The following is a 55914-nucleotide window of genomic DNA, read 5'->3' as shown; positions in this document are numbered from 1 at the left end:
TAGCGCTCCCGCCTCCATCACAACACCGGTCGGAGTCAGGTTCTCATCATCCCGATGGTTGGCCGTGGACGGAAGGGCTGACGGACATCTGTGTCGCGTCGCGTCCCAGTGTCGTGCGCCGGTCCGCCCCGGTCGGCAAAGAAGGGGTAAAGAACCTCCGGACCACCCGGCGGCGGCCTTCTCGGCCTTCGCCGCCTTGGCGGCGGCCTCGGCCTCCTGCTCGAACGCCCGCACCTTCGCCGGCGCCTCGGGCCGCACGCCGTACCGCTTGCCCGGCAGCGCCAGGAAGATCTGCGCCTTCCGCCTGCCGAAGCCGGGCAGCGCGTGCGTGCGCGACAGCTTGGATCTGACGGATCAGATCTGACGGAAGTCTTACCGGCGGGGTCTGGGCGTGGCGGGCGGGGGCCCGTGGTGTTGTGATGGGGGTGTGGACGAAGCTGGGCGGCCCGTCGGGCGGCGCGTGGTGCTGGGGATGCTCGGGCTCGGCGCGGTCGGGGTCGTGGTGGGCGCGTCGGTGCAGGACGGCGTGAACCGGGCGGTCGCGCCGGTCGCGCCGCTGGGCGACCTGCTGCCGGCGGCGGGCGGGTTCCGGTTCTACTCGGTGGTGCCGTCGGTGCGGCGGCGGTCGGCCGCCGAGCACCGGATCACGGTGGGCGGGCTGGTGGAGCGGCCGCGCGCGTTCGCGATGGCGGACCTGGCGCGGCTGCCGCAGACGCGGATCACGCGGGACTTCCAGTGCGTGACCGGGTGGCGGGTGCCGGACGTGGCGTGGTCGGGGGTGGCGCTGCCGGACCTGCTGGACGCGGTCGGGGCGTCGGCGCGGGCGCGGGCGGTGCTGTTCCGGTCGTTCGACGGGGTCTACACCGAGTCGCTGACGCTGGAGCAGGCGCGGCGGCGCGACGTGCTGGTGGCGACGGGGATGCGGGACGGGCCGGTCGGCCACGACCACGGCGGGCCGGTGCGGCTGCTGGTGGCGCCGATGTACGGCTACAAGTCGCTCAAGTGGCTGGGCGGGATCGAGGTCGTCGACCGCGTGGTGCCCGGGTACTGGGAGGAACGCGGATATGACGTCGACGCGTGGGTCGGGCGGTCCAACGGACGCGACGACCGGCCCACCTGAGCTGATCGAGCGGTTCACGCGGGCCGAACGGTGGGTCCACCACGCGCTGGCGCTGCTGATGCTCGGGTGCCTGGTGACGGCGGCGCTGCTGTACTTCCCGCCCCTGTCGGCTGCGGTGGGGCGGCGCGGCTTGGTCAAGACGGTGCACCTGTGGTGCGGGTTCGCGCTGCCGGCGCCGGTGCTGCTGGGGCTGGCGTCGCGGGCGTTCCGGGCGGACCTGCGGCGGCTGGACCGGTTCGCGCCGCACGACTGGGCGTGGCTGCGGCGGCGCGACCGGCGCGCGACGGTCGGCGGGCGGGGCGTGCTGCCGGTCGGCAAGTTCAACGCCGGGCAGAAGCTGAACGCGGCGTTCACCGCGGGCGCGGTGCTGGTGCTGCTGGGCACCGGGGCGATCATGGCGTTTCCGGGGCCGTTCCCCGACCGGTGGCGGACGGGCGCGACGTTCGTGCACGACTGGCTGTTCCTGGCCGTGCTGGTCGTGACCGCCGGGCACCTGTGGGAGGCGTCGCGGGACCGCGGGGCGCTGGCCGGCATGTGGTCCGGGAGGGTCGGCCGCGACTGGGCGGCACGCCACCACCGGGGGTGGCTGGAGGGACCACCGGGAGAGTGACCGGCGAACACTATGTGGAATCTTCTGGTCCCGACCTGGGGAGGTCTTGACTCTGCCGGGGAAAGGGTTGGAATGAGCACGAGGCGCGGACCCGGCGGCCTCCGATCGGGGTCGGCGCCTTGACCCGGCGGTCCATTCCGTCCGCCGGTCCCTGCGGCGCGGAGGTAGTGCGCTGATGCCTGCATTGGCCGACCACCGGAGCGAGACACGCCAGGTGCTCGCCCGGCGGCTGGCGGCCGAGTTCATGACCTTCACCGTGGACGCCGTCGAGCGATGCGTCGCCGACGTTCAGGCCGTCATGACCCATCTGGGCGTCAACCCCACCCCGGCACTGGTGGAGCGTATGGCGCGTGAGCACCTGATCGGCATGGTCAAGTCCGAGCCCCCGTCGGGGCGGGCGGCCGGGCCCTGGGGCGGTGCGCTGCCCGGGCACGTCCCGCACCGCGCGGACGGCGGCGCCGGCGGCACCGGGAAGGGCGGCGTCGACGGCTGACGACTGTCGCGATCCGTCCCAATTCGGCCGCACGGCGGCGTCCTGGGCAACGCCCGGCGACGGATCTGCGAAGCTATAGAGGTGAGTTCGCGCAGCCCCCGCCGTTCCTCCGGCGACCCCGCGCGGGATCGCCGCGAGCCCCCCGGCGAGGTCTCGGCGATCTTCGACGGGATGCTGCGGCACGCCCGCGAGCTGCTGGCCGTGCGCTCCCCGCTGGACGCCGAGCTGATCGTCAGCGAGATCCTCGGGTCGTGGTGGGGGCACCGGATGCCGGGCGGGGACGTCGAGGAGGTCATCGGCGAGGCGCTGATCGGGCACGCCGCGCGGGCCGGGACGCCCGCCGCCCTGGCGCTGCTCACCGGGATCGCCAACCTCGGCACCCGGCGGCAGGAGGTCCTCGCCGAGCAGGCCGCGCTGGAGCTGATGGAACGCGGCGTCGCCCGCCCCGGCTGGGCCGAGCACGTCGGCATGGTCACCCCCGAGCAGTGTTACGTCTCCCGCGACGTGTACGGCGACCAGGAGTCGGTCGTGTGCACGTTCACCTACGGCGGGGCCGACCGGCACGCGCTGGTGGTCCTGGTGGACCGCAACAAGGCCGAGCCGGTGCCGAACGCCCCGGCGCGTTCGGGCCGCCCGCCCGCGCCGGGGATGGTGCGCGACGCGTGGGTGTCGTCGCGGGTGGACAAGCTGCTGGAGCACTGCCGCCGGGAGAGCCGCGAGAACCCGCTGATGCGGTTCGAGGAGGTCGATCCGCGCGACACGCGGGCGCTGCTGCAACGGGCGCTGGAACGCACCGACGCCGTCGACGACCCGCCGGTCAACGAGAACTTCGGCTCCTACCACGCGTTCGTGCGGTCGCGGGTGCGGGCGCTGCCGCCCGGCGGCAGGGTCCCGGCGCCCGCCGTGCACGGCCACGACCGGCGCGCCACGCTCGCCGCGCGGTTCCTGGCGTCCGACGAGGCCGAGGAGCTGTCGGACCGGTCGGCGGCCAGCCGCTGCGTGGACCGGATCATCGACTACGGGTGCGCCCACGACTTCGGGCGGCCGCTGCGGGTGTCGCCGCTGAAGGCCGAGATGTTCCTGCTGGACTGGCTGCCGCGCAAGGTGCTGCTGTCCAGGGCCGAGCAGGAGGCCGTGCCGCACGTGCTGGCGGCGTGGGTGCGGTGGGCGGGCAAGCGCACCGGGCTGCCCGAGGAGGGCGTGCGCGCGACGCTCGACGCCGTCTGGGACGCCACCGCCAAGTTCGCCGAGTCCTACCGCGACCCGTCGGCGTTCGGGCTGGACCGGGAGATCGTGGACCGGCTGCTGCCGGACGGGGACCTGGAGGCGCTGCCCCGGCGGGCGTTCACGCTGCCGTTCCTGTCGGGGACGCACCGGCTGCCGGGACGGCACGGCAAGCACGGCAGGGTCGATCTGACCAAGCTCGACCCCGGCGACCCCGGCGACCGCCGCATCCTGCTGGAGTTCGAGCACCCCGGCGCCGACGAGGCCCACCTGGACGCCCACGAGCGGCTCGCCGGGCGGTTGTGGGACGGCGACCCGCCGCAGCTGTGGGAGACCGCCCAGGCGCTGCTGGACGTCGGCTACGAGCGCCACGAGATCCTCCACAGGCTGATCGACGTGCTGGAGCGGCACGGTCACGATCCGCAGGGGCTGCGCGACGCGCTACGTGTGCTGCGTCACGAACCGCCACCTGAGTGACGTCCGGTTTGCCAGAAAGCGTCCGGGGCGACAATCATCGGGATCTCTGGCATGGGGCGTACGGGGGACCGGGGGACGTCCCCGGGGCTGAGGGAGTGATCTTGTTGGAGTGGTCCGAGTTCGCCCGGCGGCTGGGACGTGAGCTGGCGGCGCTCGACACCGACACCATCCTCATCGTGCGCGAGCGCGAGGAGAGCCGGCACTACGTCCAGGCCATGCGCGAGCCGGACCGGCTGTACGCCGAGGCCGTCAGCAACAACTTCCTGGACGGGCCGCTGCTGCTCACCCTCGCCGACGAGGAGGTCATGAGCGACGCCGGGTGGCGCCCGCCCGGCGAACCCGCGCCGCGCAACTGGTGGACCGAGCTGCCCGCGTTCGCCGGCCCCGAGGACCACGGCCGCCTCGCCGACGTCATGGTCACCGCGCTGCGCGACGTGCAGGGCGTGCGGCGGCCCTCGGACCTGGTGTACGAGTCGTTCCACCGGCACGGCACCGGGCTGATCGAGCTGCCGGACTTCGGGATCGACGTCGCCGACCCCGGCCGGGTCGAGCACGTCCGGCCCGCGACCGGCGAGCTGCCGCCCCTGGTGGAGGCCCCGCCGCCGCCCGCCGGGACCGGCGCCGTCCCCCACGCGAACGGGGCGGTCCCGGCGTTCGGGGAGACGTTCACCGCGCCCGCGCCGGACCTGCCCGACGAGCTGGAGCCGCTGCTGGCCGACGCCAAGCAGCGCGCCGACCACGCCACCTACTTCGAGCTGCTGCTGACGGCCGCGCTGGTGATCCCCGCCCCGGCCGTGCCCGGCGCGGGCCTGCCGACCACCACGATCGGGTCGGGCGTCTACGTCACGGTGTTCACCTCGCCGCAGGCGCTGGCCGCCGCCCATCTGCTGCTGCCCGGAACGCCGCTGAGCTGGCAGAACACCTCGTTCGGGGCGCTGCTGGCGGTGTGGCCGGATCCGGCCTGGCAGCTGGCGGTCAACCCGGGCCTGCCCAGCGAGGTGCACCTGGACGTCGCCACGGTGACCCGCCTGGACAAGCAGCAGCGCACCGCCCCCACGCCGGAACCGCCCGCGACGCCTCCGGTGGCCCCGCCGACGGCGCAGGCGATGCCGCCTCAGGTGGAGCCTCCGACGGTACCGCCGGTGACGCCTTCGGTGGAGCCCCCTGTGGCGCCCCTCGCGGAGGCCCCGGTGGCGCCTCCCGTGGAGCCTCTGGTGGCGCCCCCCGTGGAGCCCCCGGTGCCGCTCCCCCTGGAGGCCCTCGCGGAGCCCCCGGTGGCCGAGGAGCCCGTTCCCGCGCTGCCCTACGGCGCGCCCACCGAGCCCGAGCCCGCCGCAGTACCCCCGGTGCCGCCCGTGCCGCCCGCGCCTCCGGGGCCGCCGGTCATCCGGCCGTCGCAGGGCACCCGGATGTGGCAGGCCACCGACGACGGCGAGCTGCTCGTCGCGGTCTACGACGCGATCGGCGGGGTCTGGACCCCGGTCCGCACCGACCTGGCCTCCACGCTCGGCACCGAATGAGCCGGGGCCGGGTCCCGCGGGCCCGGCCGGGCGGCTAACTTCTGGTACGTCAGGTCGAGCACGCGAGGGTTGGGACCCATTGGACTGGAACGACTTCGCCGAACGGCTGGCCGTCGAGCTGATGCGGCTCCCGGCCCGGTCGTTCCTGATCGTGCAGGGGCCCGGCGGCCTGCCCTACACGCAGGCGATGCGGGCGGACGACGTGCTGGACGCCGAGGCGGTCGGCAGCGCGTTCCTGCCCCGGCCGCTGTCGGGACGGCAGGAACGGCGGCTGGCCGGGCTGGGATGGCGACCGCCCGACGACGACGCGCGGCGCAACTGGTGGGACCGCGCCCCCGCCGACGACGCGTTCACCGAGGCGTGCGGGCGGCTGGCGGCGCGGATGGTGGCGGCGTTCCGCGACGTGTACGGGGTGCGCACGCCGCTGGAGCTGGTGTACCAGGCCGGCCGGACCGGGGGCGGGGCGCTGGCGCTGCCGGGCCTCGGCATCCCGGTGGCGATCCCCGAGGCGGAGCGGACGCCGGGCAGCGCCGCCGAGGCCGACCTGGAGGCGGCGCTGGCCGCCGCCCGCGAACGCGGTGACCAGCGGCGGTACCTGGAGCTCCTGGCGGGCGTCACGCTGTGCCTGCCCGCCCCGGGCGACCCGTCGGCGGCCGGGGACCGGTACGCGACGGCCCGGTTCGGCGACGGGACGTTCGTGCTGGCGTTCACCTCGCCGGAGGCGATGGACCGGTCGCTGCGCGGCCAGGCGGTCCACCACCGGCCCGCGACGCTGGAGCGGCTGGCCCGGGACTGGCCGCATCCGGACTGGCGGCTGGCGGTGAACCCGGGACTGCCGAGCGCGGCCTACCTGGACGCGTCCGCGCTGCTGCTCCTCCAGCCGGCGCCGCCCGCCGCCGAACCGCCGCTCCCCGAACCTCCGCCCGCCGAACCTCCGCCCGCCGAACCGCCGGTCGCCGCCGGGCCGTCGGCCGCCGAACGGCCGGTGGCCGGAAACGGTCACGTTCCGTCCGCGCGGCCGTCCGCTCCGCAGCCACCCCCCTCCCCCGCGGCGGAGCCGGAGGACACCGCGACCGTCGACGACGGCGGCGCGGTCGTCATGCAGAAGGTGATCCGGCCCGACCACGTGGCGCACTACCTGGACGGCGGCTACGACCGCGTCGCCGGGTACGTGCACCGGCTGGGCGACGTGCTGGAGCTGGACACCCCGGCCAAGCTCGTGCGCGGGCTGGGGCTGGTGTACGAGGGGACGCCGTTCTCGTCCGCCGACGAGGCGGTCCACGTGATCCGGTGGCCCGCGGCCAAGCCGGAGCTGTTCCGGACGCCGCTGGGCGGGATCGACGAGTGGAGCATGGGGATCATCCCGGGCGGGTGGGTCATCGAGAAGGCCCCGTTCCCGGGGTCGGGATACGCGCCCGGCGACGGGTCCGCGATCCCCGAATTCAAGATCAACAGTCAGCGGCTGCCGCACGGCGCGCGGATGTACCGGATCCACGCGTCGGGACGGGTGACGCTGGTGGCGACGTTCGACGCCGACCTGCGGCAGTGGCGGATCCGGCTGCCCCAGGCCCCGGCCGGCGCGCCGCCCGCGGGCCCGGCGGCGGGCGCCGGGGAGGGACGATGAGCATCCGGCACGGGTTCTACGCGCGGTGGAACGGCGCCGAGTACGAGGCCAGCCCGGACGGCGCGCGGGTGCGGCTGTACCGGTCCGGGCCCGCCGAGGGGTTCGCCGAGGTGGGGCCGGAGCGGCACGTGCGGGTCGTCCCGGCGGCCGAGGTGGAGCGCCTGTCGTACGTGAGCACCTACTGCCGGTGGCGCGACGAGCCGTTCGTGGTGCTGGGCGAGCACGACGGGTGGCTGCGCGTGGAGTACACCGGCGGGAGGTTCCCCGTCGCCGAGCGGATGGGGCTGGAGCCGTTCGACCGGGGCGTGTACCAGGCGTGGGCTCCGGCGGACGAGGTCGAGGACCTGCACGAGGAGGCCGTCTAAGACCTCGTTTCGAGGGCATAACGGGCGGCATGTCACAGCCGTCCGTCCTCACCCCCACCCAGGCCCGCGCGCTGTTCCGGACCGGCGCGCAGGCCGCGACGACCAGCGGATGGTGCCGGGGCTACGCGCAGGCGAACCTGCTCGCCGTGCCGCGGGACCTGGCGTTCGACACGCTGCTGTTCGTCCAGCGCAACCCCGACGCGTGCCCGCTGCTGGAGGTCACCGACCCCGGCGACCCGCACCCGCGCGAGGTCGCGGCCTCCGCCGACCTGCGCACCGACCTGCCCGCCTACCGCGTGTACGAGAACGGCGCGCCGGTCGCCGAGGTCGCCGACGCGACGGGGTACTGGCGCGACGACCTGGTGGCGTTCCTCATCGGATGCAGCTTCGGGTTCGAGGCGGCGCTGTCGGCGGCGGGCGTCCCGGTGCGGCACATCGGCCAGGACCGGAACGTGGCGATGTACGTGACGGACCGGCCGTGCGTCCCGGCGGGGCGGCTGTCGGGCCCGCTGGTGGTGTCGATGCGGCCGGTCCCGCCCGCGATGGTGGACGCCGCCGTCGAGGTCAGCGCGCGGCGTCTGGGGACGCACGGGCCGCCGGTGCACGTGGGCGACCCGGCGGCGCTCGGCATCGCCGACCTGGCGCGGCCCGACTTCGGGGACCCGGTGGAGTTCGCGCCCGGCGACGTGCCGGTGTTCTGGGCGTGCGGGGTGACGGCGCAGGCGGTGGTGCTGGCGGCGAAGCCGGAGTTCGCCATCACGCACTCGCCGGGGCGGATGTTCGTCACCGACGTGTCCGACGCCCCGCCCGTGCCCGACGCGCCGCTGTGAGCGGGTGGTAGACCTGTCCCATGGCGGTCATCGACATCAACGCCGACCTCGGCGAGGGGTTCGGCATCTGGCGGCTGGGCGACGACGAGGCGTTGCTGGAGGTGGTGACCAGCGCGAACGTCGCGTGCGGTTTCCACGCCGGGGACCCCCTGACGATGCGGCGGGTGTGCGCGGACGCCGTCGCGCGCGGCGTGACGATCGGCGCGCAGGTGTCCTACCGGGACCTGGCCGGTTTCGGTCGCCGCGCGATGGACGTCGCGCCCGCCGAGCTGACCGCCGAGGTGCTGTACCAGATCGCCGCGCTGGACGGCATCGCGCGGACCGAGGGCGGCCGGGTCGCCTACGTCAAGCCGCACGGCGCGCTCTACAACCGGGTCGTCGGCGACGCCGGGCAGGCGCGGGCGGTGGCCGACGCGGTGCGCGCCTACGACCCGGCGCTGCCGCTGCTGACGCTGCCGGGCTCGGCGGTGTACGAGGCGGCCGAGGACCTGACGGTGGTGGCCGAGTGCTTCGCCGACCGCGCCTACACCCCCGAGGGGCGGCTGGTGTCGCGGCGCGAGCCGGGCGCGGTGGTCCACGACACCGACGCGGTCGTGGAGCGCGCGGTGCGGATGGCGACGGACGGGACGGTGGTCGCCGTCGACGGCTCGGTGGTGAGGCTCGACGCCCGGTCGGTCTGCGTGCACGGCGACACCCCCGGCGCGGTGGAACTGGCCCGCGCAGTCCGCTCCGCCCTGGAGGCGGCGGGGGTGACCCCGCGGCCGTTCGCCTGAGGACATGCCGCAACGGGCCGGGCCGCCGCGCCGGGGGCCGGGACGGTGGAGCGTCGCCTGGTCCGGTCGGCCGCCCGGCGGTGCCCGCCGAGGCGCTGGAGATGCCGCGCCGGAAGTCGCCGCGCACGGCCGTTCCGCCTCGGGCACGGACGTTCCGCCTCAGGTGAGGGCGCCGTCCCCGGGGCCGTCCAGGTGGGCGGTGTCGTTGAAGCGGCGCACGGACCAGCGTTCGCCGATCACGACCAGTTCCGAGATCGAGCAGTTGTCGGTCCCGAGGAACGCCAGCGGGCGCGCCCCGGCGGCCAGCGACAGCGCCTGGGCGATCACGCCGCCGTGGGTGAAGACCGCGACGCGTCCGCCCGGATGCGCGGCGGCGATCCGGTCGATCCCGCGCCGCACCCGCGCGGCCAGCGCCTCGTTCGACTCCGCGCCCGGGATGACGTCCCAGCGTTCCTCGGCCCACAGCCGCCGCGCCTCGGGGGCGTCCTCGGCGACCATCCTCCGGAACAGGCCGCCCTCCCAGGCCCCGAGGTGCACCTCGCGCAGGTCGGCCTCCACGCGCGGCTCGATCCCGAGCCGCCGGACCAGCGGCGCGGCGGTCTGCGCGGTGCGCCGCAGCGTGGTCACGTAGACGGCGTCGAGGCGTTCCCCGGCGAGCCGGGCGCAGACGCGCTCGGCCTGCCGGTGCCCCTCCGCCGCCAGCTCGGGGTCGGCGTGCCCGCCGACCAGCGGGAACGGCGCGTCGGCCCGCGCCGCCCGCGACGCCCCGTGCCGCACCAGCAGCACCGTCACCGCGCCCGCGGGAGGCCGGTAGCGCTCCTGCCGGTACTCGATCACCTCGTCCCGCCCGCCCACACCCGCACCCTACGGTGGTCTACGCCGGACAAGGGAAATTGGTCCTGTCAATGTGGCGCGAACGGGCGCATCCTCTGGTCATGGGCACGTTGGTAGTGCTGGCGTTGGTCGTCGTTCTGGCGGTGTGCGGGCTCACCGGGCTGTGGGTGGCCGACTCGCGGGACGGCCGGGACTGGCGGGCGGGAGACTGGCCCTCGCGGAGGGGCTGAGGGTCACAGCAGCGGGCGTATCCGCTCCGCCTCGGCGGCCAGGGCGTCCGGGGGGACGTCCGTGAAGAGGGTGATCTTCGGTTCGCCGCCGACGGGCTCCCAGACCCCGGCGACCCTGCCCCCGTGCAGGACGACCGGGGAGATCCAGCCCGCGGTGCGGCTGACCTCCTTGCGGCGGTCGGGGGGCACCACGTTCGGGTCGCCCGTGCCCGCGCCCAGGATGTAGTGGTCGAACGGGCCCAGCAGGCGGACCGAGGACGTCGGTTCGGTGTGGAGGAGCTCGTCCAGGTGCTCGGTCAGGACCCGCATCGGGACGCCCTCGACGTCGAGGGTGGTCAACTCGTCGGCGAGGGCCTCGAACCACCCCCGCACGTCCTTCTTGCGGTTCATCTTCCGCATGAGCCAGTTGTCGAACGTGTCGGGGGTCGCGGGGCCGTGCGCGCCGAGGAACGCGCGCAGCACCGTCCGGGCGGCGTCCTCCACGTCCGGCAGCGTGTAGGGCGGGGCGGTGAACGTCACCCGCGTGCCCTGCGACGGCCCGTGGCACAGCACGCCCCACCACGCCAGCGGCTTGAGCAGCGTCCCCCAGCCCGAGCCCAGCGCCTCGGCCAGGTGCGCCGAGCCGGTCTCCTCGATGATGGCGGCGGCCAGCTCCTCGCGGGTGAGCGCGGCGCCGCCGGAGAGGGCGGCGGTCGCGGCGGCGGCGATGGCCTCCAGGTCGGCCGGGGTCGCGTTGGCCAGCTTCTGCCAGCTGGGCTTCTCCCAGTGGCGGACCACGCTCGACAGCCGCAGGTACGCGCCCGCCTCGTCGGCGGGGAGCAGGTGGAGGGTGCCGCGCATCGCCCACGTCCGGACCAGCGTCCGGTCGCGCCAGAGCGCGCGGGGGACCTCGTCCGGGTCGGGGGCGGACCGGCGTATCGCGATCGACAGCTCGGCGGCCGAGGCGACCTGCGCCTGGACGCCCGCCAGGCGGCGGGTGATGGCGAGCGCGGAGGCGTCGGCGGGTCGTTCGAGGTACTGCCGCCGCGAGCGCCACGCGAGCACCTGGGGCCAGGTCACCGAGTCCATGGCGGCATTCAACCGCAGGGGTCCGACAGTTCGGGAGGGCTCAGCCGAGGCGATGAGCCATGCCCCGCACCGCCTCGCGTACGTCCCGCACCGTCAGCGTCGTCAGGTCCTCGGCCGTCGCCGCCGGGCCCAGGGCGGCGGCGCGCAGGGCCCGGCAGGCGCACGCCTTCTCGTAGAGGGAGCGCGCGAACCGGCCGTTGCCGAGCTCGTCGACGCGGCCCTGGCCGACGACGTGCTGGAAGACCAGGGCGAGGTCGTCCAGCGCGCGTTCCTCCCAGCGGTCGCCGCTCTCCTCGGCGATGAGCTGGGCGATCTGGAGGAGCTCGTCGGGGCCGTAGGACGGGAAGTCCACGCGGACGTCGAACCGGGACGCCAGGCCGGGGTTGCTCGACAGGAAGCGGTCCATGTCGCCGGGGTAGCCCGCCAGCACCACCACCAGGCGGTCGCGGTCGTCCTCGGCGCGTTTCAGCAGCGTCTGCACCGCCTCCATGCCGAACGCGTCGCCGCCGCCGTAACCGGGATTGTCGAGCGCGTACGCCTCGTCCACGAACAGCACCCCGCCGAGCGCCGAGTCGACCAGCCGGTTCGTCTTGAGGGCGGTGGAGCCGAGGTGCTCGCCCACCAGGTCGGCGCGCTGGGCCTCCACGACCGAGGGCCGCGCCAGCAGGCCCAGCGCGGCGAACACGCTGCCCAGCACGCGCGCCACGGTCGTCTTGCCGGTGCCGGGCGGCCCGGCGAACACGAAGTGGCGGGTCGGCGGGCGGGTCACCAGGCCCTGCTCCTGGCGCAGCCGGGCGACCTGGAGCTGGGCGGCGATCTCGCGGACCTGGCGCTTCACCGGCGCCAGCCCGATCATCGCGTCGAGCGCGCCGAGCGCCTCGTCCAGCGTCGGGGTCTCGGCGTACCCCCGGTACCGCTCGGTGACCTCGGCGAACGCGGTGTCGACGTCCTCGGCCCGCAGCGTCACCAGGTCCTCGGCCGACGGCGTCCGCCCCGCCGCGCCCCCGACGACCCGGACGTCGCGGGCGCGGGCGGCGGCCTCGGTGAGCGAGCGCACGAACCGGCCGTTGCCCAGCTCGTCCACGACGCCCCGGCGGGTCACCTCGGCGAACCGGTCGGTCAGGCGGCGGCGCGCGTCCTCGTCGAGACGGTCCTCGCGCTGCGCGACGTGGTACTCGGCGATCCGGAGCAGCTCGTCGGGCCGGTAGGACGGGAAGTGCACGCGGGTGCCGAACCGCGAGGCCAGCCCCGGGTTGGAGTCCAGCAGCCCGGCCATCTGCGGCTCGTACCCGGCCAGGATGACCACCAGGTTGTCGCGGTCGTCCTCGGCGCGTTTCAGCAGCGTCTGCACCGCCTCGTCGCCGAACCGGTCCGGCTGCCCCTCGGCGGCGTTGACCAGCGCGTACGCCTCGTCCACGAACAGCACTCCGCCGAGCGCCGAGTCGATCAGCCGGTTCGTCTTGAGCGCGGTGGCGCCGAGGAACTCCCCGACCAGGTCCGCGCGGTGCGCCTCCACCACGTTCGGTGTCGGCAGCAGCCCGAACGCGTAGAAGATCTTCGCCAGCACGCGGGCCACGGTGGTCTTGCCGGTGCCCGGCGGCCCGACGAACACGAAGTGCCGCATCGGCTTCTCGGTCGGCACCCCGGCGGCGGCCCGCAGGTGCGCCGCCTCGATGGACGCCGCGATCGAGCGGACCTGCCGCTTGACCGGCTCCAGCCCGATCATCTCCTCCAGCTCGGCGAGCGCGTCGCTCACCGACGGGCGCGGCTCGGGCTCGGCGGTCGCGGGCTCGGGGACGGCGGGCGGGGCGGGCTGCGGCTCGGGGGCGTCGTCGGACGCGCGCCGGCCCCGTTCGGCCGGGGGTCTGCCGGGCACCGCCATGCCGTTCCCTCCGGGGTTCGCCTGCTCCTGCACCCAGCCGGTCTCGTACGCCTCGGCGGGCACCGTGTCGCGCGCCCGCGCCCAGCGGTAGGCCAGCACCGCCGCCGCGGCCAGCCAGGCGGGCGCGACGTGCGGGTCCGGCCAGGCCGGCGCGGTCGCCGCGGCCGCCGCCCCGGCCGCCAGCAACGCCAGCAGCACCGTCCGCCACGGCGCGTATCCGCGCATCCGCAGCGCCAGGAACGCCACCGGGAACACCAGCACCGCCAGCCATGCCGACTCGTCGCCGTAGAACGCGCCGCCGGACGGATACAGCCGCCCCAGCAGGACCGACGCCGCCAGCCACACCGGCACCATCGCCACGACCGCCATCCCCGCCGGGGACCGCAGCGTCAGGTGCGCCACCACCAGCAGGACCAGCGTGACCGCCGCGACCGCCGGGACGGGCCCGCCCAGCGCGACCGTCACCGCCAGCACGGCCGCGGCCAGCACGACCCCGCCCAGGAACCGCAGTCCCGGCGGGATCTGGAAGTACCGGCAGCGCAGGCGCTCGAACAGATCCCGCGCCGCGGTCGTCACGGCCGGGCGAGAGGGGGAGCCGCCGAACTCAGCCATCAAGCCGAGTAAATCGCAGGACCCGCCGGAACGGCACTCCCCGGTCCCGGTTCGTCGGCGGCGTCGCGCTCCCCGCCCCCTCCTCGCGTCCAAAAACCCCTAATCGGTCATGCTGGAAAGGTGGACACCACCGACGCGCTCACCGAACGGCGCATGTTCCGGCTGCTGTGGCTGGCGGTCGCGGCCGCCGTCGCGACGATCGCGCTGAAGACCGTCGCCTGGCTGCTGACCGGCTCGGTCGGCCTGCTGTCGGACGCCGCCGAGTCGGTGGTGAACCTGGTCGCGGCCGTGATCGCGCTGGGGGCGCTGCGCTGGGCGACCAAGCCCGCCGACGAGGAGCACTCGTTCGGGCACACCAAGGCCGAGTACTTCTCGGCGGGCGCCGAGGGCATGATGATCTTCGTGGCGGCGGCGGTGATCGGCTACAGCGCCGTCGAGCGCCTGCTGAACCCCCAGCCGCTGGAACGCGTCGACGTCGGCGTCGCGGTCTCGATCGTCGCCTCGCTGATCAACCTGGCGGTCGGGTGGCTGCTGCTGCGCGGCGGCCGCCGGTACCGGTCGATCACCCTGGAGGCCGACGGCAGGCACCTGATCACCGACGTGTGGACGTCGGCCGGGGTGGTCGTCGGCGTGGCCGCGGTCGCGCTGACCGGCTGGAGCGTCCTCGACCCGATCATCGCGCTGGTGGTGGCCGCCAACATCCTGTGGACCGGCGCGGGCCTGGTCCGCCGCTCCGGCGCGGGCCTGATGGACCGGGCGCTGGAGGAGGACGAACAGAAGATCATCAACGACGTGCTGGCGGGCTTCGCGGGCGACCGGATCGCCTTCCACGCGGTCCGCACCCGCCGGTCGGGGCGGCTGGCGTTCGTGACCATGCACATCCTGGTCCCCGGCGACTGGACGGTGCGGCGCGGCCACGACCTGGCCGAGGAGGTGGAGACCGCCGTCCACGGCCGCCTTCCGCACGCGATCGTCCTCACCCACGTGGAGCCGATCGACGACCCGCGCTCCTACCAGGACACCGAGCTGGAGACGACCCACGTCCGCACCGACCCGGGGCCCGAAAGCGCTCACTGACATGATGGGCGGCATGCGGATCCTGCGTACGCCCGACGAGCGCTTCGCCGACCTGCCCGGCTTCCCCCACGCACCGCGCTACGCCGACGTTCCCGACCAGGAGGGCGGGACGCTGCGGATGGCCTACGTGGAGGCCGGGCCCCCGGACGGGCCCGTCGTGGTCTGCCTGCACGGCGAGCCGAGCTGGTCGTTCCTGTACCGGCGCGTCATCGGGGTCCTCGCGGACGCCGGGCTGCGGGTCGTCGCGCCGGACCTGGTGGGGTTCGGGCGGTCGGACAAGCCCGCCGCGATCGGGGACCACAGCTACGCGCGGCACATCGAGTGGACGCGGGCGCTGCTGTTCGACGCGCTGGACCTGCGCGGGGTCACGTTCGTCGGGCAGGACTGGGGCGGGCTGATCGGGCTGCGGCTCGCGGTCGCCCACCCCGAACGGTTCGCGCGGTTCGTCGCCGCCAACACCGGGCTGCCGACCGGAGACTTCCCCATGCCCGAGACGTGGCTGAGGTTCCGGGAGGCGGTGCGGACCTCGCCCGTGTTCGACGTCGCGCGCGGCGTCCAGTCGGGGTGCCGCACGACACTGGACGCGGCGGTGCGGGCCGCCTACGACGCGCCGTTCCCCGACGAGTCGTTCAAGGCCGGGCCGCGCGCCATGCCGGGACTGGTGCCCGCCGACCCCGACGACCCGCAGGCCCAGCCCAACCGCGACGCCTGGGACCTGCTGCGGGCCTGGGACAGGCCGTTCCTGGTGGCGTTCGGTGACTCCGACCCGATCACGGGACCGATGGCGCCGCTGTTCCGGGACCTGGTTCCGGGTGCGGCGGGCGTGCGGCACCCTACGATCGAGGGGGCCGGGCACTTCCTCCAGGAGGACGACGGGGAGCGGCTCGGCCGCGAGATCGCCCGCTTCGTCCAGGAGACCCCTTGACCGACGCCCTGCCCGGACTGACCGCCGCGTCCCGTCCCGCCGAGCCCGACGCCGACCCGCGCGCGGCGGGATACGCCATCGAGGAGGAGCTGCGCGCCGCGCTGCCCACGCCGGACGGCCGCCCGCCGCGCATCGCCGGGCTCGACGAGGTGGGGCGCGGCGCGTGGGCCGGGCCGGTCGTGGTGGGCGCGGCCGTCACCGACCTCAGCGCGCCGCCCGGGCTGCCGGGACGCGGCGGCCGGACGGTCGCGCTGACCGACTCCAAGCTGCTCACGCGGCGGCACCGGGAGGCGTTCGCCGAGATCCTGCCCGGCTGGCTGACCGGGTACGCCCTCGGGTCCGCCTCCCCCGAGGAGATCGACGAGCTGGGCATGACCGAGGCGCTGCGGCGCGCGGCGGTCCGCGCGCTGGAGGCGCTGCCCGAGCCGCCCGACGTGGTGATCCTCGACGGCGACCGCGACTTCCTGCGGCACCCGTGGCGGGTCCGCTGCGAGGTCAGGGCCGACCAGCGCTCGGTGAGCGTGGCGGCGGCGTCGGTGCTGGCCAAGGTGCACCGCGACCGGCTGATGGCCGACCTCGACGCGGAGTTCCCCGGCTACGGGTTCGCCGACAGCGCCGGGTACCCGTCGCCCGCCCACCAGAAGGCGCTGGCGGAGAACGGCCCCACGCCGCACCACCGCCTGTCGTGGTCGTACCTGGACGACCTGCCCCGGTGGCGGCACCTTCGGCGTCACCGGGATCCGTTGGCCGGGGAAGGCCAGCTGAGTCTCCTCTGACGACGCCTCCGTCGCCCGTGCGCGAGAGTCGATTACACCCACGCGGGTAAATCGCGGCTAACGGGAGGTAAGTGGCATGGGCTCTGTCGTCAAAAGGCTGCTGCGCGAGGCGGGTCAGACCTTCGCCGAGGAGGCGGGGATCCCGCTGAAGGACCAGCCCGGCGCGGTGTTCAAACTGCTGGTGCTGGCCAACCTGCTGAGCACCCGTATCTCCTCGGAGATCGCGATGGAGGCGGCCCGCCAGCTGTTCGAGGCGGGCGGCGGCACCGCGCGGGGTCTGGCCAGGCTCACCTGGCAGCAACGGGTGGACGCGCTCGGCCGCGCCCACTACGTCCGCTACGACGAGAGCACCGCGTCCCGCCTCGGCGACATGGCCGAGCTCGTGCAGGAGCACTACGCGGGCGACCTGCGCCGCCTGCCCATCAAGGCCGAGCGCGACCGCGACCGCGCCGCCGAGCTGCTGCGGGAGTTCCCCGGCATCGGGCCGACGGGGGTGGACATCTTCTGCCGGGAGGCGCAGGCGATGTGGCCGTGGCTGCGCCCCTACTTCGACGCGCAGACGCTCCGGGGCGCCGAACGGCTCGGCCTGCCCGCCGACCCCAAGAAGCTGGCGGACGAGGTCGCCGAGAAGGACCTCGCCCGCTTCGCCGCCGCGCTGGTCCGCGTCGCCCGCGACAAGAGACTCGCCGAGACCGTGCTGAAGGGCTGACCGGGCCGGCCGTCGGGGAGGTCGTCGTCACAGGTGGACGACGACCTCCCCGATCGGTTTGCGGGTGATGTCGGGGACCGTCGCGTCCTCGGCCGGGTAGCCGACGGGGATGACGACGTAGGCGCGTTCCTCCTGCGGCCGGTCGCACACCTCGTTGAGGAAACGCATCGGGCTGGGCGTGTGCGTGAGCGTCGCCAGGCCCGCCTGGTGCAGCGCCGCCAGCAGGAACCCGACCGCGATCCCCACCGACTCCTTCACGTAGTACGGGCGGGGCGTGTGCGGGCCCTTGTGCACCTCGAACACGACGATGACGGCGGGCGCGTCCTCCAGGAACGGCTTGCGCCAGTCGGTGCCCAGCGGCGCGAGCGCCTCCAGCCACTCCGGCGAGGCCCGGCGCTGGTAGAACTCGCGTTCCTCGGCCTCGGCGGCCTCCCGCAGCCGCCGTTTGCGCTCCGGGTCGGTGATGACCACGAACCGCCAGGGTTGCAGGTTCGCGCCGGACGGCGCGGTCGCGGCGGCGCGGATCGCCTCCTCGACGATCTCCAGGGGGACGGGGGTGCGGGCGAAGTCCCGGACGGTGCGGCGCAGCGCCATGGTGTCGGCGAACGCGCGCGCCCGTTCCACGGCCTGCCGCGAGGGGACGTGGAAGCGCGGCGCGGGGACGGCCGGATAGGGGTGAGGGGTGCTCATGGCCCCGTCCTATCCCGCCGCCCCCGCGCCGATCAAGAGCCGATCAGGAGCGGCTCAGTCCTTGCCCCGGGAGGCCACCCACTCCAGGTTCCAGCCGTAGGTCTGGTCGACCGACAGCTTGCCCCAGCGGGGGCGGCCCGGCGGCGGCAGGACGAAGCGTCCCTCGCGGCGGACGACCAGCTCGCCGTTGACGTTCTCGATCAGCGCCAGGACCGCGTCGCGGGAGGCGTCGGCGCAGTCGTCCATCCGCATCTCGATCGGCGGGGAGCCGATCGGGTAGAGGGTGGCGATCGCGTCCAGGCCGCGGAAGTCCTCGGCCCCGTCGTAGATCTCGGCGAACACCAGGATCCGCCGGAAGTCGCGGGTGTGGTCCAGGTTGATCGTCATGTTCTCGCCGGACTCGGTGCCGCCGGTGCGGTCGTCCTTGTCCAGCTTGATGAACGGCGGCCGGTTCAGGTCGCCCATGTCGCCGAGCGCGTGGATGATGCCCTTGCTGCCGTCCTGGAGCTCCCACAGGCAGCACAGGTCGAGGTCCAGGTCGATGCCGCGGCGGCGCTTGCCGAGGAAGCCCTTGGCCGCGCCGGGGCGGGCGCTCCAGTTGAGGTTGACCCGCATGTGGCCCGAGGTCGCGCCGTGCTTGGTCAGCGACACCGACGGGGCGTTCTTGGTCAGCGAGATCTTGCCGCCCTGCATCTGCGGCTCGGCCTGCTGCGGGGCGGGCGGCGGAGGCGGGGGCGCGTACTGCGGCTGCGGAGGCGGCGCGTACTGGGGCGGGGGCGGGGGCGGCGCGTACTGGTTCGGCGGCGGGGGCGGCGCGTACTGCGGCTGCTGCGGCGGAGGCGGCGGGGCGTACTGGGGCGGCGGGGGCGGCGTCGGCTGGGGAGGCGGGGGCGGGGCCTGCTGGGTCTGCCGCGGGGGCGGCGGGGCGTCGTCGACGGTGATGCCGAAGTCGGTGGCCAGTCCCGCCAGCCCCGAGTCGTAGCCCTGCCCGACCGCGCGGAACTTCCACTGCCCCTGCCGCCGGTACAGCTCGCCGAGCACGAACGCGGTCTCGGTCGTCGCGCCGGGGTTGTCGAAGCGGGCGAGCTCGGCGCCGTTCTGGGCGTCCAGCACCCGCACGTACAGGCCCTGGAAACGGCCGAACGTGCCGCTGTCGGAGGACGCCGCGACCACGATCTTCTCGATGTCGGGCTCGACCCGGCCGAGGTCCACGAAGAGGGTGTCGCGGACCGTCGGGCCCTGCTGCTTGCCCTCGTGCCGGACGGCCCCGCTGCGGTGGGCGGGCTGGTTGTAGAACACGAAGTCGTCGTCGGAGCGCACCCGGCCCGTTCCGGCCAGCAGCAGCGCGGAGGCGTCGGCGTCGGGCACACCGGGCCCGCTCTGCCAGCCCAGCTCGACGCGGACCGCGGCGGCCGACACCGGGGTGTTGGCGCCTTTCAGCATCGACATACCGTTCCCCTCATCGTCATCCGACCCCCACCAACCTACGGCCCGGGGGCCTTCGGAGGCGACCATCGGGGCCGCCCGGTCGCGGCGGATCTTGTTCCCCCAGCATGGCGGGGGCGGCGGGGCCGTGGGGACGCACGGCCGCGACCGGCCGTGATCAGGGGACCCGGGCGGTCCACTCCGGGGTGGTGAACTTGTCGACGGCCAGCTTGTCGGCGCGCCGCAGCTCCTCGGCGGTGAGGGCGTCGGGGGTGAGGCCGTGGCGGCCGCGGAAGTGCCCGACCATCCGCTGGATGATCTCCTCGCGCGGCAGGCCGGTCTGGCGGCGCAGCGGGTCCACCCGCTTGCGCGCGCTGGCGATGCCCTTGTCCGACAGCTTCTCCCGGCCGATCCGCAGCACCTGGAGCATCTTGTCGGCGTCGATGTCGTAGGACATGGTCACGTGGTGCAGCACGGCCCCGTTCGCCAGCCGCTTCTGCGCCGCGCCGCCGATCTTGCCCTGGTCGGAGGTGATGTCGTTGAGCGGCTGGTACCAGGCGCGGACGCCCAGCTCGGCGAGCGCGCCGAGCACCCAGTCGTCCAGGAACGCGTAGCTGTCGGCGAACGACATCCCGGCGACCAGCGACTCGGGCGCGTACAGCGAGTAGGTGATCGTGTTGCCGGGTTCGACGAACATCGCGCCGCCGCCGCTGATCCGGCGCACCACCTCGACGCCGAACCGCTCGGCGGCCTCGGCGTCGACCTCGTTGCGCAGCGACTGGAAGCTGCCGATGATCACCGAGGGGCCGCCCCACTCCCAGATCCGCAGGGTCGGCGGGCGGCGGCCCGCGCCGACCTCCTCGGCGAGCACCTGGTCGATCGCCATGTGCAGGGCGGGCGGCTGCGGCCCCTCGTGGACCAGCCGCCAGTCGTGGTCGCGCCAGTCGGAGGCGCGGGCCACGGCGCGCCGGACGGCGATCCCGACGGCCTCGGCGGTGATGCCGAGCATCACCGTGCCGGGCGGCAGGCCCGCCTGCACGCGGGCGGCGATGTCGCGGGCCTCCAGCCCGGCGGACAGCCCGTCCAGGGCCGCGTTGATCGATTCGAGGGCCTCGTCGGGTTCGAGGAAGAAGTCGCCGCTGATCCGGGGCCCGCGCAGCAGCCCGTCGACGACCTCGACGTCGGCGACCACGAGCTTGCCGCCGGGAACCTTGTACTCGCCATGCGTCACACCGTTCCCAACCGCGCGGGCGCCGGCGGGATTCCGTCCGGTCAGGGCGCCTTCGGCGGGGAGCCGGGCAGCGGCCCGGGGTCCGGGGCGCGCAGGCCGTCCAGGATGATCCGCAGGTTGCGCTCCCACTGGTCGGGCCCGGCGAACACGCCGAGGGTGTGGTCCCCGGTGGCGGCGCCGACCAGCAGGAACGCCACGTCGGTCCAGGAGACGTCGGCGCGCATCGCCCCGGCGTCCTGGGCGCGCTGGACCAGCAGGCGGACGCGGTCGCGCAGTTCGGCGCGGGAGTGGTCGAGCAGGCCGCCGACGGCCTCGTTGATGTCGCACAGCTCGTTGCGGAGCCGCAGGTAGGCCAGGGTGAAGTCGCGCAGGCCGGTCCAGGGGTCGGGGTCGGCCAGGCCCCGGTCGGCGCGGGCCAGGATCTCCCCGAGGATCTCCTCCATCACGGCCTGGAGGAGGCGTTCCAGGGTGCCGACGCGCCGGTAGAACGTGCCGACGCCGACGCCCGCGCGGCGGGCGATCTCGTGCGCGGTGACCTCGGCTCCGCGTTCGGCGGCGACCGCGCGGGCGGCGGCGACCAGGCGTTCGACGTTGCGGCGGGCGTCGGCGCGGGGGCGGCGGCCGGTGCCGTCGTCCAGCAGCCGGTCCACGGCGGGCACGGGGGCGGGGCTGGGCGTGGACATGCGGCCAGCCTAACAACAAGCGGACGGGGGCCGTCCAGATTAAGTGGACAGATCGCGTCCGCTTGTTCTAGGGTCCGGAAACGGACGGAACACGTCCGTTTATGTCCGAGCAGGAAGCAAGGAGTCCCGTCATGACCGTCTCCCCCGTCCGCGTGGGCATCATCGGCGCCAACGCCGACCCCGGCCGCGGCTGGGCGGCCGTCGCGCACGTCCCGGCCCTGGCGGCCGCCCCCGGCCTCGCCCTCACCGCCGTCGGCACGTCGCGGGAGGACAGCGCCCGCGAGGCGGCCCGGGCGTTCGGCGTGCCGCACGCGTTCGCCGACGCGGGCGCGCTGGCCGCGCACCCCGAGGTCGACCTGGTGACGGTGGCCGTGAAGGTGCCGCACCACGCCGAGCTGGTCCGGGCGGCGCTGAAGGCGGGCAAGCACGTGCTGTCGGAGTGGCCGCTGGCGCTCACCACCGAGGAGGCGCGGTCGCTCGCGGCGGAGGCGGAGGCGGCGGGCGTCCGGCACGCGATCGGCCTCCAGGCGCGGCACTCCCCCGGCGTGCGGTACGCCCGGGAGCTGGTCGCCGAGGGCCGCATCGGGCGCGTGCTGGCGGTGACGGCCTACTCCGCGCGGCCGCACGGCGCGGACGGCCGCTACCCCGCCGCGTCCGCCTACACCGCCGACAGCGCCAACGGGGCGGGCCTGCTGGAGGTCGCCGGGGGCCACGTCCTGGACGCCCTGCAGTTCGTCGCGGGGGACATCGCCGAGCTGTCGGCGCACCTGTCCCGCCAGGTCTCCCACTACACCGTCGCCGAGACGGGCGAGACGTTCGAGCGCACCGCCCCCGACCAGGTCCTCGTCCACGCGACGCTGGCGGGCGGCGCGGTCGCCTCGGTCCACCTGTCCGACCGCAAGGCCGCCAACCCCCGCACCCGGCTGGAGATCGCCGGGACCGACGGCGACCTGGTGCTCGTCACCGACCTCCCCGACCCGCGCGACGCCCAGCTCCAGATCGGCGCGGCCCGGGTGCTGGAGGCGCGCACGGGCGAGCGGGGCTGGCGGGAGCTGCCGGTCCCGGACCGGTTCCGGACGGTCCGGGGCGTCCCGGAGGCGACGGTCCGCAACGTGGCCGAGCAGTACGCCGCGCTGGCCGCCGACATCCGCACCGGCGGGGCCCCGGTCGCGGACTTCGGCCACGCGGTGCGCCTGCACGGCCTGCTCGACGCGGTCCGCCGCTCGGCGGAGACCGGGACCCGGCAGCGGCTCTAGCGCACCCGGCCGCGCGCCTTCAGCGGGACCTCGGGCAGGGCGGGCGCGGGGATCGGGTCGCCGTCGTAGCCGCGCACCTCGCCGAACCGGTCCCCCTCCATCCAGTCGGCGCGGGCCCGCCCGATCTCCTCGCCGGTGCGGCCGACGAAGTTCCACCACATGACGAGCTTCTCCTCGAACGGCTCGCCGCCCAGCAGCATCAGCCCGGCCTCGCCGTCGGCGCGCAGCGGCAGCTCGCGCCGCCCGCACCCGAGGTAGAGCATCGAGCCGGGCTCCAGCCGGACGCCGTCGACCTCCACGACCCCGGACATGGTGAGCACGGCGTACTCGAAGTCGGGCTCGACGGGGAGGCGCGCGGCCCCGTTCACCACGAGGTCGGCGCCGACGATGGGCGTGTAGGCGGTCCCGGGCGAGACCGCGCCGTCGACCTGCCCGAGGATGACCCTCGCGCTCACCCCGCCCCCGGTCACCACCGGAAGGTCGGGGTGGTGCTCGAACGCGGGGTCGGTGTGGCGGTGGGAGTCGGGCAGCGCCACCCACAGCTGCGCGCCGTGCAGGAGGGGCGCGTGCTCGCGCGGCGTCTGCTCGGCGTGCGCGATGGCCCGGCCCGACGTCATCAGCGCCAGCTCGCGCGGCCCGAACGTCAGCTCGCTGCCCAGGCTGTCGCGGTGGGTGATCTCCCCGGCGTGCAGCCAGCTCACGGTCTGCAATCCCATGTGGGGGTGCGGCGCGACCTGCATGCCGGGCTCGTCGGCGATGTCGTCGGGCCCGTAGTGGTCGACGAAGCACCAGGCGCCCACCATGCGCCGCCCGAGGCTGGGCAGCAGGCGGCGCACCACGGTGCTGCCGCCCAGGTTCGTCTCCCGCGCCTTCAGCAGCTCGCGCACCGGCGCGGCGGACACCTCGTCCCGCCCGCCGCACACGACCGGTCTGGGTCGCACGTCCAGGTTGCTCATCGGGTCCTCCCCCGGCGTCCGGTCCCGCGACCGCGACATCTAGTTGAAGATTAAATCACAGGGAGGCCGCCCCGTCATCCCGCCGGTCACCTCTCGCCCAGGGCGGTGACGAGCGCGGACAGCGCCGAGGCGAAGGCGTGCTCCGGCGGCGTCGCGTAGCCGATGACCAGACCGCCGGGGGAACGCTCCGGGACCTCGTAGTAGGAGGTCAGGCCGTCGACGTGGACGTCGCGGGACCGCAGGCGCGCGACCAGGGCGCGTTCGTCGGCGCCGGGCACGTGCAGGACGGCGTGCAGTCCCGCCGCGATGCCCGACAGGTGCGCCCCGGGGAGACGGCGGGCGACGGCCTCGCCCAGGCGGTCGCGGCGGCGCCGGTAGCGGGACCGGCAGCGCCGCAGGTGGCGGTCCAGCTCGCCGGAGCGGACCAGGTCGGCCAGGACGAGCTGGTCGAGGCTGTTGACGGGCGAGTCGTCCCAGGCGTTGGCCCGCCGCATCGCCGGGAGCAGCGCGGGCGGGACGGCGAGCCACGCCAGGCGCAGCCCGGGGGCGATGGTCTTGCTGGCCGTCCCGGCGTAGATCACCTGGTCGGGGGCCATGCCCTGGAGCGCGCCGACCGGCTGCCGGTCGTAGCGGAACTCCCCGTCGTAGTCGTCCTCCAGCACGAACGCCCCCGTCCGCCGCGCCCACGCCAGCAGCGCCGTGCGCCGGTCCGGGCTCAGCGTCCCGCCGAGCGGGTACTGGTGGGCGGGGGTGACCACGACGGCGTCCTGGTCGGTGAGGGCGTCGATGAGCAGGCCGCTGGCGTCGGTGGGCAGCCGCCCCGCCGCCAGGCCGAGGCGGGCGGCCAGCGCCGGATGGTCGGGCGAGCAGGGGTCCTCGAACGCGATCGACGCCGTCCCGAGCGCCTCGCACACGACCCGCAGCGCGTGGGTGTAGCCCGCGCAGACGACGATCTGCTCCGGTGTGGTGACCACGCCGCGGGCCCGGCCCAGGTACTCGGCCAGCGCCTCGCGGAGGTCGGCGACCCCGGCGAGGTCGGCGTAGCCGAACGCGCTGTTGGGCGCGGTCTGCAGGACGCGGCGGGTGGCGGCCAGCCACGCCCGGCGCGGGAACGTCGACAGGTCCGGCAGCCCCGGCCGCAGGTCGCTCCCCTCGACCGGCGGCAGCCAGGAGCGGGTGACGGGCATGGCCCTCGGGGGCGGGGCGGGCTGCGCGGCGACCCTGATCCCCGAACGCGGCGCCGAGGTCAGGTAGCCCTCGGCGACGAGCTGGTCCAGCGCCTGGGTGACGGTGCCGCGCGCCATGCCGAGGTCGTGGGCGAGCGTTCGCGAGGAGGGCAGCCTCGTCCCGGCGGCGAGCCGCCCGGACCGGACGGCGTCGCGCAGGGCGTTCTCCAGCCCGATCCGCAGCCCCCGGCTCCGGTCGAGCCGCAGATGGAGGTCGAGCCCCCAACTGGACCAGTCATCCGCCATGGATCTGGACCATACATGTGAGCCAGATCCTTCGTAGCGTTGCGGGCATGAGACATCTGGCCGCCGCCTTCGGGCAGACGACGGAACTGATGGGACCGGACGGTCAACCCGCCGCGACGAACGCGGGCTCGCACCGCACGGGGAAGTTCACGGAGTTCGCGATGAAGCACAGTCCGTGGGCGCGTTCGTGGAGGGCGCGGGCGCGTTCCTCCTCCGCGGGGTCGGCCAGCGCGGCCTCGGGCCGCAGCACCACCTCGGTGAAGTGCCCGCCGCCGTCGGAGGTCTCGGCCATGGTGCCGACCGGCCGGTCCGCGTAACCGGTCACCACGATCCCCTCCCCCGCGCACAGGTGCAGGAACCACAGCATGTGGCACTGCGCCAGCGACGCGACGAGCAGCTCCTCGGGATTCCACCGGGCGGGATCGCCGCGGAACGCCGGATCCGACGACCCGGCCAGTACCGGCTTGCCGTCCGCGGAGACGTCATGTGAACGCTCGAAGTCCCGGTGGCCGCTGGTGCCGGTGCCGTTGTTCCCGGTCCAGGTCACGGTGACTTCGTAGCGGTGCGTCTTCGCCATGGAAGTCCTTTCCGTGGGGTCTCCCCACTATCTCCCGGGGCGGCATCCGCGGCCGGGCTCAGCGCGACGAGATGTACAGCGCCTCGCCGACCTTGCGGTAGCCGACCCGGACGTAGACGCGGGCCGCGCCGTCGTCGGCGGGCGTGAGGAACGACGTCGCGATCCCCACGTCACCGCCCGCGCGGGTCAGCAGCGCCGTGATCGCGCCCGCGATGCCGCGCCGCCGGTGCGAGGGCAGCACGCCGATGGAGGCGACCTCCGCGACGCCCCGGTGCGGGCGCTCGTTCTGCCCGGCCCCGACCACGGCCCCGGTCGCGGTGTCCACGGCCACCGCGACCAGGCCGCCGCCCTCGACGATCCGCCGCAGCCGCGCGACGTCGTGCTCGGTGGTCCCGGGCGAGCCGAACGCCGCGTCCATCACCCGCGCGGCTCCCCACAGGTCGTCGCCGGCGTCGACCAGGGAGACCCGGACGGAGGGGTCCGCCGGAGCGTCCACCACGCCACCGGGCGAGCAGACCAGCAGCGGGAAGCGGCCCTCGGGCGTGAAGCCCGCCGACAGCAGCGCGTCCTCGACCTTCGGCGCGGCCCGGGGGAGGTACTCCAGCCGGGGCGTCCGCTCGCGCTCCCGGAACGCCGCGACCAGCGCCTCCACCTCCCCGGCCGTGGGAGCGGCGCCGTCGTCGGGGATCGCGTAGTTGAAGAACCGCTCGTCGGAATGGTCGTCGAACCGGAGCGTGAACGGGCCGACGCGCGGAGCGTCCGGACCGGCGTTGGCACGCAGGAAGGCGTGCACCTCGGCAGCGAACAAGGAACCCCTCTCGAAGACGACCCCGGGCACCCTACGGACCGCCCCGCCCGCCGACAACCGAATTGACGGTCGGGCGGGGCCGCCGGAACCGGCTCATCCCCGGACGGCCGCCTCCCGTCCGTAGCGCTCGCGGAAGACGTTGCGCTCCAGCGCCCGCCGCCCGGGGTGCCGCCGTTCCTCCGCCGGATAGCCGACCGACAGCAGCAGGGCGACGGCCAGGTCGTCCCGCCCGTCGATCCCGATCACCTTCTTCACCCGCTCCTCGTCCCAGCCGTTCATCGGGCACGTCGCCAGCCCCAGTTCGGTGGCGGCCAGCATGACGAACGAGGCCGCGATCACGGCGTCCTTGACCGCGTACTCCCGCAGCAGCCCGCGCCGTTCCAGGTCCTCCTGGAACGCCCGCGACGCCTCGGCGAACGCGGCCGCGAACTCCTCGCTCCACGCCCCGTTCCGGCGGGCGAGCGCGTGGACGTCCCCCTGGTCCTCGCGCCAGGACCGCGGCTCGGCCACGAAGACCAGCACGACCGGCGCCTCCTGCGGCTGGGGCTGCCCGCCGGTGGCCCACGTCAGCCCCCGGCGCCCCTCCTCCCCGGACACCGCGACGACGGACCGGTCCTGGAGGTTCCAGCTCGTGGGGGCCTCCGCCGCGAGTTCGAGGAGGGTGTCGAGAACGGCCGGCGGGACGGGGTCGGCACGGTAGTGACGGACGCTGCGGCGGACGCGGATCGCCTCCGCGACGGACATGCTCTGGATGCTCATGCACCCACTATCGGAGAGTCACTCTCCATTGGGAAGTGGGCACAAATTAGTGCGTTACTCTCCCTTCATGACGACCGTGGAATCCTCAGGCCTGCCCGCCGACGTCTACTCCGCCAAGTGCCCGACGCGTCAGGTCCTCGACCACATCTCCGGCAAGTGGACGATCCTGGTCGTGGACTCCCTGCTGGAGGGCACCATGCGGTACACCGACCTCAGCCGCCGCATCGAGGGCGTCTCGCAGAAGATGCTCACCCAGACGCTGCGCGCCCTGGAGGCCGACGGGTTCGTCACCCGCACCGTGCACCCCACGATCCCGCCCCGCGTCGAGTACGCGCTGACCGACCTGGGCCGTGGCCTCGCCGAACCGATCACCGCGCTGCGCCGCTGGACCGAGACCCACATCAACGAGATAGAACGCGCCCGCGCCCGGTTCGCGGAGGCACGGAACCCCCCGCCACCCAGCCGCGCCTGAGCCGTGTTCCAAAGCCCCGGCCCACGGCACTCGCCTGTTCACCGGGCGCGGGAGGGGCCGGCTCCCTCGGTCGGACGCCCTGAAGGATGGCGGACGGCTCGCAGTACGACGGCCAGCAGCGTCAGGCCCGTCGTGATGCCCAGGGTGTGTTCGGCGACCGCGACCCACGGGTGCTCGGCGGTGGTGAAACCTCCCGGTCGCAGGATCACCATCGGCAGTTTCCAGGCGCTCCACGCGAACAGCGAGCCCGACGCCACGAAGGCCGTCGCCACCGGGATCCACCGGGGCGCCCGGGACGCGCGGGCCAGCGTCGCGATGCTCCCGGCTCCCAGCAGCGCCCACAGGCCCGAGTTGGCGATCAGCAGCCGCCCGTCGACGTCCAGGTCGCGGACGAGGCCGAGGGTGCCGCCCGCCGCCCGGTGGCACCAGAGCGCCCCCAGCGCGACCGCGCCGGACACCGCCGCCGTCGCGGGCGGCACGGGGAGACGAAGGTCCCCCACCCGCCCCCGGAACGCCCGCGGCCATCGTTCCCGCAGGTAGATCGGCAGGGCCACGGCCAGCCCCAGGCCCATCCCGGCGAAGCCGACGGTGAGCGGGAGCGCCTCCCACGACGGCGTCGCGCCGGTCTCCCCGTCCCCGCCGCCCAGGACGCCCCGGACCGCCATGAGCGGGATCATCGGCACCAGCAGCCCCGCCCCCGTCCAGGCGACGAAGACCACCGGAACGGCGGGCAGCCCGCTCCCCCAGGGCCGCGCCAACGCCAGCCCCAGCGCGACCCCGGCCGCCGCCATCGCCACGGTGACGGCGTTCAGCAGCACCCAGCCGGTGCCGCCGAAACCGTCCGGGCGTTCCCCGAGCAGGCCCGCGACGACCCAGACGACCTTCACCGCCAGATAGGTCCCCATGCTGGACGCCGCCGCGTACCCCGCCCACCTGCGCGCCGCGTTCCAGCACGGCCCCACCGCCGTTCCCTGTGCGTTCACACCGACGGAGCCTCGCGGAACCGGCGAACGCCCGGACCACCCGCCGGAGGGATCCCGCTCCCCCGCGCGGGGGAAAGGCCAGGGGCCCGGTACCGGACGAGCGTCCGGTACCGGGCCCCTGGTCGGGCGAGGCGGGCCGACCGAGGTCAGCTGCAGCCGCTGGTGGAGCCGCAGCCCTCGCAGACGTAGCAGCTGCCCGCGGGGCGCATCTTCGTGCCGCAGGTCAGGCACAGCGGGGCGTCCGCGGTGCGGCCCTGGCGGGACTCGATGACCTCCATCGAGGAGTGGGCCTCGACGGCCGGGGCCGGGGCGGCGGCGGGCCGGGCCGGCTGCTCGATCTCGGCCGACTGGGCCAGGGTCTCGCGGACCTCCTCGGCCTCGTGCAGGCTCGCCGGGTCCTCGCCGTTGGCCTGCATCGCGCGCTCCTCGGCGGTGAAGATGCCGAGGCCCGCGCGGGTCTCGTAGGGCAGGTGGTCGAGCGCCAGACGGCGGAAGATGTAGTCCATCACCGACGTCGCCATGCGGATGTCCGGGTCGTCGGTCATGCCCGCCGGCTCGAACCGCATGTTGGTGAACTTCTCCACCCAGGTCTCCAGCGGCACGCCGTACTGGAGGCTGATGGAGATCGCCATGGAGAACGCGTCCATGACGCCCGCCAGGGTCGAGCCCTGCTTGCCCAGCTTGAGGAAGACCTCGCCGAGGCCGTCGTCGGGGTAGGACGAGGCGGTCATGTAGCCCTCGGCGCCCGCGACGGAGAAGCGGGTGACGGTGGCCGGGCGCTGCTTGGGCAGGCGCTTGCGGACCGGGCGGGCGGGCTCGGCCACCGCGACGGCCGCGGGCTCGACGGCCGTGGCCTCGGCCGCGGTGTCGGCCTTGGCGTCGGACCGCTTGGAGGCCGACAGCGGCTGGCCGACCTTGCAGTTGTCGCGGTAGATCGCCAGGGCCTTCAGGCCGAGCTTCCAGCCCTCGTAGTACACCTTCTCGATGTCCTCGACGGTGGCCTGCTCGGGCATGTTGACGGTCTTGGAGATCGCGCCGGACAGGAACGGCTGCACCGCCGCCATCATCCGCACGTGGCCCATCGGGGAGATGGAGCGCTCGCCCATCGCGCAGTCGAACACCTCGTAGTGCTCGGGGCGCAGGCCCGGCGCGTCCACGACGTGGCCGTGCTCGGAGATGTACTCGACGATCGCCTCGATCTGCTCCTGCTGGTAGCCGAGGTTCTTCAGGGCCCGCGGGACGGTGTGGTTGACGATCTGCATGGAGCCGCCGCCGACCAGCTTCTTGAACTTCACCAGCGCGAGGTCGGGCTCGATGCCGGTGGTGTCGCAGTCCATCATCAGGCCGATGGTGCCGGTCGGGGCCAGCAGCGACGCCTGGGCGTTGCGGTAGCCGTGCTTCTCGCCGGTCTTCAGGCACTCCTGCCACTGCCGGGTGGCGGCGGCGTGGATGGACCTGTCCATCTCGTCGAGGGTGCGGACCTCGTCGTTGGCGGCGGCGTGCTTGCGCATGACGCGCTTGTGCGCCTCGGCGTTGCGGGCGTACCCGGCGTACGGTCCGACGACCCCGGCGAGCTCGGCGGAACGCCGGTAGGCGACGCCGGTCATCAGCGAGGTGATCGCGGCGGCGATGCTGCGGCCGCCCTCGGAGTCGTAGGCGTGGCCGGTCGCCATCAGCAGCGCGCCGAGGTTGGCGTAGCCGATGCCGAGCTGGCGGTAGTCGCGGGTGGTCTGGGCGATCTTCTCGGTCGGGAAGTCGGCGAAGGTGATGGAGATGTCCATCGCCGTGATGATCAGCTCGGTGAGGCTGACGAACCTCTCGACGTCGAAGGTGTCGTCCGGGCGCAGGAACTTCAGCAGGTTGATGCTGGCGAGGTTGCAGGAGGAGTTGTCCAGCGACATGTACTCCGAGCACGGGTTGGACGCGGTGATGCGGCCGGTCTCGGGGTTGGTGTGCCAGTCGTTGATGGTGTCGTCGTACTGGATGCCCGGGTCGGCGCACTCCCACGCCGCCTTGGCCATCAGCCGGAACAGCTCCTTGGCCTTGACGGTCTCGATGATCTCGCCGGTCAGGCGGGCGCGCAGGCCGAACTCGCCGTCGCCCTCCACCGCGCGCATGAACTCGTCGGAGACGCGGACGGAGTTGTTGGCGTTCTGGTACTGGACGCTGACGATGTCCCGGCCGCCCAGGTCCATGTCGAACCCGGCGTCGCGGAGGGCGCGGATCTTGTCCTCTTCGCGGGCCTTGGTCTCGATGAACTCGGCGATGTCGGGGTGGTCGACGTCGAGCACGACCATCTTGGCGGCCCGGCGGGTCGCGCCGCCCGACTTGATGGTGCCCGCGGAGGCGTCGGCGCCGCGCATGAACGACACCGGGCCGGAGGCGGTGCCGCCGGACGACAGCAGCTCCTTGGAGGAACGGATGCGCGACAGGTTCAGGCCGGCGCCGGAGCCGCCCTTGAAGATGACGCCCTCCTCCTTGTACCAGTCGAGGATCGACTCCATGGTGTCGTCCACCGACAGGATGAAGCAGGCCGACACCTGCTGCGGCGACTTCGTGCCGACGTTGAACCACACCGGCGAGTTGAAGCTGAACATCTGGTGCGCCAGCGCGTACGTCAGCTCGTGCTCGAAGACCTCGGCGTCGGCCTCGGAGGCGAAGTAGCCCTGCTCCACGCCGGTGGTGACGTACATCCGCACCACGCGGTCGATGAGCTGCTTGAGGCTCCACTCGCGCTGCGGGGTGCCCACGGCGCCGCGGAAGTACTTGGAGGTGACGATGTTGACGGCGTTGATCGACCAGAAGTCGGGGAACTCGACGCCGCGCTGCTCGAAGTTGACCGAGCCGTCGCGCCAGTTCGTCATGACGACGTCCCGGCGCTCCCAGTTGATCTCGTCGTACGGGTGTACGCCGGGAGTGGTGAAGATGCGGCTGATCTTCAGCCCCTTGCGGCCCCCCTTGCCGCGTCGGGCCGAGCCGCTCACCGTCTCCGTCATGGCCTTTCCCCCTCCTTGGGGCCCTCCCGCCGGGCCCTGTCCAGGACAACTCCGCCCGCCGGCCGTCCCATCCCGGCCGGGGGCGCTTGACTTAGGTGCTGCTGCTGTCAATCCCTAACGGGATCCGGCGGGCTCCCCCGAGGAACCCCCCTGACGCAAAATCTCGATCTCCCGCGCGAAGTCGTCGAGCGACTCGAAGCCCCGGTACACCGAGGCGAATCGCAGGTAGGCGACCTCGTCGAGCTCACTGAGCGGTCCGAGGATGGCCAGGCCCACCTCGTGGGAGGGGATCTCGGCCGACCCGGACGCGCGCAGCGCCTCCTCGACCCGCTGGCCGAGCTTGGCGAGCGCGTCCTCGTCGACCGGGCGCCCCTGGCAGGCCCTGCGCACCCCGGCGATGATCTTTTCCCGGGAGAACGGCTCCGTAACGCCGCTGCGCTTGGCGACCATGAGGAGCACGTTCTCCTGCGTGGTGAACCGCTTGCCGCACTCCGGGCACGACCGGCGGCGCCGGATGGCGGCCCCGTCGTCGATGGAGCGGCTGTCGATCACCCTGCTGTCAGGGTTGCGGCAGAACGGGCAGTGCACGCGATCCAACCTTCCCTGACTCAACCGCGAGCCACACCGACGAATGAGCCCCACAAGCACAACCTGTGGAAAATCACATCGATGTGACTACTAGATGTTGTGGTCAACCGTAAGGCTCGACCGACGCCTGCGCAACCTGGAACGCGCGTCACACGCGTAGACCCTGGTCACATCGGACCTCCGGGTTTCCCGGCCGGGCGTGTCGCGTCCGCGCGGTCCCCGGCGGCGTCCGGAGCATGGCCCCGGACGTGTACCAACATGTGCCCGGACACGCGTCCGGGCACACGTCCGGGCGCGCTCAGCGCGCGGGCAGGCGCAGGCGCTGACCTGGCTGGACGATGGGGCCGGACAGACCGTTGGCGTCGATGATGCGCTGCACGGTGACCCGGGGGTCGGCGTCCCCGGACGTCCGCACGGCGATGCCCCAGAGGGTGTCCCCGGGCTCGACCACGACGTGCTCCACCCTATGCCCGCGCGACCCCGCGCCCGTCCCCGCCCCGGCGTCCTGACCATGCCTTTCCGGACCTCCGGAACCGGCCCGCGCCCACGGGCCCGCGGTGAGCCAGAGGAGCAGCAGCAGGAGCACCGCCGCGAAAGAGATCAACACCACCCGCCCCCGCCGGGTGAGCCGGACGCCGCCCCCCGCGCCGCTCACGCTCCGTGCGTGCCCGGCCGTCCCGGCATGCCCGCCGGGACGGCGTACCGGACGTCCACCGGAATGCCGCACCACGCGCCCGACGGCGGGACTCGCCGCCCGCCGGGGCCGCCCGCGGCCCGGTCCCGCCGCGCGCCCCGCCGGACGGCGGGAGTCGGGCCCGCGCTCCGGCCGGGCCTCACCGGGAACCTCCGGAGGGTTCTCGTGCGGGGTCCGGGTGGGACCGTGGGCGGCGCGGAGGGTCGCCCCACAGGCCACACCGCCGCGCACCCGGCCACCCCGCCGGGCGGGGCCGCCCCCGTGTCGCCGAGGTCGCGGATCCGGCATTTCACCCTCCTTGCGACGGGCTCGGAATCATTAGCGTTCGAATGAATTTTCGATCGAACACCTGTACGATGTTGTAGCGCGAGCGGAGCCAGATTTCCAGGACATTCTTCGAACAATTGTTTGATCATTGGCTTCGGCCGCGATACCGTGCCATGACAAGGAGTGACGAACCGAGGCGCCGGAGGCGACGATGAGCAAGGTCCGGGAACTGCCCGACGGGCCCATGGACGAGAGCGGTCTGACCCAGCGTCAGCGCATGGTCCTGGAGGTGATCCGCGATTCGGTGGCGCGCCGCGGTTACCCTCCGTCGATGCGCGAGATCGGCGAGGCGGTCGGTCTCACCAGCACCTCCAGCGTGTCGCACCAGCTTCGCGCGCTCCAGCGCAAGGGCTTCCTGCACCGCGACCCCAACCGCCCGCGCGCCGTCGAGATCCGCGTGCCCGGCGCCACGCCGGTGCGCCGCTCCGACGAGCCGTACGAGCCCGGCGCGGGCCAGGACTCCCCCGCCTCCGCCGCACCCGCCTACGTGCCGCTGGTCGGCCGGATCGCCGCCGGTGGCCCGATCCTGGCCGAGGAGGCCGTCGAGGACGTCTTCACGCTGCCCAAGCAGCTGGTCGGCGAGGGCACCCACTTCCTGCTGAAGGTCTCCGGCGACTCGATGATCGAGGCCGCCATCGCCGACGGCGACTGGGTCGTGGTGCGCCAGCAGCCGGTCGCCGAGCAGGGCGACATCGTCGCCGCCATGATCGACGGCGAGGCGACGGTGAAGACCCTCAAGCGCAAGGACGGTCACATCTGGCTGATGCCGGCGAACTCGGCCTACGAGCCGATCCCCGGCGACGACGCCTCCATCCTCGGCCGGGTCGTCGCCGTCCTGCGCAAGATGTGAGCCGCCGGGACCTCCGCGCCCGGTCCCACTCCTGAAGCGCCCGCGCCGCCGCGCCGCGTCCCCTCCGGGGCGCGGCGCGGCGGCGTTCGCGGGGTCAGCGCCGGGGCACGATGTTGACGATCTTGGGGGCGCGCACGATCACCTTGGCGACCTCCGCGCCGCCCAGCGCGTCCCGGACCTTGTCGGAGGCCAGCGCCAGCCGCTCCAGCTCGCCCGGGTCGATCGCCGGCGGCACCTCCAGCCGGTCGCGGACCTTGCCCGCCACCTGGACGACGCAGGTCACCGACTCCTCCACCAGCAGCGACGGGTCGGCCGCCGGCCAGCCCGCCCTGTTCACCGGAGCCTGGTGGCCCAGCAGCGCCCACGTCTCCTCGGCGGTGTAGGGGGCGAACAGCGACAGGACCACCGCCAGCGTCTCGGCGGCCTCGCGGACCGCCGGGTCGGCCGCGCCCGCCCCCGAGTCGATCACCCGGCGGGTCGCGGTGACCAGCTCCATCAGGCGCGCGATGGCGACGTTGAAGCGGTGCGCCTCGACCAGCGTGGTGACCTCGTCGACGGTGCGGTGGGTGACGCGGCGCAGCGCCGTGTCGCCGGCCGCGAAGTCCGCGCCGGGCTCGGACGCCACCTCCGCCGCGATGCGGTGCACGCGGCCCAGGAACTTGCCCATGCCCTGCGGGGACACGTCGGCCCAGTCGATGTCGTCCTCGGGCGGGCCGGAGAACAGCATCGCCAGCCGGACGACGTCCACGCCGAACTCGTCGATCTGCTCGCCCAGGTCGACCATGTTGCCCAGCGACTTGGACATCGCCTTGCCGTTCAGGATCACCTGGCCCTGGTTCAGCAGGCGCTTGAACGGCTCGGTGAAGTCCACCATGCCCATGTCGTACAGGACCTTGGTGAAGAACCGGCTGTACAGCAGGTGCAGGATGGCGTGCTCGACGCCGCCGGTGTACTGGTCGACCGGCATCCACCGGCGGACCTGCTCGACGTCGAACGGCCCGTTCTCGTAGTCCGGCGAGCAGTACCGGAAGTAGTACCAGGACGAGTCCACGAAGGTGTCCATGGTGTCGGAGTCGCGCCTGGCCGCGCCGCCGCACTTGGGGCACTCGACGTTGACCCACTCCTCGGCCGCCGCCAGCGGGGAGGTGCCCTTGGGGGCCAGGTCCGCGCCGCGCAGGTTGTCGGGCAGCCTCACCGGCAGCTGGTCGTCGGGGACGGGGACCTCGCCGCAGGCGTCGCAGTGGACGATCGGGATCGGGCAGCCCCAGAACCGCTGCCGGGACACCAGCCAGTCGCGCAGCCGGAAGTTCACCGCGGCCCGGCCGGTGCCGCGCTGCTCCAGGATCTCGGTGATCCGCCGGATGGCCTCGGCCTTGGGCAGCCCGTCGATCGGGCCGGAGTTGACGATGCGGCCGTCCCCGGCGGTGGCGACGCCGGTCTCGGCGGGGTCGCCCTCGCCGGTGTCGACCACGACGCGGACCGGCAGCCCGAACTTCAGGGCGAAGTCCAGGTCGCGCTGGTCGTGCGCCGGAACGGCCATGATCGCGCCGTGCCCGTACTCGGCCAGCACGTAGTCCGACGCCCACACCGGGATGCGCTCGCCGGTCACCGGGTTGATCGCGTGCCGGCCCAGGAACACGCCGGTCTTCTCGCGCTCGCTGGACAGCCGCTCGATCTCGCTCTCGCGCGACACCTCATCGCGGTAGGCCTCGAACGCGGCGCGCTGCTCGGGCGCGACGATCTCCTCGGCCAGCGGCGCGTCGGCGGCGACCACCATGAACGTCGCGCCGTACAGCGTGTCGGGCCGGGTGGTGTAGACGGTGACCGGCTCGTCCCGGCCCTCGATCACGAAGTTCACGTCCGCGCCGGTGGAGCGGCCGATCCAGTTGCGCTGCATCAGCAGCACGCGCTCGGGCCAGGCGCCCTCCAGCTGCTCCATGTCGTCCAGCAGCCGGTCGGCGTACTCGGTGATCCGGAAGTACCACTGGGTCAGCACGCGCTTCTCGACCAGCGTGCCGCAGCGCTCGCAGTGGCCGCCGACGACCTGCTCGTTGGCCAGCACGGTCTGGTCCTTGGGGCACCAGTTGACCTGGCCGCCCTTGCGGTAGGCCAGCCCGCGCTCGTAGAAGCGCAGGAACAGCCACTGCGTCCACTTGTAGTACTCGGGGTCGGAGGTGTGCAGCCGCCGCGACCAGTCGAACGAGGGGGCGTACCGCTGGAACGAGCCCGCCTGCGTGTCGATGTTGGCGTAGGTCCACTCGGCCGGGTGCGCGTCGCGCTTGATGGCGGCGTTCTCGGCGGGCAGGCCGAAGGAGTCCCAGCCGATCGGGTGCAGCACGTTGTGGCCGCGCTGGAACCAGTAGCGGGCGGTCACGTCGCCGATCGCGAACGCCTCGGCGTGCCCCATGTGCAGGTCGCCCGACGGGTAGGGGAACATGTCCAGCGCGTAGCGCCGCTCGCGCTCACCGTCGTTGTCGTCGGCGCGGAACGGGTCGAGCTCCGCCCAGCGGGCCTGCCACTTGTCCTGAACCGCCCGGGGGTCGTACTGCTCGTCGCTCACGGTCGCTACTCCGGTCCTTGTCTACGGGATTCGTCCGGCTGCTCGCCCAGGTCCACGCGGGTTTGCGCCTGCGGGCTCCTGACATGAGAAAACCCCTCGCACAGGAGGGGTTGCCGCGTCGACGCGGTGCGTCAACGCGGCTGGCTAAGGAGCAGCCTGGGTCGCATACCCCAAGACTATCGCAGCCGCAACGCCGGAAGCCTCCGCATTCCCGTCAGCCACCTTCGGCCATGGCCTCCCGCACCCTGGCGAGGCGCCGGTCGAGGTCCAGCCCGGCGTACCGCAGCACCAGCGGGTCCGGCCGGGCGGCGCGCAGCAGCCGCGCCAGGTCGTCGGCGCCGCGGCCGTCGACGCGTCCGGCCAGCTCGCCGGGTTCGGCGGGGCCGCCGCGCCGTTCGCCGCGGCCGATCACCCCGCCGTCGAACGGCAGGATCGCGCCGGGGGCCAGCGGCGTCCACGCGCCGTCGCCGTCGCGCGCCAGCGGCATCAGGTAGTCGTGGCCGACCTCGACGCGGGACGCGCCCGCGTGGGCGTAGGGGCGGCGGGAGACACCCAGCCGGGCATGTCCGCCTCGACGGCCGCGGGCAGCGCGGGCGCACCGGGACGGGTCCACAGGGTGCGGGCCACCCGCAGCCGCACGGCGCGGCCGAGGTAGCCCTCGCCGCGGGCGGTCTCCTCGGGGTCGGCGGGCAGGGCGCGCTCGGCCTCGGCGCGCACCGCGACCACGTGGTCGGCGTAGCCCACCCAGTCGCGGGCGGTGTCGGCGGGCAGCCGGTCGCTGGCCTGCCCGACCAGCAGGCCGTCGGCGGCCGGGCGGGCCCGCGCCGGGGACCGCTCGGAACCGGTCAGGACCAGGCCCGCCACGGCCGCCGCGATGACGGCGAGCGTGGCGAGCCCGGCCCGGACGGCCGTCCGCTCAGTAGTGAGCATCGATGGTCTTCCTGTTGTGGGCGCCGAGGCGGGTGGCGTTGAAGTCGATCGGGGTCTTCATGCAGCCCAGGCGCGAGTCGTCGTTCCTCTTGCGGGGCTTGGCCTCGTGGCCGTGGGTGAGGCCGACGGCGTGCCCGGTCTCGTGGCAGATCGCGGTGAGGAACGGGGTGTCGGTGTTGAACCGCACGTGGTACTGGTCGCACATGTAGGCCGACTTGGCGTCGTCGCACCAGGTCACGGCCATCGCGCCGCCGCCGACGCGGCCCTTCTGGTAGACGATGTCGGTCTCGTTGGAGCCGGTGTGGTTGGCCTTCCGCTCGTAGACGATCTTCAGGTCGGTGGGCTGGTACTCCCGGTTGAGGATCTCCCTGATCCGGCTCTTGCCGTTGCGGGAGATCGACCTCTCCATGAACACCGACACCGCGGAGTTGTCGGTCAGGCAGAAGGTGTTCTTGCCGCAGCGGGGCTGGTAGTTGCCGGTCGGGTAGAGGTTGTCGAAGCCGTCGGGCGGCGCGGCCGAGGCGGCCGGGGCGGAGACGAGGATCCCGCCGCCGGCCAGGGCGGCGGCGGCGAGGGCGCGCAGGGTCTTCATCGGGGCCTTTGCGCGGAGGGGTCGGGGCCGCCGATGATCTTCGAGGGGGGCGGTGAACGCCCCGTGAACGCCGCGCGGCCCGCCGGGAAGATCTCCCTGGCGGGCCGCGCGGCGCGGGCCGGGCTCAGAACCCGGTGGACTGGCGGGCCAGGGAGATCACGCCCCCGATCTGGATGCGGGTGAGGCCGAGGTCGGCGCCCACGGCGTGCAGGGTCTCCTCCTCCGAGACGCTCAGCGGGCCGTCGGTGAGGGCGATCTCGGCGGCGGCGCGCAGGATGTTCTCGCGCGCCTCGGGGGCCAGCGACCCGGAGTTGTGCGCCATCTCGGCGCGGACCTGGTCGAACGGGCGGCCCAGGTCGCCGTCCAGCACGTGCGGGCCGTAGCCGGCGTCGCCCGCCTGGCGGACGACGGCGACGGCGCGGTCGCGGGCGGCGGGGTGGGTGACGTCCCCGGCGCGCAGGGCCTGGGCGGCGGCCAGCCGCATGAGCAGGGCGGGAACGGCGGCCAGCTGCGCGGTGGTCGGGACCTCCAGGATGCCGACGTGCCAGCGTCCCTTGCAGGTGCCGCACTGCACGAACTCGTCGCCGGTCTTGTTCAGCGGGATGACCGGGATGAAGAACAGGGAGAAGAAGTTGCGCCCCTGACGGCGGCGGTACTCGCGGTCGCCGCCGCAGTTCGGGCAGTGGAAGACACCCTTGCCGAGGGTGAAGTACACGACCTGGAGGCCAAAGATGAGCAAGATGTCCCTCTCGTCGCTTCGGAACGGGCCATCGTAGCGAGAACGAGCGGCGCGGCCCGCCGGTTTCCGGGGGCGGTGGTTTTGGGCCTTGACGGCCGTGGCGGGATCGTCGAGTCTCCAAAAAAGACAGGAAGGTTTCCTATAAGAAAGGAGGCGTCCGCTCCCCGCATCCGGCTACGGACCTCGATCCCCGGTCTTCCCCCCGCACGACCCCCGCCAAGGAGGATCACGTATGCCCAGCAAACGCTCCCTCACCCTGGCGGCCGCGGCCGCCGTCACGCTCCCGCTGATCCCGGCGTCCCCGGCGTTCTCGCACGGCTACACCACCTCGCCGCCGAGCCGGTCCTCGCTGTGCGCGAGCGGCCGGGTGACCGGCTGCGGCCCCATCCAGTGGGAGCCGCAGAGCGTGGAGGGCCCCAAGGGCTTCCCGCAGGCCGGTCCCGCCGACGGAAGGATCTGCGCCGCCGGGGACTCCCGGTGGGCCCCGCTGGACGACCCGCGCGGCGGCGCCTGGCCCGCGACCTCGGTGCCCTCGGGCGGCTCGTTCACGTTCACCTGGCGGCTCACCGCCCCGCACGCGACCACCTCGTTCCGCTACTTCGTCACCCGCGACGGATGGAGCCCGTCCCAGCGGCTGACCAGGGCGGCACTGGAGTCGCAGCCGTTCCTGCGCCGCGACTACGGCGGCCAGCGGCCCCCGTCCACGGTGTCCCACCCCGGCACGCTGCCCGCCAAGCGCGGGCGCCACCTGATCCTGGCGGTCTGGGACATCGCCGACACCGCGAACGCCTTCTACTCCTGCGCCGACGTCAACTTCGGCTGACGTCCGGCCGCGCACGGCCCCGCCCGCGCCCGCCCCGACCGGCCCTGCACCGCTCCAAGTGGTGACTCATCGGTCACTTAACGAAGATCCGCACGTCAATGGGCCGTAGGGGATGGCGCGGGCGGAGCCTCATACTCCAGGATGGGGCCGACCAGAACTACACTCGTCGGTAATAACCGGCTGGTGACGAGCCCCGCGCGAGGAGTGCCATGCTGAACCTTTCCGTGCTGCTGGAGGATGCCGCCCGCGAGACCCCCGACCGCGACGCCGTGGTCTTCGGCGACATCCGGCTCTCCTACTCGTTCCTGGACCAGGTGGCCAACCAGGTGGCCAACCTGCTCCGCTCGCGCGGGATCCAGCCCGGTGACAAGGTCGCCATCTCCTCGCCGAACCTGCCCTACTTCCCGATGGTCTACTTCGGGGCGCTCAAGGCCGGGGCGGTCGTCGTGCCGCTGAACGTGCTCCTCAAGCCGCGCGAGATCGCCTACCACCTCGGCGACTCGGACGCCAAGGCGTTCTTCTGCTTCGAGGGCACCCCCGAACTGCCGCTCGGCGAGATGGGGCACGCCGGGTTCCAGCAGGTCGAGGGCTGTGAGCACTTCTTCCTGATGCCGGCCTCGCTGGCCACCACCGAGTCGCCGATCGAGGGCGCCGAGCTGTTCTGGGCGGCGCTGGGAGGCCAGCCGAGCACCTTCGAGTCGGTGCTCACCGAGCCGACCGACACCGCCGTCGTCCTCTACACCTCCGGCACCACCGGCCAGCCCAAGGGCGCCGAGCTCACGCACTTCAACCTGCTCAGCAACGTCATGGTGTCGGACACGCTGTTCGCCAAGACGCTGCACGACACGTTCCTGGTGACGCTGCCGCTGTTCCACATCTTCGGGCAGACCTGCGTGATGAACGTCGGCATGTACCGCCGCGCCACGCTGGTGATGCTGCCGCGGTTCGACGCCAAGCAGGCGATCGGGCTGATGGTCAAGGAGAAGGTGAACATGTTCGCCGGCGTGCCCACCATGTACTGGGGGCTGCTCACCGACGACACCTCCCCCGAGGACGTCGCGGCGATCCGCGAGAACATCAACGTCGCGGTCGCCGGCGGCGCGTCGCTGCCGATGGAGGTCCTCAAGGGGGTCAAGGAGAAGTTCGGCGTCGACGTGCTGGAGGGCTACGGCCTGTCGGAGACCTCGCCGGTCGCCTCGTTCAACCGCCCCGACCGCCCGACCAAGCCCGGCTCGATCGGCCTGCCGATCTGGGGCGTCGAGATGAAGCTCATCGACGAGGACTGGAAGGAGATCGAGGGCGAGGGCCCGGGCGAGATCGCCATCCGCGGCCACAACGTCATGAAGGGGTACTACAAGCGCCCCGAGGCGACCGCCGACGCGATCCGCGACGGCTGGTTCCGCACCGGTGACGTGGCCCGCCGCGACGAGGAGGGCTACTACTACATCATCGACCGCTCCAAGGACATGATCATCCGCGGCGGCTTCAACGTCTACCCGCGGGAGCTGGAGGAGGTCCTGATGACCCACCCGGACGTCTCGCTGGCGGCCGTGGTCGGCGTCCCGCACGAGACGCACGGCGAGGAGATCAAGGCGTACGTCATCCGCACTCCGGACGCCAAGGTCACCGAGGACGAGCTGGTCGAGTGGGGCAAGCAGCAGTTCGCCAACTACAAGTACCCGCGCATCGTGGAGTTCCGCGACGAGCTCCCGATGACCGCCACCGGCAAGATCCTCAAGCGCGAGCTGCGCTGACGCCGGCCCGCCCCCGGGGCCTCGGGCGACCGCCCGGGGCCCTCGGCCCCTCCGCGCCCCCGGTCAGGGCCGCGAGGTGATCTGCTGGACGGCCCACCTGTTGCCGTCGGGGTCGGTGAAGTAGGCGAAGCCGACGTTGTTCAGGTCGTCGTCGTCCCGCGCGGGGCGCTGTCCCTCGGGGCCGAAGGCGATCACCTCGCTGACGTCCACGCCGCGTTCGGCCAGCTGCTCGCGGGCCTTGCGGACGTCGTTGACGACCAGCTGCACGCCCTCCAGCGAGCCCGGCGCCATCGTCGTGAGGCCCTCGCCGATCACGATCGAGCAGCCCGAGCCCGGCGGCGTCAGCTGCACGACGCGGGTGCCCTCGACGACCTTCGTGTCGTGGTCCACGGCGAAGCCGAGCCGGTCGGCGTAGAACTCCTTGGCCCGGTCGACGTCGGACACGGGGACGACGACGACTTCCAGGGTCCAGTTCATGGGTGTCTCCTTGAGCACTCGGTCGAGCCGGGCGTAGCCCTCGGCGACGCCGCGGGCCATCGGGTAGGCGAGCACGGTGGCGCGGGCCTCCGGCGTCGCGTAGCGGAAGGTGCTGGTCAGCAGGGTCGTGCCACCGAGGTCGGCGAAGTCGTGGGCGACCAGGGTCTCCCCCGGATACGACTGGTCGTCGAACCGCTCGGTGCACACCAGCCGCCGGGGCCGGTCGACCTCCCGGTAGACGCCGCCGTTCGCCATGAACGCGCCGTCCGGGCCCGCCCACTCGAACCGCCACCGGCCGCCCGTCCGCAGGTCGACCTCGCAGCGCGTCAGGTGCCAGCCGCGCGCGCCGAGCCAGCGGCGCAGCAGCTCGGGCCGGGTCCAGGCGTCGAAGACCATCGCGGGCGGCGCGTCGAAGGTCCGGGTCATGACGATGTCGGTCGCGCCCGGGGTCTCCACGTGGACGGTCCTCACGCGCCCTCCCCCCTCATCTCCCGGAGCAGCGCGTCGAGGTTCCCGTAGCGCTCCTCCCACAGCGCCCGGTAGTCCTCCAGCCAGCCGGCCGCCTCCCGCAGGGGGGCGGCCTCCAGCCGGACCGGGCGGCGCTGGGCGTCCCGGCGGCGCGACACCAGCCCGGCCCGCTCCAGCACCTTCAGGTGCTTGGAGATGGCGGGCTGGCTCATCCCCAAGGGTTCGACCAGTTCGCCGACCGTCGCCTCGCCGCGGGCCAGCCGGGCCAGGATGGCCCGCCGGGTCGGGTCGGCCAGCGCCGCGAAGGTCGCGTCGAGCGGGGCCGTGTCCGTCATATAGATAACCACCTAGCTATATAACTGGGTGGTTCTCTTTCTACCGGCCCGCCCCCGGCCGGTCAATCCCTCCGGGTCAGAACGCGCACTCCAGATGCTTGATCCCGTTGACGAAACTGGAGAGCAGGCGCTCCGGCGGGGCGGTGGAGCGGATGCCGGGCAGGCGGGTGAACAGCTCGCGGAACATCACCGTGATCTCCCGGCGGGCCAGGTGCGCGCCCAGGCAGAAGTGCGGGCCCGCCGCGCCGAACGCCAGGTGCGGGTTCGGGTCCCGGGCGATGTCGAAGACGTGGGGGTCCTTGAAGACCGCCTCGTCGCGGTTGGCCGCCCCGTAGAACATCAGGACCTTGTCGCCCTCCCTCATGGGCGTGCCGCCCAGCGTGTGGTCGCGGGTCAGGGTGCGGCGCATGTACGTGACGGGGGACGCGTAACGGAGGATCTCCTCGACCGCCCCGGCGATACGGCCCTCGAAGTCCTCCAGCAGCGCGGCCCGCTGCCCGGGGTGGCGGGTGAACAGCTTCAGGCCGTGGGCAATGGCGTTGCGCGTGGTCTCGTTGCCCGCGATGACCAGCAGGATGAAGAACGCCGCCACCTCCTGGTGGGCGAGCTTCTCCCCCTCGACGTTGGCGTGCACCAGCACCGAGGTGAGGTCGTCGGTGGGGCGTTCGGCGCGTTCGGCCGCCAGGTCGGTGACCAGGGCCGCCAGCTCCTTGCTGGCCTCGTAGCTGGCGAGGAACGCCTCTTCCGCGGTCGCGGCGCCGGGGGTGTACTCGGGGTCGCCCGCGCCGATGATGATGTTGGACAGCTCCAGCACGCGTTCGTGCTTCTCGGGCGGGATGCCCATCATGTCGCAGATGACGCGCATGGGCAGCGGGGCCGCGACCTCGTCGACGAAGTCGCCGCCCCCCTTGGGCCGGAACGCCTCCACGATCTCGACGGCGGCGCGCTGGATCCCGTCGTTCAGCCCGGCGATCACGCGGGGGGTGAACGCGCGCGACACGATGCGGCGCAGCCGGGCGTGCCGGGGGTCGTCCATCACGATCATCGAGCCGAAGAACTCGGCGAACTCCTCCGGCGGGTCCACCAGCCCGGCGATGCCGCGCTCGGAGCTGAACACCCGGGGGGTGCGGCTGGCCTCGGCGATGTCGGCGTGCCGGACCAGCGCGTAGTAGCCGGGACCCGCGCCGAGGCCGAACGCCTCCAGGTCGGGTTCGGGGAAGTGCTGGGGCCGCCCCGCGGCCTGGAGCACCGCGAACGCCTCCTCGCGTTCCCGTGCCGGGCGCATCCAGAACGCCGGGTCGGCGGGGTTGATGTCGTCGAGCCGTGCCGGACCGGTCGCGGTCATAGCGTCCCCTTCGTGAACGGCCGCCCAGAACCTCATCTTGGCGTTCGGAGCGGCCGTGTCAACGCGGCCCGGGGCCGGGGGGACCGGCGGGTCAGACGGTGTAGGGCAGTCGCTTGATGCCGTTGATGAAGCTGGAGCGCAGCCGTTCGGGCTCGCCGGTGGCGCGGATGTCGGGGAAGCGGCGGAACAGCTCGCGGAACATCACCGTGATCTCGCGGCGGGCCAGGTGCGCGCCCAGGCAGAAGTGCGGGCCGGGGCCGCCGAAGCCGATGTGCTCCTTGACGTCGTCGCGCAGGATGTCGAACGCGTCGGGGTTCTGGAAGACCGTCTCGTCGCGGTTGGCGGAGGCGTAGTAGAGGACGAGCTTGTCGCCCTCGCGGACCGGGATGCCGTTGAGCTCGGTGTCGCGGGTGGCGGTGCGGCGCATCCAGATCACCGGGGAGACGTAGCGGACGATCTCCTCGACGGCCCCGGCGACGCGGCCCTCGAAGTCCTCCAGCAGCGCGGCCCGCTGCCCGGGGTGGCGGGTGAACAGGTCCAGGCCGTGGGCGATGGCGTTGCGCGTGGTCTCGTTCCCGGCGACGACCAGCAGGATGAAGAACGAGCCGAGCTCCTGGTCGGTGAGGGACTCCCCATCGATGTTGGCCGTCACCAGGGCGGAGGTCAGGTCGTCGGTGGGGTCCTCGCGGCGCCTGCGGCCCAGGTCCTCCACCAGCTCCTTGAGGGTCTGGCCCGCCGCGAACAGCGCCAGCGGGACCTCCTCGGGGTTCCCGGTCGGCAGGAACTCCTCGTCGTGGCCCGCCAGGATGACGTTGGTGGCGTTGACGACGGTGTCGTAGTGCTCCTCGCCGATCCCCATCAGATCGCAGATGATCTTCAGCGGGAGGCGCACCGCGACGTCGTGGACGAAGTCGCCGGTGCCCTCCCCGGCGGCGACGCGCTCGACGATCCGCCCCGCGACCGCCTCCACCTGGTCCTCGAACCGCTGGATCATGCGCGGGGAGAACGCCCGCGACACGATCCGGCGGATCTTGGCGTGCCGCGGGTCGTCCATGTTGATCATCGAGCCGAAGAACTCGTGCAGGTCGCCCGGCATGTCGGGGATGCTGATCGCGCCCCGCCCGGAGCAGAAGTCCTGCGGCCGCCGGGACGCCTCGACCACGTCGGCGTGCCGGGTGAGGGCGTAGTAGCCCGGGCCGCGCGGCACGAGCGGGACCTCCGGCTCCTCGAACCGGATCAGACCCGGCTCCCAGCGGAGGGCCTTGAACGCCTCGTAACGGCGCTCGCGCGGCCCGTTCCAGAACTCGATGTCCGTCAGGTTGATGTCCTCGACCTTGAGCACGGTGCCCACCGCCTATCGACCAGAACGAGATTCGGTTTACACCAACTGTGTCAGAGTAAAGCGCGCCCGGGGATGGACGGGGAGGTGACACACGTCACACTCTCAGGCCGCGAGCCAGTCCAGGATCAGGCGGTTCACCTCGGCGGGGCGGTCCAGTTGCAGGAAGTGACCGCCGCCCTCGACCACCTCCGCGCGGGAGCCGGGCGGGAGCTGGGCCAGCACCGCCGCCGGGTCGGACATCACCACGTCCGCGCCGAGGCAGCCGTCGGCCGCGCCGTGCAGGTAGAGGACCGGCCGCTCCCCCGTCCGGGAGGCCGACCGCTGCTCGGCCGCGTACCGGTCGAGCAGGCGCGACGGGTTGAGCATCGCCCGGTAGTAGCCGACCGCGGCGGCGACGTTGGCGGGCGTGGCCAGGCACTCCATGACACGGTCGACGTTCTCGGCGACCTCGGCCCCGGGCGGGGACCAGTCGCGCCACAGCCCCTCCACGAACGCGCGGTCCAGCACCGCCTCGGCCAGCGGCGTCTGGAACAGGAAGATGTAGAAGGACCGCTTGAGCTGCTCGTAGGAGGAGAACGCGTTCATCATCGCCCCCAGCGGCGGGACCGCCAGGGTGACGGCCTTCCGCCAGCGCCCGGGAGAGTGGGCGGTGGCCCCGTAGGTCGCGAACGCGCCCCAGTCGTGCCCGATGATCACCGCGTTCCCGTCCCCGCCGAGCGCCTCGTGCAGCGCGACCGCGTCGGCGGCCAGGGCCCCGGTCTGGAACGCGCCGTCCTCGGGGACCCGCGTGGGCGCGTACCCCCGCATGAACGGCGCGACGGCGCGGTACCCGGCGCCGGCCAGTTCCGGCAGCAGGTGCCGCCAGGTGTGCGCCGAGTCGGGGAACCCGTGCAGGCACAACGCCAGCGGGCCGTCCTCGGGGCCCGCCGCCAGGTACCCGAACTCCAGGCCGCCGGCCTCGACCGAACCAGTGGTGATCGCGTCGCTCATGTCGCCTCCTGTGCGCTCGGCGGCGACGTTACCCTCCCGCGATCGGGCGCTCTGGAGTGAGAAGGTTCACGATTGCTACGGAAAACGCTGTATGGAGAGGTATTTACATCGGAATCAGTTGAGACCTAGCATCTAGGCAACTGGATCGCTCGCAAACAGCGGGTGTCCCCGCTCGGACCGAGGAAGAGTGATGACCGACTCCCTTCAGGACGCGGCCCGCGACCATCTGTGGCTGCACTTCGCCCGCCACTCGGCCATCCGCGACGGCGCCGAGGTGCCGATGATCGTGCGCGGCGAGGGCCCCTATGTCTACGACGACCGTGGCAAGCGTTACCTGGACGGCCTGGCCGGTCTGTTCACCGTCCAGGCGGGGCACGGCCGCGAGGAGCTGGCGCAGGCCGCCGCCAAGCAGGCGGCCGAGCTGGCGTTCTTCCCGCTGTGGTCCTACGCCCACCCCAAGGCCGTCGAGCTGGCCGCCCGGCTGGCCGACCTCGCCCCGGGCGACCTGAACCGGGTGTTCTTCACCTCCGGCGGCGGCGAGGCCGTCGAGAGCGCCTGGAAGCTCGCCAAGCACTACTTCAAGCTGGTCGGCAAGCCCACCAAGCACAAGGTGATCAGCCGCGCGGTCGCCTACCACGGCACCCCGCACGGCGCGCTGTCGCTGACCGGCCTGCCCGGCATCAAGGCCCCCTACGAGCCGCTGGTGCCGTCGGGGTTCCGCGTGCCGAACACCAACATCTACCGGGCCACCGAGCACCGCGACGACCCCGAGGCGTTCGGGCGCTGGGCCGCCGACCGGATCGAGGAGGCCATCCTCTTCGAGGGCGCCGACACCGTGGCCGCGGTGTTCCTGGAGCCGGTGCAGAACGCCGGCGGCTGCTTCCCGCCGCCGCCCGGCTACTTCCAGCGGGTCCGCGAGATCTGCGACCGGCACGACGTGCTGCTGGTGTCCGACGAGGTCATCTGCGCGTTCGGGCGGCTCGGCACGATGTTCGGGGCCGACCGCTACGACTACGAGCCCGACATCATCACCTTCGCCAAGGGCGTCACCTCCGGCTACTCGCCGCTCGGCGGGATGCTGGTGAACGACCGGCTGTTCGAGCCGTTCAGCCGGGACACGAACATGTTCGCGCACGGCTACACCTTCGGCGGGCACCCGGTGTCGGCGGCGGTCGCCCTGGCCAACCTGGACCTGCTGGAGCGCGAGGACCTGCTCGGCCACGTCCAGCGCAACGAGGGCGCGTTCCGCGGCACCCTGGAGAAGCTGCTGGACCTGCCGATCGTCGGCGACGTGCGCGGCGCGGGCTTCTTCTACGGGATCGAGCTGGTCAAGGACAAGCAGACCCGCGAGACGTTCACCGACGAGGAGTCCGAGCGGCTGCTGCGCGGCTTCCTGGACAAGGCGCTGTACGAGGCGGGCCTGTACTGCCGCGCCGACGACCGCGGTGACCCGGTGGTGCAGCTCGCGCCGCCGCTGATCTGCGACCAGTCGCACTTCGACGAGATGGAGCAGATCCTGCGTTCGGTGCTGACCGAGGCGTCGTCGCGCCTGTAGTCCGGCGCGCGCGCTGACCGAACGGGCGGCGCCGCCCGGGTCCTTCCGGCTCGGGTGGCGCCGCCCGTTCAGGCGTTCCGGCGGACCAGGTCGGCGGCCCTCTCGCCGATCATGATGGCGGGCGCGTTGGTGTGGCCCCGGATGATCTCCGGGAGGACCGAGACGTCGGCGACGCGCAGGCCCGCCACGCCCCGGACGCGGAGTTCGGGGTCGACCACCGCGTCGTCGTCGGTCCCCATCCGGCAGGTGCCCGTCGGGTGGTAGATCGTCTGGGCGTGTGCGCGGACGTAGTCCGTGAGCTCCTTCTCGTCGTGCGCGCCCGGGTAGGGGGCCATCGAGCCGCCCACGTACTCGTTCAGCGGCGCGGTGTCGAGCAGCTCCTCGGCGAGGCGCACCCCGTGGAGCACGCGCCGGAGGTCGGCGTCGGCCGTCAGGTAGCCGGGGTCGATCAGGGGCGCGGCCAGGGGGTCGGCGGAGGCCAGCGCGACCCGGCCGGACGACTCGGGGCGCAGCAGGATCACCCCGACGGTGACGCCGTGCTCGGCGGGCGCCTCCAGCCCGTGGTCGGTGAACGGCACCGGCGCGAACACCAGCTCCAGGTCGGGGGCGGTCAGGGCGTCGTCGCTGCGGACGAACAGCACGGCCTCGCCGACGTTGGAGGTGAACGGGCCGCGCCGCAGCAGCAGGTAGCGGGCGACGTTGCGGGGCGTGTCGGCGCCGGTGAGGGTGACGTCGACGGTGGCGTGCCGCATCACCGCCACGGCCAGGTGGTCCTGGAGGTGGCGGCCGACGGCGGGGCGTTCGGCCACCGGCCCGATGCCGTGCTCGCGCAGGTGGTCGGGGTCGCCGACGCCCGACAGCAGCAGCAGGTGCGGCGAGCCGACCGCCCCGGCCGACAGGATCACCTCGCGCCGCGCGAACAGGCGCCTGCCGTCGCGGCGCTCCACGCCGGTCGCGCGGCCGTCCTCGATGACGACGCGGGTGACCTGGGTGTCGGTGACGACCGTGAGGTTGCGGCGGCGGCGCGCGGGACGCAGGTAGGCGTCGGCGGCGCTCCAGCGGCGTCCGCGCTTCTGGGTGACGGGGGTCGGGGCGTAGCCCTCGTTGTCGGGGACGTTGAGCTCGGGCAGGCGGTTCAGGCCCCTCGCCTCGCAGGCCGCCAGGAACGCCCGCGTGGTCTCGTTCATGTCGCGCTGGTCGGAGACCAGCACGGGCCCGCCGGTGCCGTAGACCCCGCCCGCGTTGCCGCCGACGCGGCGCTCCAGCCGCCGGTAGTAGGGCATGACCTCGTCGTGGGACCAGCCCGGGACGCCCCAGCCGTCGTAGTCGGCGCGGTGGCCGCGCACCCACATCATCGCGTTCATCGACGACGAGCCGCCGAGCATCCGGCCGCGCGGCCAGTACATCTCGCGGTGGCCCATCTCCGGCTGCTCGACGGTGTGGAAGTCCCAGTCGCGGGCCGTCCGGAACAGCTTCACGAACGCCGCCGGGACGCCGACCTCCCGCGCGCGGTCGGACCCGCCCGCCTCCACGAGCGCCACGCTCGTGTCCGGGTCCTCGCTCAGCCGGGCGGCCAGCGCGCAGCCGGCCGAACCGGCGCCGACGACGATGTAGTCGAATTGCATGGGGGCTCCGAAGGGGGGTGAGAAGCCACGACGCGTCCGACCGAACATAGACCCCGTGACGGAGCCATGACAACGCGTGTCGACGACCGGGCACGGTAACGGCCCGCCGGGGTCCGGCGGGCCGTTGCCGTCGCGCGGCTCAGACGCCCCAGTCGGGGCGCAGGGGCATCCGCGCGTCGCCCTTGTCGTCGAGCTTGACGCCGAGCGTCTGGTGGAGCTGGATCCAGTTCTGCTCGAAGCCGAGGACACAGCCCGCCATGTACACGCGCCACACGCGGGCGGTGCCCTCGCCGACCTCGGCGACGGCCTCGTCCCAGTGGTCCTCCAGGTTGTCGCACCAGCCGCGCAGGGTGCGGGCGTAGTGCTCGCGCAGGTTCTCCTGGTGGCGGATCTCGAAACCGGCGTCGTTCATCTGCGACTGGATGTAGCCGGGGCCCTCCAGCTCGCCGTCGGGGAAGACGTACCGGTTGATGAACCCGTCCTGCTTGATGGGCGGGGCCAGGTTGTCCGGGCGGGTGATGGTGTGGTTCAGCATGCGCCCGTACGGCTTGAGCTTGCCGTACAGGAACGAGAAGTACGACGGCAGGTTCGCCTTGCCGATGTGCTCGGTCAGGCCGATGGAGCTGACCGCGTCGAAGCCGGTCTCGGCCACGTCGCGGTAGTCCATGTGCCGGACCTCGGCCAGGTCCGACAGGCCCCGGTCGGCGATCGCCTTCTGCGCCCACTCGGCCTGCTGCTTGGACAGCGTCACGCCGAGCGCCTTCACGCCGTACTCCTTGGCGGCGTGCATCACCATGCCGCCCCAGCCGCAGCCCACGTCCAGCAGCCGCATGCCCGGCTTCAGCCCGAGCTTCTTCGCGACCAGGTCGTGCTTGTGGAACTGCGCCTCCTCCAGGGTGGAGTGCTCCTCGGGGAAACAGGCGCAGGTGTAGGCCATCGACGGGCCCAGCACCCACTCGTAGAAGGTGTTGGAGACGTCGTAGTGGTGGGAGATGGCCTTGGCGTCGCGTCGCTTGGAGTGGCGCAGCCAGGACGGGACGCGGCTGAACGGGGCCTCCTGCGGCGGGGGGTCCAGCCGCCGGGTCACCGCGCCGCGCAGCAGCGGGTCGCGCAGCACCTCCGAGAGGATCCGGGCCTTGTCACGGGCGGTGACCTCGCCCAGCACCTGCTGCATCGTCGACAGCACGGTGTACATGTCACCGGACACGTCGATCATGCCGCTGACGTACGCCCGGGCCAGCCCCAGCGCCCCCGGCGAGTGGACCAGGTACGACACCGCGTAGGGCGAGCGCACGTGGAAGCGCAGGTCGGCGCCGTTCACCCCCGCCCGCGACCCGTCGTAGGCCGTGAACTCCACTGGCGCCCCAGCCCCGGCGAGCCGCTCGAAGACCCTGGCCAGCGTCATCTTGGTTCCTCCTGTCGTTCCGCCCCGGGGAAAGCGGGGTCCTGACGTGGTGTCGCCGGCCCCGGCCGCGGGGCCTCCCCCCGATAAACGCGCGGACGTCAGCGTCCGCGCACGCACTTGTCGTAGAGGTCCAGCAGTCGCTCGGCGGGGTCGTAGGCGGATTTCAACCGCCGGTAGGTCTCCCCGTCGTAGTACCGCCAGAACTCGTCCCGGCTGTAAAAAGCAGTCGAATAGAGAGACTTGTGTCCGTCAAGGTCCGCGACCCGGCGTTCGATCAGACGGTTGTGGTACTCGGGGATCTGGCCCGGGGGGAGCCGGACCGTTCCCCAGAAGCCCACGTTCACGTAGGTGCGGCCGGGCTCCAGCGGGTACAGCGGCCAGCGTTCGCGGGCGCGCAGCGGGCACAGCCAGACCGGGCTCATCCCGACCTTCTCGTGGAAGAACTCCAGGAACGCCGGGAGGTTCTCGACCGGCACCTCGATGTCCTGGATGACGTCCTCGCGGGGCCGCTGGCCGCGCCAGCGGTCGACGCGCGCGACGACCTGGAAGCGGCGGTCGTAGGCGACCAGCCTGCGGTAGACGTCCGAGCGCTTGGCCTTGTCCGGCCACAGCCGCCGCACCACCGGGTGCTGGACGCCGAACGCGCCCGAGCACCAGAACCAGTCGGTGTCCCAGCGCCAGATGTAGTCGCGGACGGTCAGGAAGTCCACCGACCGCTGCTGGATCGAGCGGTAGTAGATCTTCTGGCCGGTGTAGTCGGAGGTGTAGGGCGCGGTGTCGACGAACGTGCCGATGGTGACGTACTGCTCGTCCGGGCCGAAGACCGTGCCGTCCATGAAGTCGACGGACTCGCCGTCGTGGGTGCGGCTCTCGCTGATGTCGGCCATCGCCCGCGCGGCCGCCGCGGCGTCGTCGAAGCGCAGGTGACGGACCTTCACGTACGGCTTGACCGGCACCAGGTCGATCTTCAGGCGGAGCGAGTAGCCGAGGGTGCCGTAGGAGTTGGGGAAGCCGTGGAACAGGTCGGAGTGCTCGTTGTCGCGGGTGGCGACGACGATCCGGCCGTCGCCGGTGAGCACCTCCATCTCCTGGACGGCCTCGTGCGGCAGTCCCAGGTGGAAGGAGGAGGACTCGATGCCGAGGCCGGTGACCGCGCCGCCCAGCGTGATCGTCTTGAGCTGCGGCACGACGGTCGGCATCAGCCCGTGCGGCAGGGTCGCGTCGACCAGGTCCTCGTAGGTGGTCATCCCCTGCACCTGCGCGGTCCGGGTCGCGGGATCGACGCCCAGCACCCTGTCGAACCCGGAGACGTCCAGGCCGGGTGCCGGCGAGGGATCCCGCCACCGGAACAGGTTGGAGGTCTTCTTCGCCAGCCGCACGGGGGTCCCCTCGGGGATCGCCGCGTACGACCTCCGGAGTGCCTCGACCGCCCGCCGGTGATCATCGTTGATCAGAAGCTCCGTCATGTCCCCTCCCATGGCCAGTAAACCGATCGTCCCATGTATGGTCCACATAAATACGCGAGAAGATCGTCACAGGTCGGCAGGGGAATAAAACCCCGCGAGTCCTTCGGCGGCGGGGTTTTCGGTCGTCCGTTACTTGACGAGGCGTGGCGTCCAGGGATAGCGGAAGTCGCGTCCGGCCAGCGCGTAGCACGCCGCGATCCCGGCGACGATCCAGGTGACCGCGTACAGGATCCCGCCGATCCCGAACGTCACGATCGTGAGGATCAGCAGGGTGAGCTGGAAGTTGAGCGCCGCGACCGCGTGCCGCCGCACGTACTCCGACCGCTTGCCGCTGAGCGCCATCATCACCAGCGGGCCCACGAACGACGTCACGTAGCCCAGCCCGTGGGCCAGGGCCGCCAGCGCCCGGTCCTCACCGGTCGGCTCGGGGCCGGTTCCGGCCATTCCGGCGGCGAGCGCGGGACGTCCGCCCGTCCCCGTCAGGTCGCGGAACAACACCTCGATGTCGGCGTGCGTCTTGGCGGTCATCGCCAGATGCATCCGCGTGTCGAACTCCTCGTGCTCCAGCCGCCCCTCGGCGTAGGCCTCCTGGAGCCGTTCGACGGCCGCCTCCCGCTCGGTGTGCCCGACGCGGAGCTCCCCCATGGCATTCGTGGTCTTCATACGTTCCATCCTCGGTGGCGTCCGCTCTCCCCACCATGGGGGAAGACCCTGATCCACCCCTGAGAGCACCACCCCGCACGGCGGAGGAGGGGGCACCCGCGCGGGGGACGGCGGCCGTCAGCGTTCGGCCGTCAGCGTTCGATGTACTTCTTGCCCGGCGTCAGGGGGCGGCCGTACAGCTCCGAGACCGTCACGAAGACGTAGCCCTTGGCCGAGAGCCTCTTGAGGATGGTGGGCACGGCGGCGACGGTCGAGGGGTGGATGTCGTGCAGCAGCACGATGTGGCCCGGCTTGGTGGCCCTGAGAACACGCTGCTCGACCCGGCGGCTGTCGCGGTCCTTCCAGTCCAGCGGATCGACGGTCCACAGGATCTGGGCGAGCCCGAGCCGTCTGCTGACCGAGGCGACCGTGCCGTCGGTGGAGCCGTAGGGCGGGCGCATCAGCGTGGGCGTGACGCCCGTGGCGTGCTTGATGGCGGCCTGCGTGCGCGACAGCTCGGCATGGACCTTGGCGGCCGGCGAACGCCCCAGGTCGGCGTGGGTGTAGCTGTGGTTGGCCAGTTCGTGGCCGGCGGCCAGCTCGCGGCGCAGCAGGTCGGGGCGGGACTCGACGTTCCGGCCGACCATGAAGAACGTGGCGCGCGCCTGGTGCTGGGCCAGGATGTCCAGCAGCTTGGCCGTCGGCGCCATCGGACCGTCGTCGAAGGTCAGCGCCACGCATCTGGCCTTCTTGCAGTCGGTCTTCCGGGGCCGGGGCGGGGCGGCCGGGGCCGTCTGGGGGGCCGTGTCCTGCGCCCTGCCGGGCGCCGTGCCCTGCGTCCCGTCGTGGGGCCTGCCCTGCGGCGCGGCGCGCGTCGTGTCCCGGCCGTTGGCGGCCAGCCCGGCGGGCGCCCGGGCGTCGTCGGCGGTCGCCGTCTGCAGGGTGCTGAGCCAGCCGCAGACCGACAGCGCCGCCGCCGCGGCGCACCACCGATGAAACGCCCCCGTCCGTGCCATGTGCGCCCTCTCGCCTCGCCCGCCCCCGCGGGTTCACCGGATCCGCCAGTGTAGGGCGTGCGCATCCGCCGACATGGCGGAAACCTGCCCGTGTCGGGAACCCCGTCTGACCGGTAGATCGTTATTGTCATACCGCACCACTGTCTCCGGAACCGTTCCGGAGCGGCATGACACGGACGGGACAGGCCGATGAGGTTCCGGGACCGGTTCGGGATCCGCAAGAACCGTGGTGACTCGGTCGCCAAGTTCGACCGCGAGGCCACCGACGCCGACATCGAGGCGCTGATCGCTTTCGCCCGCTCCCGCAAGGGCGTGGAGTTCTTCGTCGAGCCGGAGACGTTCGCGACCGACACCACGGCCGTGGCGGTCGCCGACGACGGCGAGTGGACCCGCCGCCGGGTCGGCTCCCCCAAGGTGATCGGGAAGGTCGCCCGCGACCTGGGCCTGCCGGTCTACGACGTGCAGATCGTCGGCTACCCCCCGCGCATGCGCGCCTGGAACGAGCGCAACCGCGACCGCGCCCGCCGCATCGACCCCGGCACCCCCGGCGAGGCCGTCTCCTCCTGACCGCTTCCGGCCGCCGCCTCCGCTCAGCCGAGCAGTTGCAGGGTCAGGGCGTCGGCGGCCCACTCCCGCCACTGCCCGGCGGTCCAGCCGCGTTCCCCGACGAGCAGGTGGTAGGTCTCCGGGGCCAGCACCGCCAGCGCGACGTCGGCCGCGCGTGAGGCGTCCACGCCGCCGCGCAGCGCCGTCTTGGCCGCCAGCGCCTCGGCGAGGCGGAGCTGCACGGTGCGCCGCTGCTCGATGTTGGTCCGCCACAGCTCGGCGATCTCGGGATCGGTCGCGGCGGCCGACCGCACGACCTCCAGCAGCGGCGTGACCCGCTCCAGGATCTCGCCCGCGGCGGCGACCTGGAGCCGGATCTGCTCGGCCGGCGGCGCGGCGACGGCCGCGGCGACCCAGGGCCGGTCGAGGGTGGCGACGGGCTCGGCGTCGCCCGCGATCTCGACGTCCAGCAGCTCCGACAGGATCGCCCGCTTGGTGGCGAACGTGAAGTAGAGGGTCTGCACGGCCATGCCCGCGCGCTCGGCGATGGCCTTCATCGTGGTGGCCGTGTAGCCGTGCGCGGTGAACAGCTCCCGCGCCGCCTCCAGCATCCGCGCCCGGTTGGCCGCGGTCCTGGCCGCCCGCACCCCGGGTCTCCTCGTGCCCATCCCCACACCCGCCCCCACTTGACTGGAGCATCACTCTAGTGGAATTTTCACTGGAGCATCGCTCTAGTGAAGGAGTGTTCATGAAGGGAAGACGTGCGCCCGGCGGGTCGCTAGACGGCCGGGGCCGGGCGTTGCTGCTGCTCACGGCGGTCGAGCTGGTGGTGTTCCTGGACACCACGGTGCTGAACGTGGCCCTGCCCGCGATCGGCCGCGACCTTCGCCTGGACGAGGCGGGCCTCGGCTGGGTCACCAACGCCTACCTGCTGGCGTTCGGCGGATTCATGCTGCTGGGCGGCCGCGCCGCCGACCTGCTGGGACCGCGCCGGGTGTTCGCGTGGGGCCTGGCGGTCTTCACGGTCGCGTCGGCGCTGGCCGGGCTGGCGGGGACGGCGTGGCTGCTGGTGGCGGCGCGGGCGTTGCAGGGGATCGGCGCGGCGGTGGTGGTGCCCGCGCAGCTCGCGTTGCTGACGGCGACGTTCACCTCCCCCGAGGCGCGCCGCCGGGCGTTCGGGGTGTGGAGCGCGATGGGCGCGGCGGGCGCGGCGGTCGGCACGGCGGCGGGCGGGCCGCTGACCGACGGGTTCGGCTGGCCGTCGATCTTCCTGATCAACGTTCCGGTGGGGGTGGTGGCCCTGGCGTTCCTGCCCCGCCTGCTCCCCGCCGACCCGCGCCCGGACGCCGCCGGAGCGGCCCGCGCGACCGGCACGGCGGCGCGCTCGG

At 73.3% G+C, this 55914-nt stretch carries 54 protein-coding genes; 22 read left to right on the top strand and 32 right to left on the bottom strand.

What is annotated here, in order from left to right; genetic code table 11:
- Positions 1-427: 427 nt before the first annotated feature.
- The 9 genes from AKI01S_RS10715 to AKI01S_RS10675 all read left to right on the top strand — a co-directional run bounded on the left by AKI01S_RS10715 (position 428) and on the right by AKI01S_RS10675 (position 9036).
- Entirely contained in the window at positions 428-1120 is a 693-nt protein-coding gene (locus AKI01S_RS10715; RefSeq protein WP_218009630.1) for a molybdopterin-dependent oxidoreductase, read from the top strand.
- The gene (locus AKI01S_RS10710; RefSeq protein ID WP_067814508.1) at positions 1065-1730 is read left to right on the top strand and encodes a cytochrome b/b6 domain-containing protein; all 666 of its coding nucleotides are present in this window, start codon (positions 1065-1067) and stop codon (positions 1728-1730) included. The genes AKI01S_RS10715 and AKI01S_RS10710 overlap by 56 nt, the downstream gene beginning before the upstream one ends.
- Positions 1731-1905: 175 nt before the next feature.
- On the top strand, positions 1906-2223 hold the full coding sequence (locus tag AKI01S_RS10705; protein ID WP_067814506.1) for a hypothetical protein: 318 nt from the start codon (positions 1906-1908) through the stop codon (positions 2221-2223).
- Between the two features lie 171 nt (positions 2224-2394).
- Positions 2395-3924: a hypothetical protein gene (locus tag AKI01S_RS10700; protein WP_067814571.1), complete on the top strand. Its 1530-nt coding sequence runs from the start codon at positions 2395-2397 to the stop codon at positions 3922-3924.
- A 101-nt stretch (positions 3925-4025) separates the two neighbouring features.
- On the top strand, positions 4026-5444 hold the full coding sequence (locus AKI01S_RS10695) for a TY-Chap domain-containing protein (RefSeq protein ID WP_245681565.1): 1419 nt from the start codon (positions 4026-4028) through the stop codon (positions 5442-5444).
- Positions 5445-5523: 79 nt separating this feature from the next.
- On the top strand, positions 5524-7068 hold the full coding sequence (locus AKI01S_RS10690) for a TY-Chap domain-containing protein (protein ID WP_067814502.1): 1545 nt from the start codon (positions 5524-5526) through the stop codon (positions 7066-7068).
- The gene (locus AKI01S_RS10685; protein WP_067814500.1) at positions 7065-7433 is read left to right on the top strand and encodes a UCP033725 family protein; all 369 of its coding nucleotides are present in this window, start codon (positions 7065-7067) and stop codon (positions 7431-7433) included. Before AKI01S_RS10690 ends, AKI01S_RS10685 begins: the two co-directional genes overlap by 4 nt.
- 29 nt (positions 7434-7462) lie before the next feature.
- Positions 7463-8263: a putative hydro-lyase gene (locus AKI01S_RS10680; RefSeq protein WP_067814498.1), complete on the top strand. Its 801-nt coding sequence runs from the start codon at positions 7463-7465 to the stop codon at positions 8261-8263.
- A gap of 20 nt (positions 8264-8283) precedes the next feature.
- Positions 8284-9036 carry a LamB/YcsF family protein gene (locus AKI01S_RS10675; protein WP_067814496.1) on the top strand — a complete coding sequence of 251 codons (753 nt, stop codon included), beginning with the start codon at positions 8284-8286 and terminating at the stop codon, positions 9034-9036.
- Positions 9037-9195: 159 nt separating this feature from the next.
- Here the strand turns inward: AKI01S_RS10675 and AKI01S_RS10670 are convergent, their stop codons facing one another.
- A complete protein-coding gene (locus AKI01S_RS10670) occupies positions 9196-9891 on the bottom strand; it encodes a histidine phosphatase family protein (RefSeq protein ID WP_157419760.1) in 696 nt (231 codons plus the stop codon).
- Positions 9892-9971: 80 nt separating this feature from the next.
- On the opposite strand from AKI01S_RS10670, the gene AKI01S_RS54205 reads away from it, so the two are divergent.
- Positions 9972-10100, top strand: coding sequence for a hypothetical protein (locus tag AKI01S_RS54205; protein WP_281185972.1), 129 nt, complete (start codon positions 9972-9974; stop codon positions 10098-10100).
- A 3-nt stretch (positions 10101-10103) separates the two neighbouring features.
- Here AKI01S_RS54205 and AKI01S_RS10665 read toward each other — a convergent pair whose 3' ends face one another.
- Positions 10104-11168: a winged helix DNA-binding domain-containing protein gene (locus AKI01S_RS10665; RefSeq protein ID WP_067814495.1), complete on the bottom strand. Its 1065-nt coding sequence runs from the start codon at positions 11166-11168 to the stop codon at positions 10104-10106.
- Between the two features lie 40 nt (positions 11169-11208).
- Positions 11209-13662 (bottom strand): AAA family ATPase, encoded by a 2454-nt coding sequence (locus AKI01S_RS10660; RefSeq protein ID WP_083999330.1) that lies wholly within the window; start codon positions 13660-13662, stop codon positions 11209-11211.
- Between the two features lie 120 nt (positions 13663-13782).
- Here AKI01S_RS10660 and AKI01S_RS10655 point away from each other — a divergent pair, with 120 nt between their 5' ends.
- The 4 genes from AKI01S_RS10655 to AKI01S_RS10640 all read left to right on the top strand — a co-directional run bounded on the left by AKI01S_RS10655 (position 13783) and on the right by AKI01S_RS10640 (position 17149).
- Positions 13783-14739, top strand: coding sequence for a cation diffusion facilitator family transporter (locus AKI01S_RS10655; protein WP_245681564.1), 957 nt, complete (start codon positions 13783-13785; stop codon positions 14737-14739).
- 13 nt (positions 14740-14752) lie between these two features.
- On the top strand, positions 14753-15664 hold the full coding sequence (locus AKI01S_RS10650) for a haloalkane dehalogenase (RefSeq protein ID WP_067814564.1): 912 nt from the start codon (positions 14753-14755) through the stop codon (positions 15662-15664).
- 17 nt (positions 15665-15681) lie between these two features.
- Positions 15682-16440: a ribonuclease HII gene (rnhB, locus tag AKI01S_RS10645; RefSeq protein WP_067814562.1), complete on the top strand. Its 759-nt coding sequence runs from the start codon at positions 15682-15684 to the stop codon at positions 16438-16440.
- A 76-nt stretch (positions 16441-16516) separates the two neighbouring features.
- On the top strand, positions 16517-17149 hold the full coding sequence (locus tag AKI01S_RS10640; RefSeq protein WP_067814491.1) for an HhH-GDP family DNA glycosylase: 633 nt from the start codon (positions 16517-16519) through the stop codon (positions 17147-17149).
- 27 nt (positions 17150-17176) lie between these two features.
- Here AKI01S_RS10640 and AKI01S_RS10635 read toward each other — a convergent pair whose 3' ends face one another.
- From AKI01S_RS10635 to AKI01S_RS10620, 4 genes are all read right to left on the bottom strand, one after another.
- Positions 17177-17839: a nitroreductase family protein gene (locus AKI01S_RS10635; RefSeq protein WP_067814489.1), complete on the bottom strand. Its 663-nt coding sequence runs from the start codon at positions 17837-17839 to the stop codon at positions 17177-17179.
- A 54-nt stretch (positions 17840-17893) separates the two neighbouring features.
- Positions 17894-19288 (bottom strand): TerD family protein, encoded by a 1395-nt coding sequence (locus AKI01S_RS10630; protein WP_067814487.1) that lies wholly within the window; start codon positions 19286-19288, stop codon positions 17894-17896.
- Positions 19289-19442: 154 nt separating this feature from the next.
- On the bottom strand, positions 19443-20495 hold the full coding sequence (gene lplAB / locus AKI01S_RS10625) for a lipoate-protein ligase LplAB (RefSeq protein ID WP_083999317.1): 1053 nt from the start codon (positions 20493-20495) through the stop codon (positions 19443-19445).
- Positions 20496-20536: 41 nt separating this feature from the next.
- Positions 20537-21178 carry a TetR/AcrR family transcriptional regulator gene (locus AKI01S_RS10620; protein WP_067814485.1) on the bottom strand — a complete coding sequence of 214 codons (642 nt, stop codon included), beginning with the start codon at positions 21176-21178 and terminating at the stop codon, positions 20537-20539.
- Positions 21179-21309: 131 nt separating this feature from the next.
- On the opposite strand from AKI01S_RS10620, the gene AKI01S_RS10615 reads away from it, so the two are divergent.
- On the top strand, positions 21310-22434 hold the full coding sequence (locus tag AKI01S_RS10615) for a Gfo/Idh/MocA family protein (RefSeq protein WP_067814483.1): 1125 nt from the start codon (positions 21310-21312) through the stop codon (positions 22432-22434).
- Here the strand turns inward: AKI01S_RS10615 and AKI01S_RS10610 are convergent.
- The 5 genes from AKI01S_RS10610 to AKI01S_RS10590 all read right to left on the bottom strand — a co-directional run bounded on the left by AKI01S_RS10610 (position 22431) and on the right by AKI01S_RS10590 (position 27006).
- Positions 22431-23390 (bottom strand): pirin family protein, encoded by a 960-nt coding sequence (locus AKI01S_RS10610; RefSeq protein ID WP_067814481.1) that lies wholly within the window; start codon positions 23388-23390, stop codon positions 22431-22433. The genes AKI01S_RS10615 and AKI01S_RS10610 overlap by 4 nt on opposite strands.
- A gap of 86 nt (positions 23391-23476) precedes the next feature.
- A complete protein-coding gene (gene pdxR, locus AKI01S_RS10605; RefSeq protein ID WP_067814480.1) occupies positions 23477-24862 on the bottom strand; it encodes a MocR-like pyridoxine biosynthesis transcription factor PdxR in 1386 nt (461 codons plus the stop codon).
- Between the two features lie 103 nt (positions 24863-24965).
- A complete protein-coding gene (locus AKI01S_RS10600) occupies positions 24966-25439 on the bottom strand; it encodes an OsmC family protein (RefSeq protein ID WP_067814478.1) in 474 nt (157 codons plus the stop codon).
- 58 nt (positions 25440-25497) lie between these two features.
- A complete protein-coding gene (locus AKI01S_RS10595; RefSeq protein ID WP_067814476.1) occupies positions 25498-26247 on the bottom strand; it encodes a GNAT family N-acetyltransferase in 750 nt (249 codons plus the stop codon).
- Between the two features lie 93 nt (positions 26248-26340).
- Complete coding sequence (locus AKI01S_RS10590) at positions 26341-27006, bottom strand: nitroreductase family protein (protein ID WP_067814474.1); 666 nt, start codon at positions 27004-27006, stop codon at positions 26341-26343.
- 67 nt (positions 27007-27073) lie between these two features.
- Here AKI01S_RS10590 and AKI01S_RS10585 point away from each other — a divergent pair, with 67 nt between their 5' ends.
- Positions 27074-27478, top strand: a complete 405-nt coding sequence (locus AKI01S_RS10585; RefSeq protein WP_067814472.1) for a winged helix-turn-helix transcriptional regulator — start codon at positions 27074-27076, stop codon at positions 27476-27478.
- 38 nt (positions 27479-27516) lie between these two features.
- Here the strand turns inward: AKI01S_RS10585 and AKI01S_RS10580 are convergent, their stop codons facing one another.
- From AKI01S_RS10580 to AKI01S_RS10565, 4 genes are all read right to left on the bottom strand, one after another.
- On the bottom strand, positions 27517-28461 hold the full coding sequence (locus tag AKI01S_RS10580; protein ID WP_083999314.1) for a hypothetical protein: 945 nt from the start codon (positions 28459-28461) through the stop codon (positions 27517-27519).
- A gap of 146 nt (positions 28462-28607) precedes the next feature.
- Positions 28608-31457 (bottom strand): vitamin B12-dependent ribonucleotide reductase, encoded by a 2850-nt coding sequence (locus AKI01S_RS10575; protein WP_067814470.1) that lies wholly within the window; start codon positions 31455-31457, stop codon positions 28608-28610.
- A gap of 114 nt (positions 31458-31571) precedes the next feature.
- Positions 31572-32045, bottom strand: coding sequence for a transcriptional regulator NrdR (gene nrdR / locus AKI01S_RS10570; protein ID WP_067814468.1), 474 nt, complete (start codon positions 32043-32045; stop codon positions 31572-31574).
- A gap of 298 nt (positions 32046-32343) precedes the next feature.
- Positions 32344-32700 (bottom strand): LysM peptidoglycan-binding domain-containing protein, encoded by a 357-nt coding sequence (locus AKI01S_RS10565; RefSeq protein ID WP_067814466.1) that lies wholly within the window; start codon positions 32698-32700, stop codon positions 32344-32346.
- 517 nt (positions 32701-33217) lie between these two features.
- Here AKI01S_RS10565 and lexA point away from each other — a divergent pair.
- On the top strand, positions 33218-33916 hold the full coding sequence (gene lexA / locus AKI01S_RS10560) for a transcriptional repressor LexA (protein WP_067814464.1): 699 nt from the start codon (positions 33218-33220) through the stop codon (positions 33914-33916).
- A gap of 94 nt (positions 33917-34010) precedes the next feature.
- Here lexA and leuS read toward each other — a convergent pair whose 3' ends face one another.
- The 5 genes from leuS to AKI01S_RS10535 form a co-directional block, all read right to left on the bottom strand.
- Positions 34011-36476, bottom strand: a complete 2466-nt coding sequence (gene leuS, locus AKI01S_RS10555; protein WP_067814462.1) for a leucine--tRNA ligase — start codon at positions 36474-36476, stop codon at positions 34011-34013.
- 214 nt (positions 36477-36690) lie between these two features.
- The gene (locus AKI01S_RS10550) at positions 36691-36963 is read right to left on the bottom strand and encodes a hypothetical protein (protein WP_067814460.1); all 273 of its coding nucleotides are present in this window, start codon (positions 36961-36963) and stop codon (positions 36691-36693) included.
- A complete protein-coding gene (locus tag AKI01S_RS10545; RefSeq protein ID WP_067814458.1) occupies positions 36963-37406 on the bottom strand; it encodes a hypothetical protein in 444 nt (147 codons plus the stop codon). Before AKI01S_RS10545 ends, AKI01S_RS10550 begins: the two co-directional genes overlap by 1 nt.
- Positions 37393-37998 (bottom strand): hypothetical protein, encoded by a 606-nt coding sequence (locus AKI01S_RS10540; protein ID WP_083999308.1) that lies wholly within the window; start codon positions 37996-37998, stop codon positions 37393-37395. The genes AKI01S_RS10545 and AKI01S_RS10540 overlap by 14 nt, the downstream gene beginning before the upstream one ends.
- Positions 37999-38122: 124 nt before the next feature.
- Positions 38123-38737, bottom strand: coding sequence for a zinc-ribbon domain-containing protein (locus AKI01S_RS10535; protein ID WP_169813941.1), 615 nt, complete (start codon positions 38735-38737; stop codon positions 38123-38125).
- Between the two features lie 232 nt (positions 38738-38969).
- Here AKI01S_RS10535 and AKI01S_RS10530 point away from each other — a divergent pair, with 232 nt between their 5' ends.
- Both AKI01S_RS10530 and AKI01S_RS10525 read left to right on the top strand, forming a co-directional pair.
- Positions 38970-39560 (top strand): lytic polysaccharide monooxygenase auxiliary activity family 9 protein, encoded by a 591-nt coding sequence (locus tag AKI01S_RS10530; RefSeq protein ID WP_067814454.1) that lies wholly within the window; start codon positions 38970-38972, stop codon positions 39558-39560.
- A gap of 209 nt (positions 39561-39769) precedes the next feature.
- Positions 39770-41314 (top strand): long-chain-fatty-acid--CoA ligase, encoded by a 1545-nt coding sequence (locus AKI01S_RS10525; RefSeq protein WP_067814452.1) that lies wholly within the window; start codon positions 39770-39772, stop codon positions 41312-41314.
- A 63-nt stretch (positions 41315-41377) separates the two neighbouring features.
- Here the strand turns inward: AKI01S_RS10525 and AKI01S_RS53315 are convergent, their stop codons facing one another.
- The 5 genes from AKI01S_RS53315 to AKI01S_RS10500 form a co-directional block, all read right to left on the bottom strand.
- Positions 41378-42262 carry an SRPBCC domain-containing protein gene (locus tag AKI01S_RS53315; RefSeq protein WP_245681563.1) on the bottom strand — a complete coding sequence of 295 codons (885 nt, stop codon included), beginning with the start codon at positions 42260-42262 and terminating at the stop codon, positions 41378-41380.
- A complete protein-coding gene (locus AKI01S_RS10515) occupies positions 42259-42594 on the bottom strand; it encodes an ArsR/SmtB family transcription factor (RefSeq protein ID WP_067814451.1) in 336 nt (111 codons plus the stop codon). The genes AKI01S_RS53315 and AKI01S_RS10515 overlap by 4 nt, the downstream gene beginning before the upstream one ends.
- A gap of 76 nt (positions 42595-42670) precedes the next feature.
- Entirely contained in the window at positions 42671-43939 is a 1269-nt protein-coding gene (locus tag AKI01S_RS10510) for a cytochrome P450 (protein WP_067814449.1), read from the bottom strand.
- Positions 43940-44030: 91 nt separating this feature from the next.
- Positions 44031-45281, bottom strand: coding sequence for a cytochrome P450 (locus AKI01S_RS10505; RefSeq protein WP_083999329.1), 1251 nt, complete (start codon positions 45279-45281; stop codon positions 44031-44033).
- Positions 45282-45383: 102 nt separating this feature from the next.
- Entirely contained in the window at positions 45384-46271 is an 888-nt protein-coding gene (locus tag AKI01S_RS10500; protein WP_067814445.1) for an alpha/beta fold hydrolase, read from the bottom strand.
- Between the two features lie 190 nt (positions 46272-46461).
- Here AKI01S_RS10500 and AKI01S_RS10495 point away from each other — a divergent pair, with 190 nt between their 5' ends.
- Entirely contained in the window at positions 46462-47826 is a 1365-nt protein-coding gene (locus AKI01S_RS10495) for an aspartate aminotransferase family protein (RefSeq protein ID WP_067814443.1), read from the top strand.
- 68 nt (positions 47827-47894) lie between these two features.
- Here the strand turns inward: AKI01S_RS10495 and AKI01S_RS10490 are convergent, their stop codons facing one another.
- The 5 genes from AKI01S_RS10490 to AKI01S_RS52635 form a co-directional block, all read right to left on the bottom strand.
- Positions 47895-49451 (bottom strand): GMC family oxidoreductase, encoded by a 1557-nt coding sequence (locus AKI01S_RS10490; protein ID WP_067814441.1) that lies wholly within the window; start codon positions 49449-49451, stop codon positions 47895-47897.
- Between the two features lie 139 nt (positions 49452-49590).
- Positions 49591-50856, bottom strand: coding sequence for a class I SAM-dependent methyltransferase (locus AKI01S_RS10485; protein ID WP_067814439.1), 1266 nt, complete (start codon positions 50854-50856; stop codon positions 49591-49593).
- A 98-nt stretch (positions 50857-50954) separates the two neighbouring features.
- The gene (locus AKI01S_RS10480) at positions 50955-52322 is read right to left on the bottom strand and encodes an FAD-binding oxidoreductase (protein ID WP_067814437.1); all 1368 of its coding nucleotides are present in this window, start codon (positions 52320-52322) and stop codon (positions 50955-50957) included.
- 129 nt (positions 52323-52451) lie between these two features.
- Complete coding sequence (locus AKI01S_RS10475; protein ID WP_157419758.1) at positions 52452-52985, bottom strand: DUF1707 and DUF4870 domain-containing protein; 534 nt, start codon at positions 52983-52985, stop codon at positions 52452-52454.
- 131 nt (positions 52986-53116) lie between these two features.
- Positions 53117-53980: a polysaccharide deacetylase family protein gene (locus AKI01S_RS52635; RefSeq protein ID WP_083999306.1), complete on the bottom strand. Its 864-nt coding sequence runs from the start codon at positions 53978-53980 to the stop codon at positions 53117-53119.
- 189 nt (positions 53981-54169) lie between these two features.
- On the opposite strand from AKI01S_RS52635, the gene AKI01S_RS10465 reads away from it, so the two are divergent.
- Complete coding sequence (locus tag AKI01S_RS10465) at positions 54170-54547, top strand: hypothetical protein (protein ID WP_067814433.1); 378 nt, start codon at positions 54170-54172, stop codon at positions 54545-54547.
- A gap of 23 nt (positions 54548-54570) precedes the next feature.
- On the opposite strand, the gene AKI01S_RS10460 is transcribed toward AKI01S_RS10465, so the two are convergent.
- The gene (locus AKI01S_RS10460; protein ID WP_245681562.1) at positions 54571-55173 is read right to left on the bottom strand and encodes a TetR/AcrR family transcriptional regulator; all 603 of its coding nucleotides are present in this window, start codon (positions 55171-55173) and stop codon (positions 54571-54573) included.
- A 101-nt stretch (positions 55174-55274) separates the two neighbouring features.
- Here AKI01S_RS10460 and AKI01S_RS10455 point away from each other — a divergent pair.
- Positions 55275-55914 (top strand): MFS transporter (locus AKI01S_RS10455; RefSeq protein WP_157419757.1); only part of this gene is annotated, 640 nt, incomplete at its 3' end.

The sequence above is a fragment of the Actinomadura kijaniata NBRC 14229 genome, from assembly GCF_001552175.1.
In the GTDB taxonomy this organism is placed as follows: Bacteria; Actinomycetota; Actinomycetes; order Streptosporangiales; family Streptosporangiaceae; genus Spirillospora; species Spirillospora kijaniata.
This window is presented reverse-complemented; position numbering and strand designations above follow the sequence as displayed.

What these genes read in the sequence shown, in the direction of transcription:
- AKI01S_RS10710 (WP_067814508.1), top strand. Translation starts at nt 1,065, where the DNA reads ATGACGTCGACGCGTGGGTCGGGCGGTCCAACGGACGCGACGACCGGC.
- AKI01S_RS10705 (WP_067814506.1), top strand. Translation starts at nt 1,906, where the DNA reads ATGCCTGCATTGGCCGACCACCGGAGCGAGACACGCCAGGTGCTCGCC.
- AKI01S_RS10700 (WP_067814571.1), top strand. Translation starts at nt 2,395, where the DNA reads ATGCTGCGGCACGCCCGCGAGCTGCTGGCCGTGCGCTCCCCGCTGGAC.
- AKI01S_RS10685 (WP_067814500.1), top strand. Translation starts at nt 7,065, where the DNA reads ATGAGCATCCGGCACGGGTTCTACGCGCGGTGGAACGGCGCCGAGTAC.
- AKI01S_RS10680 (WP_067814498.1), top strand. Translation starts at nt 7,463, where the DNA reads ATGTCACAGCCGTCCGTCCTCACCCCCACCCAGGCCCGCGCGCTGTTC.
- AKI01S_RS10675 (WP_067814496.1), top strand. Translation starts at nt 8,284, where the DNA reads ATGGCGGTCATCGACATCAACGCCGACCTCGGCGAGGGGTTCGGCATC.
- AKI01S_RS54205 (WP_281185972.1), top strand. Translation starts at nt 9,972, where the DNA reads ATGGGCACGTTGGTAGTGCTGGCGTTGGTCGTCGTTCTGGCGGTGTGC.
- AKI01S_RS10665 (WP_067814495.1), bottom strand. Translation starts at nt 11,168, where the DNA reads ATGGACTCGGTGACCTGGCCCCAGGTGCTCGCGTGGCGCTCGCGGCGG.
- AKI01S_RS10660 (WP_083999330.1), bottom strand. Translation starts at nt 13,662, where the DNA reads ATGGCTGAGTTCGGCGGCTCCCCCTCTCGCCCGGCCGTGACGACCGCG.
- AKI01S_RS10650 (WP_067814564.1), top strand. Translation starts at nt 14,753, where the DNA reads ATGCGGATCCTGCGTACGCCCGACGAGCGCTTCGCCGACCTGCCCGGC.
- AKI01S_RS10640 (WP_067814491.1), top strand. Translation starts at nt 16,517, where the DNA reads ATGGGCTCTGTCGTCAAAAGGCTGCTGCGCGAGGCGGGTCAGACCTTC.
- AKI01S_RS10635 (WP_067814489.1), bottom strand. Translation starts at nt 17,839, where the DNA reads ATGAGCACCCCTCACCCCTATCCGGCCGTCCCCGCGCCGCGCTTCCAC.
- AKI01S_RS10630 (WP_067814487.1), bottom strand. Translation starts at nt 19,288, where the DNA reads ATGTCGATGCTGAAAGGCGCCAACACCCCGGTGTCGGCCGCCGCGGTC.
- AKI01S_RS10620 (WP_067814485.1), bottom strand. Translation starts at nt 21,178, where the DNA reads ATGTCCACGCCCAGCCCCGCCCCCGTGCCCGCCGTGGACCGGCTGCTG.
- AKI01S_RS10615 (WP_067814483.1), top strand. Translation starts at nt 21,310, where the DNA reads ATGACCGTCTCCCCCGTCCGCGTGGGCATCATCGGCGCCAACGCCGAC.
- AKI01S_RS10610 (WP_067814481.1), bottom strand. Translation starts at nt 23,390, where the DNA reads ATGAGCAACCTGGACGTGCGACCCAGACCGGTCGTGTGCGGCGGGCGG.
- pdxR (WP_067814480.1), bottom strand. Translation starts at nt 24,862, where the DNA reads ATGGCGGATGACTGGTCCAGTTGGGGGCTCGACCTCCATCTGCGGCTC.
- AKI01S_RS10600 (WP_067814478.1), bottom strand. Translation starts at nt 25,439, where the DNA reads ATGGCGAAGACGCACCGCTACGAAGTCACCGTGACCTGGACCGGGAAC.
- AKI01S_RS10590 (WP_067814474.1), bottom strand. Translation starts at nt 27,006, where the DNA reads ATGAGCATCCAGAGCATGTCCGTCGCGGAGGCGATCCGCGTCCGCCGC.
- AKI01S_RS10585 (WP_067814472.1), top strand. Translation starts at nt 27,074, where the DNA reads ATGACGACCGTGGAATCCTCAGGCCTGCCCGCCGACGTCTACTCCGCC.
- AKI01S_RS10575 (WP_067814470.1), bottom strand. Translation starts at nt 31,457, where the DNA reads ATGACGGAGACGGTGAGCGGCTCGGCCCGACGCGGCAAGGGGGGCCGC.
- lexA (WP_067814464.1), top strand. Translation starts at nt 33,218, where the DNA reads ATGAGCAAGGTCCGGGAACTGCCCGACGGGCCCATGGACGAGAGCGGT.
- AKI01S_RS10550 (WP_067814460.1), bottom strand. Translation starts at nt 36,963, where the DNA reads ATGCCGCTGGCGCGCGACGGCGACGGCGCGTGGACGCCGCTGGCCCCC.
- AKI01S_RS10545 (WP_067814458.1), bottom strand. Translation starts at nt 37,406, where the DNA reads ATGCTCACTACTGAGCGGACGGCCGTCCGGGCCGGGCTCGCCACGCTC.
- AKI01S_RS10540 (WP_083999308.1), bottom strand. Translation starts at nt 37,998, where the DNA reads ATGAAGACCCTGCGCGCCCTCGCCGCCGCCGCCCTGGCCGGCGGCGGG.
- AKI01S_RS10530 (WP_067814454.1), top strand. Translation starts at nt 38,970, where the DNA reads ATGCCCAGCAAACGCTCCCTCACCCTGGCGGCCGCGGCCGCCGTCACG.
- AKI01S_RS10525 (WP_067814452.1), top strand. Translation starts at nt 39,770, where the DNA reads ATGCTGAACCTTTCCGTGCTGCTGGAGGATGCCGCCCGCGAGACCCCC.
- AKI01S_RS10515 (WP_067814451.1), bottom strand. Translation starts at nt 42,594, where the DNA reads ATGACGGACACGGCCCCGCTCGACGCGACCTTCGCGGCGCTGGCCGAC.
- AKI01S_RS10510 (WP_067814449.1), bottom strand. Translation starts at nt 43,939, where the DNA reads ATGACCGCGACCGGTCCGGCACGGCTCGACGACATCAACCCCGCCGAC.
- AKI01S_RS10500 (WP_067814445.1), bottom strand. Translation starts at nt 46,271, where the DNA reads ATGAGCGACGCGATCACCACTGGTTCGGTCGAGGCCGGCGGCCTGGAG.
- AKI01S_RS10495 (WP_067814443.1), top strand. Translation starts at nt 46,462, where the DNA reads ATGACCGACTCCCTTCAGGACGCGGCCCGCGACCATCTGTGGCTGCAC.
- AKI01S_RS10490 (WP_067814441.1), bottom strand. Translation starts at nt 49,451, where the DNA reads ATGCAATTCGACTACATCGTCGTCGGCGCCGGTTCGGCCGGCTGCGCG.
- AKI01S_RS10485 (WP_067814439.1), bottom strand. Translation starts at nt 50,856, where the DNA reads ATGACGCTGGCCAGGGTCTTCGAGCGGCTCGCCGGGGCTGGGGCGCCA.
- AKI01S_RS10480 (WP_067814437.1), bottom strand. Translation starts at nt 52,322, where the DNA reads ATGACGGAGCTTCTGATCAACGATGATCACCGGCGGGCGGTCGAGGCA.
- AKI01S_RS10475 (WP_157419758.1), bottom strand. Translation starts at nt 52,985, where the DNA reads ATGAAGACCACGAATGCCATGGGGGAGCTCCGCGTCGGGCACACCGAG.
- AKI01S_RS52635 (WP_083999306.1), bottom strand. Translation starts at nt 53,980, where the DNA reads ATGGCACGGACGGGGGCGTTTCATCGGTGGTGCGCCGCGGCGGCGGCG.
- AKI01S_RS10465 (WP_067814433.1), top strand. Translation starts at nt 54,170, where the DNA reads ATGAGGTTCCGGGACCGGTTCGGGATCCGCAAGAACCGTGGTGACTCG.